The 56,233-nt window shown below is 69.1% G+C and carries 49 protein-coding genes; 30 read left to right on the plus strand and 19 right to left on the minus strand.

Features of this window, described 5'->3' with window-relative positions:
• The 7 genes from IV088_RS12200 to IV088_RS12230 all read left to right on the plus strand — a co-directional run.
• Positions 1 to 588, plus strand: a 588-nt coding sequence (locus IV088_RS12200; protein WP_291102209.1) for an ABC transporter ATP-binding protein, incomplete at its 5' end; no start/stop codon positions are given.
• Between the two features lie 426 nt (positions 589 to 1,014).
• Positions 1,015 to 2,229, plus strand: a complete 1,215-nt coding sequence (locus IV088_RS12205) for a nitrate/nitrite transporter (protein ID WP_291102211.1) — start codon at positions 1,015 to 1,017, stop codon at positions 2,227 to 2,229.
• A gap of 58 nt (positions 2,230 to 2,287) precedes the next feature.
• Positions 2,288 to 2,587 carry a hypothetical protein gene (locus IV088_RS12210; protein ID WP_291102213.1) on the plus strand — a complete coding sequence of 100 codons (300 nt, stop codon included), beginning with the start codon at positions 2,288 to 2,290 and terminating at the stop codon, positions 2,585 to 2,587.
• 109 nt (positions 2,588 to 2,696) lie between these two features.
• Complete coding sequence (locus tag IV088_RS12215; RefSeq protein WP_291102215.1) at positions 2,697 to 3,392, plus strand: substrate-binding domain-containing protein; 696 nt, start codon at positions 2,697 to 2,699, stop codon at positions 3,390 to 3,392.
• A 39-nt stretch (positions 3,393 to 3,431) separates the two neighbouring features.
• Positions 3,432 to 4,550 (plus strand): HPP family protein, encoded by a 1,119-nt coding sequence (locus IV088_RS12220; protein ID WP_367171584.1) that lies wholly within the window; start codon positions 3,432 to 3,434, stop codon positions 4,548 to 4,550.
• Between the two features lie 85 nt (positions 4,551 to 4,635).
• On the plus strand, positions 4,636 to 5,898 hold the full coding sequence (serA, locus tag IV088_RS12225; RefSeq protein ID WP_291102217.1) for a phosphoglycerate dehydrogenase: 1,263 nt from the start codon (positions 4,636 to 4,638) through the stop codon (positions 5,896 to 5,898).
• A gap of 134 nt (positions 5,899 to 6,032) precedes the next feature.
• A complete protein-coding gene (locus IV088_RS12230; protein WP_291102219.1) occupies positions 6,033 to 6,308 on the plus strand; it encodes a hypothetical protein in 276 nt (91 codons plus the stop codon).
• Between the two features lie 86 nt (positions 6,309 to 6,394).
• Here IV088_RS12230 and IV088_RS12235 read toward each other — a convergent pair whose 3' ends face one another.
• The 4 genes from IV088_RS12235 to IV088_RS12250 form a co-directional block, all read right to left on the minus strand.
• Positions 6,395 to 7,438: a cytochrome D1 domain-containing protein gene (locus IV088_RS12235; protein WP_291102221.1), complete on the minus strand. Its 1,044-nt coding sequence runs from the start codon at positions 7,436 to 7,438 to the stop codon at positions 6,395 to 6,397.
• A 50-nt stretch (positions 7,439 to 7,488) separates the two neighbouring features.
• Complete coding sequence (locus IV088_RS12240; RefSeq protein ID WP_291102223.1) at positions 7,489 to 7,965, minus strand: hypothetical protein; 477 nt, start codon at positions 7,963 to 7,965, stop codon at positions 7,489 to 7,491.
• A gap of 204 nt (positions 7,966 to 8,169) precedes the next feature.
• The gene (gene cueR, locus IV088_RS12245) at positions 8,170 to 8,712 is read right to left on the minus strand and encodes a Cu(I)-responsive transcriptional regulator (RefSeq protein WP_367171585.1); all 543 of its coding nucleotides are present in this window, start codon (positions 8,710 to 8,712) and stop codon (positions 8,170 to 8,172) included.
• Between the two features lie 99 nt (positions 8,713 to 8,811).
• On the minus strand, positions 8,812 to 9,003 hold the full coding sequence (locus tag IV088_RS12250) for a heavy-metal-associated domain-containing protein (RefSeq protein WP_291102225.1): 192 nt from the start codon (positions 9,001 to 9,003) through the stop codon (positions 8,812 to 8,814).
• Positions 9,004 to 9,140: 137 nt separating this feature from the next.
• Here IV088_RS12250 and IV088_RS12255 point away from each other — a divergent pair, with 137 nt between their 5' ends.
• Positions 9,141 to 11,360, plus strand: a complete 2,220-nt coding sequence (locus IV088_RS12255; RefSeq protein WP_291102227.1) for a cation-translocating P-type ATPase — start codon at positions 9,141 to 9,143, stop codon at positions 11,358 to 11,360.
• A 176-nt stretch (positions 11,361 to 11,536) separates the two neighbouring features.
• Positions 11,537 to 12,832, plus strand: coding sequence for an NAD(P)/FAD-dependent oxidoreductase (locus tag IV088_RS12260; RefSeq protein ID WP_291102229.1), 1,296 nt, complete (start codon positions 11,537 to 11,539; stop codon positions 12,830 to 12,832).
• 39 nt (positions 12,833 to 12,871) lie between these two features.
• Here the strand turns inward: IV088_RS12260 and IV088_RS12265 are convergent, their stop codons facing one another.
• On the minus strand, positions 12,872 to 14,092 hold the full coding sequence (locus tag IV088_RS12265; protein WP_291102231.1) for a cation:proton antiporter: 1,221 nt from the start codon (positions 14,090 to 14,092) through the stop codon (positions 12,872 to 12,874).
• A gap of 206 nt (positions 14,093 to 14,298) precedes the next feature.
• On the opposite strand from IV088_RS12265, the gene IV088_RS12270 reads away from it, so the two are divergent.
• Positions 14,299 to 15,951 (plus strand): hypothetical protein, encoded by a 1,653-nt coding sequence (locus tag IV088_RS12270; protein WP_291102233.1) that lies wholly within the window; start codon positions 14,299 to 14,301, stop codon positions 15,949 to 15,951.
• A 20-nt stretch (positions 15,952 to 15,971) separates the two neighbouring features.
• Here IV088_RS12270 and IV088_RS12275 read toward each other — a convergent pair whose 3' ends face one another.
• Both IV088_RS12275 and IV088_RS12280 read right to left on the minus strand, forming a co-directional pair.
• The gene (locus IV088_RS12275) at positions 15,972 to 16,220 is read right to left on the minus strand and encodes a hypothetical protein (protein ID WP_291102235.1); all 249 of its coding nucleotides are present in this window, start codon (positions 16,218 to 16,220) and stop codon (positions 15,972 to 15,974) included.
• Positions 16,221 to 16,241: 21 nt separating this feature from the next.
• The gene (locus IV088_RS12280) at positions 16,242 to 17,186 is read right to left on the minus strand and encodes a LysR family transcriptional regulator (protein ID WP_291102237.1); all 945 of its coding nucleotides are present in this window, start codon (positions 17,184 to 17,186) and stop codon (positions 16,242 to 16,244) included.
• 124 nt (positions 17,187 to 17,310) lie between these two features.
• Between IV088_RS12280 and IV088_RS12285 the strand changes: the two genes are divergently transcribed.
• Positions 17,311 to 18,771 carry an MFS transporter gene (locus tag IV088_RS12285; protein WP_291102239.1) on the plus strand — a complete coding sequence of 487 codons (1,461 nt, stop codon included), beginning with the start codon at positions 17,311 to 17,313 and terminating at the stop codon, positions 18,769 to 18,771.
• Between the two features lie 16 nt (positions 18,772 to 18,787).
• On the opposite strand, the gene IV088_RS12290 is transcribed toward IV088_RS12285, so the two are convergent.
• From IV088_RS12290 to IV088_RS12310, 5 genes are all read right to left on the minus strand, one after another.
• Positions 18,788 to 19,366 (minus strand): GNAT family N-acetyltransferase, encoded by a 579-nt coding sequence (locus IV088_RS12290; RefSeq protein ID WP_291102241.1) that lies wholly within the window; start codon positions 19,364 to 19,366, stop codon positions 18,788 to 18,790.
• Positions 19,356 to 19,787: a GNAT family N-acetyltransferase gene (locus tag IV088_RS12295; RefSeq protein ID WP_291102300.1), complete on the minus strand. Its 432-nt coding sequence runs from the start codon at positions 19,785 to 19,787 to the stop codon at positions 19,356 to 19,358. Before IV088_RS12295 ends, IV088_RS12290 begins: the two co-directional genes overlap by 11 nt.
• A 122-nt stretch (positions 19,788 to 19,909) precedes the next feature.
• Positions 19,910 to 20,848: a 3-hydroxyacyl-CoA dehydrogenase NAD-binding domain-containing protein gene (locus IV088_RS12300; protein ID WP_291102243.1), complete on the minus strand. Its 939-nt coding sequence runs from the start codon at positions 20,846 to 20,848 to the stop codon at positions 19,910 to 19,912.
• A 23-nt stretch (positions 20,849 to 20,871) separates the two neighbouring features.
• Positions 20,872 to 22,623 (minus strand): bifunctional protein-serine/threonine kinase/phosphatase, encoded by a 1,752-nt coding sequence (locus IV088_RS12305; protein WP_291102245.1) that lies wholly within the window; start codon positions 22,621 to 22,623, stop codon positions 20,872 to 20,874.
• 183 nt (positions 22,624 to 22,806) lie between these two features.
• Positions 22,807 to 24,099 (minus strand): type IV pili methyl-accepting chemotaxis transducer N-terminal domain-containing protein, encoded by a 1,293-nt coding sequence (locus IV088_RS12310; RefSeq protein ID WP_291102247.1) that lies wholly within the window; start codon positions 24,097 to 24,099, stop codon positions 22,807 to 22,809.
• 347 nt (positions 24,100 to 24,446) lie between these two features.
• On the opposite strand from IV088_RS12310, the gene nirB reads away from it, so the two are divergent.
• Genes nirB through cobA form a run of 6 tightly spaced genes read left to right on the plus strand, consistent with a single transcriptional unit; the run spans position 24,447 to position 32,738 of the window.
• Positions 24,447 to 26,909 carry a nitrite reductase large subunit NirB gene (gene nirB, locus IV088_RS12315; RefSeq protein WP_291102249.1) on the plus strand — a complete coding sequence of 821 codons (2,463 nt, stop codon included), beginning with the start codon at positions 24,447 to 24,449 and terminating at the stop codon, positions 26,907 to 26,909.
• An 11-nt stretch (positions 26,910 to 26,920) separates the two neighbouring features.
• A complete protein-coding gene (locus tag IV088_RS12320; RefSeq protein WP_291102251.1) occupies positions 26,921 to 27,703 on the plus strand; it encodes a type IV pili methyl-accepting chemotaxis transducer N-terminal domain-containing protein in 783 nt (260 codons plus the stop codon).
• A gap of 10 nt (positions 27,704 to 27,713) precedes the next feature.
• Positions 27,714 to 28,097, plus strand: a complete 384-nt coding sequence (nirD, locus tag IV088_RS12325) for a nitrite reductase small subunit NirD (RefSeq protein ID WP_291102253.1) — start codon at positions 27,714 to 27,716, stop codon at positions 28,095 to 28,097.
• A gap of 8 nt (positions 28,098 to 28,105) precedes the next feature.
• Entirely contained in the window at positions 28,106 to 30,895 is a 2,790-nt protein-coding gene (locus IV088_RS12330) for a nitrate reductase (RefSeq protein WP_291102255.1), read from the plus strand.
• Positions 30,896 to 30,948: 53 nt separating this feature from the next.
• Positions 30,949 to 31,896 (plus strand): DNA-binding protein YbiB, encoded by a 948-nt coding sequence (gene ybiB / locus IV088_RS12335; RefSeq protein ID WP_291102256.1) that lies wholly within the window; start codon positions 30,949 to 30,951, stop codon positions 31,894 to 31,896.
• Entirely contained in the window at positions 31,893 to 32,738 is an 846-nt protein-coding gene (cobA, locus tag IV088_RS12340; RefSeq protein WP_291102257.1) for a uroporphyrinogen-III C-methyltransferase, read from the plus strand. Before ybiB ends, cobA begins: the two co-directional genes overlap by 4 nt.
• A gap of 20 nt (positions 32,739 to 32,758) precedes the next feature.
• Here cobA and IV088_RS12345 read toward each other — a convergent pair whose 3' ends face one another.
• On the minus strand, positions 32,759 to 33,475 hold the full coding sequence (locus tag IV088_RS12345) for a helix-turn-helix domain-containing protein (protein ID WP_291102259.1): 717 nt from the start codon (positions 33,473 to 33,475) through the stop codon (positions 32,759 to 32,761).
• A gap of 122 nt (positions 33,476 to 33,597) precedes the next feature.
• Here IV088_RS12345 and IV088_RS12350 point away from each other — a divergent pair, with 122 nt between their 5' ends.
• From IV088_RS12350 to rpsU, 4 genes are all read left to right on the plus strand, one after another.
• The gene (locus IV088_RS12350; protein ID WP_291102261.1) at positions 33,598 to 34,584 is read left to right on the plus strand and encodes a carbon-nitrogen hydrolase family protein; all 987 of its coding nucleotides are present in this window, start codon (positions 33,598 to 33,600) and stop codon (positions 34,582 to 34,584) included.
• 17 nt (positions 34,585 to 34,601) lie between these two features.
• A complete protein-coding gene (locus IV088_RS12355) occupies positions 34,602 to 36,023 on the plus strand; it encodes an FAD-binding oxidoreductase (RefSeq protein ID WP_291102264.1) in 1,422 nt (473 codons plus the stop codon).
• A 66-nt stretch (positions 36,024 to 36,089) separates the two neighbouring features.
• Positions 36,090 to 37,292: an NAD(P)/FAD-dependent oxidoreductase gene (locus IV088_RS12360; protein WP_291102266.1), complete on the plus strand. Its 1,203-nt coding sequence runs from the start codon at positions 36,090 to 36,092 to the stop codon at positions 37,290 to 37,292.
• 259 nt (positions 37,293 to 37,551) lie between these two features.
• Positions 37,552 to 37,764 (plus strand): 30S ribosomal protein S21, encoded by a 213-nt coding sequence (gene rpsU, locus IV088_RS12365; protein ID WP_077330502.1) that lies wholly within the window; start codon positions 37,552 to 37,554, stop codon positions 37,762 to 37,764.
• 48 nt (positions 37,765 to 37,812) lie between these two features.
• On the opposite strand, the gene IV088_RS12370 is transcribed toward rpsU, so the two are convergent.
• Complete coding sequence (locus IV088_RS12370) at positions 37,813 to 38,742, minus strand: LysR family transcriptional regulator (protein WP_291102269.1); 930 nt, start codon at positions 38,740 to 38,742, stop codon at positions 37,813 to 37,815.
• 69 nt (positions 38,743 to 38,811) lie between these two features.
• Between IV088_RS12370 and lysA the strand changes: the two genes are divergently transcribed.
• The 3 genes from lysA (at position 38,812) to IV088_RS12385 (ending at position 41,867) form a co-directional block, all read left to right on the plus strand.
• Positions 38,812 to 40,050 (plus strand): diaminopimelate decarboxylase, encoded by a 1,239-nt coding sequence (lysA, locus tag IV088_RS12375; RefSeq protein WP_291102271.1) that lies wholly within the window; start codon positions 38,812 to 38,814, stop codon positions 40,048 to 40,050.
• A 37-nt stretch (positions 40,051 to 40,087) separates the two neighbouring features.
• Positions 40,088 to 40,534: a GatB/YqeY domain-containing protein gene (locus IV088_RS12380; protein ID WP_291102273.1), complete on the plus strand. Its 447-nt coding sequence runs from the start codon at positions 40,088 to 40,090 to the stop codon at positions 40,532 to 40,534.
• Between the two features lie 130 nt (positions 40,535 to 40,664).
• Positions 40,665 to 41,867: an ABC transporter substrate-binding protein gene (locus IV088_RS12385; protein WP_291102276.1), complete on the plus strand. Its 1,203-nt coding sequence runs from the start codon at positions 40,665 to 40,667 to the stop codon at positions 41,865 to 41,867.
• A 224-nt stretch (positions 41,868 to 42,091) separates the two neighbouring features.
• On the opposite strand, the gene IV088_RS12390 is transcribed toward IV088_RS12385, so the two are convergent.
• Positions 42,092 to 42,979 carry a DMT family transporter gene (locus tag IV088_RS12390; RefSeq protein ID WP_291102278.1) on the minus strand — a complete coding sequence of 296 codons (888 nt, stop codon included), beginning with the start codon at positions 42,977 to 42,979 and terminating at the stop codon, positions 42,092 to 42,094.
• Positions 42,980 to 43,173: 194 nt separating this feature from the next.
• Entirely contained in the window at positions 43,174 to 44,601 is a 1,428-nt protein-coding gene (pmbA, locus tag IV088_RS12395; protein ID WP_291102280.1) for a metalloprotease PmbA, read from the minus strand.
• 173 nt (positions 44,602 to 44,774) lie between these two features.
• Here pmbA and yjgA point away from each other — a divergent pair, with 173 nt between their 5' ends.
• The 4 genes from yjgA (at position 44,775) to IV088_RS12415 (ending at position 48,475) form a co-directional block, all read left to right on the plus strand.
• Positions 44,775 to 45,434 (plus strand): ribosome biogenesis factor YjgA, encoded by a 660-nt coding sequence (yjgA, locus tag IV088_RS12400; protein ID WP_291102282.1) that lies wholly within the window; start codon positions 44,775 to 44,777, stop codon positions 45,432 to 45,434.
• 3 nt (positions 45,435 to 45,437) lie between these two features.
• The gene (gene mog / locus IV088_RS12405; RefSeq protein ID WP_291102284.1) at positions 45,438 to 46,022 is read left to right on the plus strand and encodes a molybdopterin adenylyltransferase; all 585 of its coding nucleotides are present in this window, start codon (positions 45,438 to 45,440) and stop codon (positions 46,020 to 46,022) included.
• Positions 46,023 to 46,130: 108 nt separating this feature from the next.
• Positions 46,131 to 46,607 carry a peptidylprolyl isomerase gene (locus IV088_RS12410; protein ID WP_291102285.1) on the plus strand — a complete coding sequence of 159 codons (477 nt, stop codon included), beginning with the start codon at positions 46,131 to 46,133 and terminating at the stop codon, positions 46,605 to 46,607.
• Between the two features lie 26 nt (positions 46,608 to 46,633).
• On the plus strand, positions 46,634 to 48,475 hold the full coding sequence (locus tag IV088_RS12415) for a chorismate-binding protein (RefSeq protein ID WP_291102287.1): 1,842 nt from the start codon (positions 46,634 to 46,636) through the stop codon (positions 48,473 to 48,475).
• Here IV088_RS12415 and cysE read toward each other — a convergent pair.
• Both cysE and IV088_RS12425 read right to left on the minus strand, forming a co-directional pair.
• On the minus strand, positions 48,457 to 49,227 hold the full coding sequence (gene cysE, locus IV088_RS12420; protein WP_291102289.1) for a serine O-acetyltransferase: 771 nt from the start codon (positions 49,225 to 49,227) through the stop codon (positions 48,457 to 48,459). The genes IV088_RS12415 and cysE overlap by 19 nt on opposite strands.
• A 31-nt stretch (positions 49,228 to 49,258) precedes the next feature.
• Positions 49,259 to 50,011, minus strand: a complete 753-nt coding sequence (locus tag IV088_RS12425) for an RNA methyltransferase (protein WP_291102291.1) — start codon at positions 50,009 to 50,011, stop codon at positions 49,259 to 49,261.
• Between the two features lie 241 nt (positions 50,012 to 50,252).
• Here IV088_RS12425 and IV088_RS12430 point away from each other — a divergent pair, with 241 nt between their 5' ends.
• Positions 50,253 to 51,179, plus strand: coding sequence for an inositol monophosphatase family protein (locus IV088_RS12430; RefSeq protein WP_291102294.1), 927 nt, complete (start codon positions 50,253 to 50,255; stop codon positions 51,177 to 51,179).
• 121 nt (positions 51,180 to 51,300) lie between these two features.
• Here IV088_RS12430 and IV088_RS12435 read toward each other — a convergent pair whose 3' ends face one another.
• Positions 51,301 to 54,564, minus strand: coding sequence for a PAS domain-containing protein (locus IV088_RS12435; protein ID WP_291102296.1), 3,264 nt, complete (start codon positions 54,562 to 54,564; stop codon positions 51,301 to 51,303).
• Positions 54,565 to 54,719: 155 nt separating this feature from the next.
• Here IV088_RS12435 and mutS point away from each other — a divergent pair.
• Positions 54,720 to 56,233 (plus strand): DNA mismatch repair protein MutS (mutS, locus tag IV088_RS12440; protein WP_291102302.1); only part of this gene is annotated, 1,514 nt, incomplete at its 3' end.

A 56,233-nucleotide genomic window follows, 5' to 3' on the forward strand; every position in this document is an offset into this window, starting at 1 on the left:
GAGATCGCCGGCCCCGGCCCCGAGCGCGCGGTGGTGTTCCAGAACCACTCGCTGCTGCCCTGGCTCACGTGTTTTGAGAACGTCTACCTCGCGGTGGAGCGCGTCTTCGCCGCCACCGAAAGCAAGGCCCAGCTCAAGAAACGCACCGAAGACGCGCTGGCCCTGGTGGGCCTGACGCCCGCCGCGCAGAAGCGCCCCGGCGAGATCTCGGGTGGCATGAAGCAGCGCGTGGGCATCGCCCGGGCGCTGTCGATGGAGCCCAAGGTGCTGCTCATGGACGAACCCTTCGGCGCACTCGACGCCCTCACCCGCGCCAAGCTGCAGGACGAGTTGCTCGACATCGTGGCCCGCACGCACAGCACGGTGGTGATGGTCACGCACGATGTGGACGAGGCCGTGCTGCTGTCCGACAAGATCGTGATGATGACCAACGGCCCGGCCGCCACCATCGGCGAGGTGCTGCACGTGGACCTGCCACGCCCGCGCCACCGCGTGGCCCTGGCCGACGACCCGCAGTACCAGCACCACCGCAAGGCCGTGATCGACTTCCTCTACACGCGCCAGGCGCACGTGGAGAAGGCGGCTTAGCGCCTACCAGGCGACGCACTGTGCGCGTCACCCCCTCGATGCGAGTGGCCCGGCGGAGCCGGTTCCGCCGCATCCCGGCCGGAGGCATTTCGCCCGGCGCGGTTGAGCGACGGATCGGAAGGTGGCTTATTGCCAACCCAAAAAGGGGCATGCCGCAGGGCATGCCCCTTTTCTTTGCGCCGACGGTGCCGGACGACCCAAGCATGGTGCACAGCGAGGCTTGATCCTCCGCAAACCGCCCCCGGGATCGGGCATGGAATTTGCTCAATACCCACAGAGGCTAACGAAGGCCTCTTGTGCTGCATCCTGTCGCCGTTTCCGGCCGACCGGTGCGCCCCTTGCGCATCCCTCTGGCCCGTCGCGGCCCCGGGGCGCCGCTGCGAGGGCCCCACTTCCCACCCCACCTCTCTCACAAAGGTCCACGCCATGGCGGGCTTCCGTACGTTCCTGAAAAGCGGGCACACACCGACGCTCTTTGCAGCGTTTTTCTACCTCACGTTCTCGTTCGTGATCTGGGTCATGAACGGCGCCATGGCGCCCTTCATCAGCGAGGAGTTCAACCTCACGGCCGCACAGAAGGGCCTGCTGCTGTCGATACCCATCGTGGCCGGCGCCGTCATGCGGTTCCCGCTCGGCCTGCTCGCGCAGTACGTGGGCCGCAAGACCGCCACGCTGGTCGAGCTGGCGCTGATCACCGTCACGATGTCGTACGGCTACTTCTTCGTGCAGACCTACGACGACATGCTCAAGATGGCGCTGCTGCTGGGCGTGGCCGGTGCCAGCTTCGGCGTGGCCATGTCGCTGGGCTCGGGCTGGTACCCGCCGAAATACAAGGGCCTGGCCATGGGCCTGGTGGGCGCGGGCAACGCCGGCACCGCCGTCGCTGCGCTGCTGGCCCCGCCGCTGGCGCAGGCCTACGGCTGGCAGACGGTGTACGGCTTCGCCGCCCTCGCCTCCATCGTGCCCATGCTGGTGGTGGCCTTCATGGCCAAGGAGCCGCCGGACCGCGACCAACACGCCAGCATGCGCGAACACCTGGCCTGCCTGCTCGAAAAAGACGGCTGGGTGTTCAGCCTGATCTACGTCGTCACCTTCGGCGGCTTCATCGGCATCACCACCTTTTTGCCCACCTATTACTACGACCAATTCGGCGTGAGCAAGGTGCAGGCCGGTCAGCTCACCATGCTGGCCGCGCTGATGGGCGCCGTGGTGCGCGTCTTCGGCGGCTGGATTTCCGACCACTGGGGTGGCGTCAACACGCTGACCGTGGTGCTGGTCGTCGTGTCGGTCGCGCTGGTGGGCGTGGGCCTGTCGTCGCACTCCATCGTGCTGACCACGCTGCTGCTGATCGTCTGCTTCGCCGCGCTGGGCGCGGGCAACGGCGCGCTGTTCCAGCTGGTGCCGCTGCGCTGGCCCATGTCCACCGCCGTGGCCGGCTCGATGATCGGCGAGATCGGTGCACTCGGCGGCGGCCTGGTGCCGGCCATGATGGGCCAGTCCAAACAGCACACCGACAGCTTCCTCTCCGGCTTCGTGATCATGGCGATCTTCTCGGTGCTGATGCTGGGCGTGATGCGAACGATGCAAGTGCGCTGGACGCGCACGTGGGCAGAGAAAGGCGGGCGCGCGCGCACCGCCTGATCACCGACGCACCTGGCCGCCCCCTTTTTCAGCGCCCTCCGAGCCACCGGGCGTTCACATGAATCCAGCCACGCTGCAGCTGATCGCCAGGTTCCGCAAACTCGCCGGGCGGCAAGGCAAGCCCTTCGACGTGATGCGGTTCGTGGCCGACGCGGCCTACGCCCGCGGGTGCCTGGCCCTCGCGCTGGACACCGACGACGAAGAGCTGCTGCTCGCGGGCCTGCAGCTGCAGGAGTCCATGGGCCTGAACGCGCCCGCCGCCGCGCCACCACCGGCGGCCTCGGCCAGCCCTCCCCCCAACGGCAAGGCCGAGCCACCGGCCTCCCAGCGCAACCACTACATCGGCCGGCTGCGCTGAACCGCGTCCGTCGCCGGGCGGCGCGGCGGGGCTTGCGGTTAAATTGCACGGGTTCGCGTCGCAGCGCTGCGGCGCACCTTCCAACCCCCTGCACACCCGGAGCGCCCGCATGGCTTCCCCCATCCGCATCATTTCTTCCATGGCCACCAAACAGGTGCTGGCCGACCTGATCGCCCTCTACCAGCAGGCCCACCCGGGCACGGTCATCGAGCTCGAATCGGTGGGCGGTGTGGACGCCGCCAAACGGGTGCAGGCCGGCGAGGCCTTCGACGTCGTGGCGCTCGCGTCCAACGCGGTGGCCCAGCTCAGCACCGACGGCAAGGTGGTGGCCGGCAGCACCGTGGACGTGGTGCGCTCCGGCGTGGCGCTGGCCGTGCGCCGGGGCGCGCCGCACCCCGACATCGGCAGTGAAGCCGCCGTGAAACAGGCCGTGCTCGCCGCGCGCACCCTGGGCTACTCCACCGGCCCGAGCGGCGTGCAACTCGCCAAGCTCTTCGAGCGCTGGGGCATCGCCGATCAGATCCAGGGCCGCATCGTCACCGCGCCGCCCGGCGTGCCTGTGGGCTCGCTGGTGGCCCGGGGCGAGGTCGAGCTGGGCTTCCAGCAGCTGAGCGAGCTCATGAACCTCGACGGCATCGACGTGCTCGGTCCGCTGCCCGCCGAAATCCAGATCATCACCACCTTCTCGGCCGGCCTGGCCACGGCCTCCACGCAGCCCGACGCGGTGCGCGCGCTGCTGGCGTTCCTCGTGTCGCCCGCCACCGCACCCACGAAACAACGCAACGGCATGGAGGCGGCGGGCTGAGTCGCGCGCCGGTGCAAAGCGGTCGCTGAAAGCCCGCCCGTGAATCCGCTGCTGAACTGGCTGCGTTCGTTCTACCCGGCCCCGCTGACCATCGGTCGCGGCGAGCTCTGGCTGAGCAGCGTGGGCGTGGGCCTCGGGCTGCTGTGCACCGACTGGCTCAGCCGCCACGCGCTGGGGACGTCCAGCGTCTGGTTCATCGCGCCCATGGGCGCCTCGGCGGTGTTGCTGTTCGCGGTGCCGGCGAGCCCGCTGGCGCAGCCCTGGTCCATCATCGGCGGCAACGTGCTCTCGGCGCTGATCGGCGTGGCCTGCCACCAGTGGCTGGGCGCCACCGGCCTGGCCGCAGCGGTGGCGGGCGCGGCCGCCGTGGCGACCATGTTCGCGCTGCGCTGCCTGCACCCGCCCGGCGGCGCGGTGGCGCTCACCGCCGTGCTGGGTGGCCCGGCGATCCACCAGCTGGGCTTCGGTTTTGCGCTCTGGCCGGTGGCCGCCGATTCGGCGGTCATGCTGGCGCTGGCCCTGCTGTTCAACAACGCCATGGGCCGCAGCTACCCGCACCACGGCGTGGCCCGGCGCCAGCCTCACGGCACCAGCGACCCGCTGCCCACCCAGCGCGCGGGCTTCCACAAGGAGGACCTGGACGCCGCGCTGGCCTCGTTTGGCGAGCTGCTCGACATCGACCGCCACGACCTCGAAGAAATCATGACGCGCGCGCAGCTGCACGCGCAGCGCCGCCACTGGAACGGCGTGCGCTGCCAGGACATCATGTCGCGCGACGTGGTGAGCGTGGGCCCCAGTGATTCGGTGGACGACGCCTGGGCGCGCCTGGCGCACCACAAGATCAAGGCGCTGCCCGTGGTGGACGCCGAGCAGCAGCTGGTGGGCATCGTGTCGCTGCACGACTTCTTCATCGGCCAGAGCGCGCCGGCGCCCAGCCGGGTGCCGCGCATGAACACCGCGCGCCGGGTCGAGGACATCATGACGCGCAGGGTGCGCACCGCCCGCCCCGAACAGGCCATCGCCGACCTGGTGCGGGGCTTCTCCGACGGGGGCCTGCATCACATGCCCGTGCTCGACGCGCAGGACCGGCTGGTGGGCATGGTCACGCAGTCGGACCTGGTGGCCGCCCTGTTCATGACCCCCGCCGGCCCCGCCTGACACCCGCGGCGAAGCCCCCGTGCGGGGCGGGGGCGAAGGCCTCCCGCATGGCCACGGCCGGCATATCCGACTATATTTGTCAACTATGAACGCCAGCACCCCCCTCCCCACCCCGCCCGGTCCCAAGACCTCGATCGACAAACACAAGATCCGCTTCCTGCTGCTGGAAGGGATTCACCCCTCGGCCATCGAGGTGCTGCGCGCGGCGGGCTACAGCCAGATCGAAAGCCTGCCCGGCGCCCTGCCCGACGACCAACTGCTGGCCAAGATCGCCGACGCGCATTTCGTCGGCATCCGCTCGCGCACCCAGCTCACCGCCGAGGTGCTGAGCCACGCCCAGCGCCTCGCCGCCGTGGGCTGCTTCTGCATCGGCACCAACCAGGTGGACCTGGCCGCGGCGCGCGAGCGCGGCATCGCGGTGTTCAACGCGCCCTTCTCCAACACACGATCGGTGGCCGAGCTGGTGCTGGCCGAGGCCATCCTGCTCATGCGCGGCATCCCCGAGAAGAACGCCGTGGCGCACCGCGGCGGCTGGCTGAAATCGGCCAGCAACTCGTTCGAGATCCGCGGCAAGACACTCGGCATCGTGGGCTATGGCGCCATCGGCACGCAGCTCTCGGTGCTGGCCGAAGCGCTGGGCATGAAGGTGGTGTTTTTCGACACCGCCACCAAGCTGCCGCTGGGCAACGCGCGGCCGCTCACCAGCCTGGACGAGCTGATGGCCACCGCCGACGTGGTGAGCCTGCACGTGCCCGAAACACCGGCCACACAGTGGATGATCGGCTCGGCCCAGATCGCGCGCATGAAGCCCAGCGCCGTGCTGATCAACGCCTCGCGCGGCACCGTGGTGGACGTGGGCGCGCTGGCCAGCGCGCTGAAAAACCAGGCCCTGCTCGGTGCCGCCATCGACGTCTTCCCCGAAGAGCCGCACAGCAACAAGGACACGTTCGAGTCGCCCCTGCGCGGCCTGGACAACGTGATCCTCACGCCGCACATCGGCGGCTCCACGCTGGAGGCGCAGGAAAACATCGGCATCGAGGTGGCGGAAAAACTCGTCAAGTACAGCGACAACGGCACCTCCACCTCGGCCGTCAACTTCCCCGAGGTGGCCCTGCCCGCGCACCCCGGCAAACACCGCCTGCTGCACGTGCACCGCAACGTGCCCGGCGTGCTCTCCGGCATCAACCGCGTCTTCTCCGACCACGGCATCAACATCTCGGCGCAGTACCTGCAGACGCGCGAAGACGTGGGTTATGTGGTGATGGACATCGACGCCGCGCACTCCGAGCGGGCGCTGGCCGAGCTGGCGGGCGTGCCGGGCACGCTGCGCAGCCGGGTGCTGTTCTGAGGGCCGACGCCGCACCCGCCCGCCAACAACAGAAGCCCCCCGGGCGCCAGCGCACAGACCCGGTTGTCCAACGCCCCGCGCCGGCCCACAATGACCCAGGCGCGGCCTTGCGCGCCCCACCGCAGGAGCCCCTCATGTCCGAGTTATTGCAGCCCACACCGGTCGACAGCCCCGCCCTCACCAACGCCGAACTGGTGCAGTTGCGCGTGCGCGTGATCGCGCTGGAAAACATGGTCATCGCCCTGCTGGCCAACGCGCCGCCCGAGCAGCAGGCGCTGGTGCGCGAGATGGCCAGCTACATCTCCCCCCGGCCGGGCTACACCGCCCACACGGTCACCATCCATGCGGCGGACCAGATGCGCAGCCTGGTGGACCGCGCCGACCGCTTCCAGCCCGCGCAGGCGAGCTGACCGCGCTGGTGGCTGACGCCGCCCTGCCACCGCCAGGAACGGCGGACAAGGCGGTGCGGGTGCGTTGGTGTGACCGGGCTTGACCCTCAGGGGGTCACGCTGATGCCATTGGGCCCTGCGCCCACCGCGACGGTGGCCACGGACTTGCGGGTCTGGACATCGATGACCGACACCGAATTGGCGTAGAGGTTGGTCACGTAGGCGTGACGACCATCGGTCCCCACCACCACGCCATGGGCCCCGCGGCCCACGCGGATCGGCTGCGTGCTGAAGGTGGAGAGGTCGATCACGCTCACCGTGTCGCCGGGGGCCTTGCGGCTGCCCTGGTTGGCCACCAGGAGGAAGCGGTTGTCGGGCGTGGCGTGCAGCTGGATCGGCACATCGCCGACCCGAACGGTGCGGATCACCCGGCGGCTGGCCGGGTCGATGACCGCCACGCTGCCCTCTTGCGACAGCGACACGAAGGCCAGCCGGCCATCGGGCGTGAAGCCCACCTGGGCGGGGCCTTTGCCCACCGGGATCCGGCCGGTTTCCTGGCGGCTGTCCGTGTCGATGACCGACACGGTGCCGCCCTTCAGGTTCGCCACATAGGCCTGTTTGCCGTCCGGGCTGAGCCGGACGCCGTGCGGGTACTCGCCGGTGGGCACCGTGGCGACGACCTGGCGCGAGGCGGTGTCCACCACGCTGAGGGTGTTGTCGCCGCCGTTGGTGACGTAGGCCCAGCGGCTGTCGGCAGACAGCACCACATGGGCCGGGTGCTTGCCCACCACCACCTGGGCCACGACCTCGTCGGTGCGGGTGTCGATCGCCCAGACTTCGCCCGCGTAGGACATGGCGCCATGGTCGGCGGTCGACATGCCCGCATGGGCCTGGCTCGCCGCCGCCGGGGGCTTGCCATTGTTGGTGACCCACGCCAGCCGTCCATCGGGTGACACCTGGACGTTGTGCGCCCCTGCCCCGACCGCGATGTGGCGGGTGAGCTTGAAGGTGGTCCCGTCGATCACACTCACGGTGCCGGCGTCCTCGTTGGCCACATAGACCTTGCGGTCGGCGGCGGAGGCCGACACGCCGCTCACGGCGAGGCACGCCAGCAGCACGGCCCGCTTCCAGCGGAATGGTGGGCGCTTCACGGTCATCTCCAGTGGGATCTCAAGGGGTGCAGGCCGGGGGGCGAACCCGTTCATTGGCCGGCGGGTGGCGTGGCGGCACCCGGCATGCGCTGCAACATCATGTCCATCATGGTCTGCATCATCTCCATGCGGCGCTCCATCATCTGGTGGTGCCTGGCCATGTCCATGGGCGCGGGCTTCGGGCCCGACGCGTCCGGTTTGCCTCCCATGCCTCCCATGCCCCCCATGCCCCCCATTCCACCCATGCCTTTCATGGTCGACATGCCTTCGTGCATGGCTTTCATGTGCTCGTCCATCAGGGCCTGCCGCTCGGCGGGTGTGCGGGCGCCCATCATCTTGTGGTGCATGGCCTTCATCCGTTCGTGCGCGGCCGCGGGGGCGTCGGCCGTCGGCGCAGCGGCCTGGTGCGCGGCGTGGGGGTCGGCCTTCGCCGTCGACATGGCGCCTGCGCCCGGCGCGGACGGGTTCGCGCAGGCCGTCAGGAGCGCAGCGCCCGAGAGGGCGAGCAAGGTGGTGAGGGTGGTCATGGCGTGGTCCTTGAAAAGAGGTTTTCGGGCAGATCGTCGGCACGGCGGCAGGGAACGGGGCGCATGGCCAGCATAGGCCTGTGCGTTCTGGCGGGGCTTGACGCAGGTCATGCCCGTGGTTCCTGGCGACGGCCGCGCCACCAGGAAAGTAGGCCCAGCCGCCAGCGGGGTCTGTCTGCTGCCGAACGAACGGGCCTGTCGCGCTCAGTGCGCGCCATGGTGGGCCTGAACGCTGCGCATCCAGGCCATGAGATCGATGTGGCTGGCGCTGCCCTGGCCCGGCACGTCGGCCGGGCCGCGGGGCTTCGTGATCTGTGGCTTGTGTCGCGGCTGGTGCTGGGCCGGGCTGCCCCGGGAGAGCGTGTCCAGGATGGCGCAGTGGGGCTGGTCGTTGCCGTGGCAGGCCGCCACCAGCTCGGAAAGCCCGTCCATCATCTGTTCGATTTCGCGGCGCTTGTCTTCCAGGTCGGCCAAGTGGCGCTGGGCCACGGCCTTCACCTCGCGGCTGCTGCGCCGTGAATCGCTCCACAGGCCGATGAGTTCGGCGACCTGCGCCACCGAAAAGCCCAGCCGGCGCGACTGCCGGACGAACCGCAGCACCGAGACCTCGCGCTCGCCGTAGAGGCGGTAGCCCGCTTCGCTGCGCTCGGCCGCGGGCAACAGGCCGATCTGTTCGTAGTGCCGGATCATCTTGGCCGACACGCCGGCGGCACTGGCCGCTTCGCCGATGTTCATGAGGGTGTTCATGGGGTGCTCCGTGTTCTGGGTGACTGCATGGGTCGAAGGATGGACCTTGCCACCATGGGAAGGTCAAGACCCTCCCACGGTGGGTGTTTCCGTGGCCGTTCAGTTCGGTGGGTAGCCGGCGTCTGCGAGGGCTTCGCGCAAGGTTTCGCGGTCTTCGCTGCTGTTCACGCTGACCAGCCGCCGTGGCAGATCGAGCTGGATCTCGCAGGTGGGATCGACCAGCTTGAGGGTCACATTGACCTTGGAGGCGCAATGGCCGCAGGTCATGTCGGGGAGGTGGAATTTGTGCATGAATGACTCCAGAGAGGGTTGAGGGAAACCGCACTCTGGCCATTGCCACGGTGGCAAGGTCAAGCCGCATCGGTGATTGCGCTTGACACCGTGTCAAGGCCAACCATCCGCTCCACCCTCAATCACAGGAGCATCCCATGAGCACAGCGACAGCATCACTCATCGAACACCAGTTCCCCATCGAAGGCATGACCTGCGCCTCGTGCGTCGGCCGCGTGGAGAAAGCCTTGAAGTCCGTGGCCGGCGTGCAGGCCGTCAGCGTCAACCTGGCCACCGAACGCGCCACGGTGAACGCTGTCTCTTCCACCCTCGCCGCCAGCCTGGTCGCTGCGGTGCAGAAGGCTGGCTACAGCGTCGGCACAGCGTCGACCGAGGACGGCAGTGCCGTGCCGGCCAGAAGCAAGGGCGAGCCCTGGTGGCCCGTGGCACTCGCCGCCGCGTTGTCACTGCCCCTGGTGCTGCCCATGCTGGCCATGGTCTTTGGCATCGAATGGTCGATCAACGGCTGGCTGCAGCTCGCGCTCGCCACCCCGGTGCAGTTCTGGCTGGGCGCGCGCTTCTACCGCGCGGGCTGGAAGGCGGTGCGCGCCGGCGCCGGCAACATGGACCTGCTGGTGGCCCTGGGCACCAGCGCGGGCTACGGCCTGAGCGTGTACCTGCTGTTCAAACACGCGGAACATGGCACGCCGCACCTGTACTTCGAGGCCTCGGCGGTGATCGTCACGCTGGTGCTGCTGGGCAAATGGCTGGAGTCGCGCGCCAAGCGCCAGACCACCGCCGCCATCGCGGCGCTCAACGCCCTCAAGCCCGAGGTGGCACGGGTGCGCACGCCCTCCGGCGACGTGGACGTGCCAATGGCGCGCGTGAAGGTCGGTGACACGGTGGTGATCCGTCCGGGTGAACGCATCCCGGTGGACGGTGTCATCACCACCGGCTCCAGCCAGGTGGACGAATCGCTGATCACGGGCGAGAGCCTGCCGGTGGCCAAACACGCGGGCGACAAGGTCACCGGCGGTGCCGTCAACGCCGAGGGCCTGCTGCTGGTGGCGACCACCGCCGTGGGCGCCGAGTCCACGCTCTCGCGCATCGTGCGCATGGTTGAGTCGGCCCAGGCCAAGAAGGCGCCGATCCAGCGCATCGTGGACCGCGTGAGCGCCGTCTTCGTGCCGGTGGTGCTGCTGATCGCCGCGCTCACCCTGCTGGGCTGGGGCCTGACCACCGGCAACTGGGAGCAGGCCATCCTCAACGCGGTGGCGGTGCTCGTGATCGCCTGCCCGTGTGCCCTGGGTCTGGCCACGCCCACGGCCATCATGGCCGGCACCGGTGTGGCCGCGCGCCAGGGCATCCTGATCAAGGACGCCGAAGCGCTGGAGGTGGCGCACCGCATCGACACCGTCGCGTTCGACAAGACGGGCACCCTCACCGAGGGCAAGCCCACGCTGGTGACCGCCCTTGCTGCACCGGGCCGTGAAGACACGCTGCTCTCGTGGAGTGCCGCCATCCAGGCGGGCAGTGAGCATCCGCTGGCCCGTGCCGTGATGAACGCCGCCGAACAGGCTGGCCTGACCCTGCTCTCCGCCGCCAAGGTGAGCGCCGTGCCCGGACGCGGCATGTCGGCCGAAGTGCAGGCCCGTGCCTTGCGGCTGGGCAGCCCTCGCTACATGCAGGAACTCGGCGTGGACACATCGGCCCTGGCCGAGCCAGCGCGCAAGCTCCAGGACGACGGGCGCACGGTGTCGTGGCTCGCCGATGTGACGGACTCCCCCGCGCTGGTCGGCATGCTGGCCTTCGGCGACGAGCCCAAGGCCAGCGCCGCCACCGCCCTGAAAAGCCTGCAGGCCCTGGGCATCCGCACGGTCCTGGTCACCGGCGACAACCTGGGCAGCGCCCTGGCGGTGGGCACGGCGCTGGGCATCGACCACATCGAGGCCGAGGTGCTGCCCGCGGACAAGGCGTCCATCGTGAACCACCTGAAGGAAGGCGGCCGCTCGGTCGCCATGGTGGGCGACGGCATCAACGACGCGCCGGCCCTGGCCTCGGCCGACGTGGGCATCGCCATGTCCACCGGCACCGACGTGGCCATGCACGCCGCCGGCATCACGCTCATGCGGGGCGACCCCGCGCTGGTGGCCGACGCGATCGACATCTCGCGCCGCACCTACCGCAAGATCCGCCAGAACCTGTTCTGGGCCTTTGCCTACAACGTGATCGGCATCCCGCTGGCGGCGGCCGGCCTGCTCAACCCGGTGGTCGCCGGCGCGGCCATGGCGCTGAGCAGCGTGAGCGTGGTGAGCAATGCCTTGCTGCTGCGCGGCTGGCGGCGGGCCGGCGGCACGACCTCCAGCGCCACTGTCTGAAGGCTCCGGCCCTCCGTCGCCCCAGGGCGACGGCGCCAGGCGCAGGGATTGCGAACGGGGCCGAGCAAGGCCCGATGCCAGCGGGCAGCACCCCCAAAAGACCGCGCAGGGGCGATGATGTCGAACCCGGTGCCATCGCCCCCCGGTGCACCGACCGCCTGACGCAGGAGGCCCCCATGGACAGCACCCGCAACCGATTCGACGTGGCCATCGTGGGCGGCGGCCTGGCCGGCGTCGTGGCCCTGGCCTGTGCCCGCAAGGCCGGGCTCGCGGCCGTCGTGCTGGAGCGGCAGGGCCGGGTCGGCGGGCTGTGGCGCGACCTCCCGGCGTGGCAGGACATCCAGATCAGCGCCGCCGACTGGACGCTCGGCGATCTGCCGCTGCAGGGTGTCACGCAGCCGCACATCCTGGCCAACATCGAAGCCTGGGTTCAGCGCTTCGGCCTGGCCGACGGGATCCGGCTGAACACGCCCGTGCACCGGGCCCGCGAAGACGGTGCGGGCTGGACGCTGACGACGCCGACGGGTGAGGTGCACGCGCGCCACCTCGTGGCGGCCACGGGGGCGCACAACACGCCGGTCATCCCCGCGTGTTCGCGCACCGCCAGCACGGTGAGCGAGTTCCATTCCAGCGCCTTGCGCGACCCGGGCCTGCTCACCGGTCGCGACGTGCTGGTGGTGGGCGGCGGCGCCTCGGCTTTTGATCTGCTGGACCTGTGTTTCCAGCACGGCGCCCGCCGGGTGGTCTGGGCCTACCGCGGCACGCGGTGGTTCGTGCCCACGTTCAAGCCCAAGCACATCGCCGGCAGCGTGCGCGGGTTTGCGAGGTTGCAGGCCAGCGGCATGGGGCACGAGCAGCAGAGCGCCACCATCGGCGCCGACATGCGGGCGCGCTACGAGAAATTCGGCCTCACCGACATCCTGCCCACGCGCGACTTCGACGTGCGGCACGACCAGCTCATTCCCGGGCGCCCCGGCATGCTGGCGCACTACGCCGCCATCGAACGCCACCGCGCCAGCGTGGACGCCATCGCCGGCGGCACGGTGACGCTGTCGGACGGGCACCGTGTCGAGGCGGATGTGCTGCTGTGGGGCACCGGCTACCGCGTCGATCTGTCGTACTTCGACCCACCCGCCATTGCCTCGATCCGGACGCTGGAGGCCCTGACCGCCCGCTGCGGCTGCATCTTCCGCAGCCTGGACGCCACCAACCTGTATTTCCCCGGTGTGGGCCTGGACGGCATCGGCTCGGCGGCCTGGTCGTATTCGCTGCTGTGCCGTTCCATCATGTCGCACATCCGCGGCACCGCCCGGCTCGACAACGCGGCGGTGGGCCACAAGGTCAACCACTTCGACATCGTCCACCACCTGGCCCCGCGCGACCCGGGCAGCTACCCGCCCGACACCTGGCCAGCGCACTACCGCGACATCGCGCTGAACACCCCCGACGAACAACCCTACCCCCTGCCTTGAGACCGGGCCCTTCCGACGGGCCACACGGCCCGCACGACCTCACAGCTGGCCGGTGTCGCGGTAACGCTCCCGCATCTTCTGGTCCACGATGGCGTTGAACGAGAGGGGCGCCAGCAGCGTGGTCACCACGCCCATCAGCACCAGCACCGAGAACAGGCCCTGGCCGATGAAGCCGCGCTCCAGCGCGATGCTGGCCACCACCAGCTCCATCGCGCCCCGGCCGTTGAGGATGAAGCCCAGGCCCAGGGCCTCGCGGCTGGACATGCCGATGGCGCGCCCGCCCAGCCAGCCCGCCAGCACCTTCGACGCGATGGCGGCGAACAGCACCGCGACCACGAAGCCGACATCGGCCAAGGCCGAGATCTGGAACTCCAGCCCCAGGTAGGCAAAAAACACCGGCGCGAGGAACCCGCCCGTGATCGAGCTGAGCGTGCGGCGCAGGTCGTCATAACGCGCGGCCACGAACTGGCGCTTGTCCAGCAGCAGCGCCCCAAAAAACGCCCCGATGACGAAGTGGAAGCCCAGGCTCTCGCTGAGCGAACCGAAGGCCAGCACGAAGACGATCACGATGCCGAACACGGCCTCGGGCCCGAACATCGCGGCCAGCTTCTCCGGCCCGGCCGACACCTCGACCCCGCGCCGGTGCAGCAGGTTGAGCAGCGCATTGAGACCCAGCACCGCCAGCGCCAGCACCAGCAGCTTGAGCGTCACCACCCCTCCGGTGGCCAGGATCGCCGCCCAGCTGGTCTGCGCCGGCAGCGCGAGCAGCACGCCCAGGATGAACAGCGCCAGGATGTCGTTGATCACCGCCGTGGACACCGAATAACGCCCGATGGCCGTCTGCAGCAAGCCCATTTCGTCGAGCATCTTCACCGCCACGGGCATCGCCGTGATGGAAATGCACAGCCCCAGGAAGATCGTGCGCATCAGGTCCTGGTCGAAGGCCCAGGCCACGGCCGCACCCGCGCCAAAGGGCAGGAAGAAAGCGATCATGGCGACGACAAAACCACGGCCGCGCATGGCCGCCTGCACGTCCTTGAAGCTCATTTCCAGGCCCGCGTCGAGCACGACCAGAAAGATTGCCAGCGACGCAATGCCCGAGAGCGCCGGGTTTGGTGCGACCAAGCCCAACACCGCCGGCCCGAGCAGGATGCCAGCCACCATCTCGCCAACGATGGCCGGCTGGCCCCAGCGTGTGAACAGGTGCCCGAGCACCCTCGCCAGCACGATCAGCGTCAACAAGCTTGTGAGTATCTGCATCGGGGTCCCTGTGTGACGGTGGAGCGGCTGGGAAGCCAGCGACCTCTGCGGGTCCTTTTGCGCGCTTGCGGCAGTCTAAACGGCTGTCTCTGTGAAACGAGCGCAGGCACTCACGCAATGGCGGCTGAACTTCCTATCATTCGACGCACGGTGCCCGCGCTGCCAGCGCTTTGCACGCCACCGTGATCCAGACGAAAGGCCACCCCATGTCAGCCGATTCCCCTTCCGCCAGCGTGCGAGCGTTTCGCCAGGTCTTGTTGTGGCCTTTGCGCCTGATGCCGGTGCGGGGCTCCGAGGGCCGGCACGCCAAACCCTGGCAGTTGCTGGCGGACATGGGCGAGGCCTCTCCCTGGCGCGAGGTGGTGGATGAATTCACCGGTGACAGTGGTCGTTTTCACGAACGCCACTACAACGAGTTCGTGACCTTTCTGCCCTATGTGCAGCGGTTCCTGTACGGCGAAGGACGCGGCCAGGACGGTGGCAGCGCCACCAGCTCGCCGATGCGCGTGTTCCGGCGCAGCGACGTCAGCGCCGTGCGGGCGGTGCTGCGTCCCGGCGCGCCGCCGATCACGCTCGACATCGTGCATGTGGACCTCTACTTTTTCCTCGACCTGGATCTGGTGCTGCTCAACGTCGAGGTCAGCGCCCAAGACCTGACGCTGGCCCAGGCCCAGGAGCTGTTGTACCGCTTCGGCCGTGGCTATCCCGCCAGCTGGGACGCGAATGGCCATGCGCAGCACTGCCTGTACAGCGCCGAGTGGCTGGACGCCGCCGGGCAGGTGCTGGCCCAGTCCGACGCCAACCAGCGCGACCTGTTCATGGCCCATGTCAGCAGCCACCGCGCTCCACGCATCGCCGCCCACTGGGCCTGGCTGCTGGAGCCCCTGGTGAGCGACCATTCCGACCGAACCGGCGCGCTGCGCTACCGCCAGATCGAGTACTACCGCATGCCGCAACTGGCTTTTCTGGCGCTGGACAACCCGCGCGCGCTGAGCCGCAACGACGTCATCCGCCTCGGGCTGGTGACCGGGGCGGCCACCTCCAGCGACGACGCCAGCCTGCCCTATGCCGAAGAACACCTGGCCGACTTCGAAAAGCGCTTTTGCTACGACCGTTTCTGGAGCAACAGTGGCGCCGCGCCCAACACGCGCTACCTGTGCAGCGGCCATTCGCTGCTGGTGCTGGGCGACGTCAACAGCCCGTTTTACGTCTGTCGTGACCGGGGCGTGCTGGCGCAGTTCCGGCACCAGCATTTTTTGCTGTTCCTGATCGCGCATTTCCAGAAAGCGGCGCTGCTGATGTTCTCGGACCGGCTGGCCGAGGCCCTGAAAAACCTGGACATCGCCGACGCCGCCAGCGTGCGCCGCTTCAAGCGCACGATCCGCGACAGCTTTGCCGGCTTTCTGCGTTTCACGCACCGCTACTGGTTCCACGAGGTGTCCGAGCAGGCCCAGGTGCGCGCCCTGTTTCACATGTGCGCCAGCCACCTCGGGCTGGACCCGCTGTACACCGAGGTCAAGGAGCGCATTGGCGAAATGAACCAGTACCTGGACGCCGACAGCTTGCGGCGCCAGGCCAACACCGTCGTGCGGCTGACGGTCGTGACCATCTTTGGCCTGATCGGCACCGTGACCACGGGCTTCCTGGGCATGAACCTGCTGGCCGAAGCCGAAGCCCCGATGGACCGCAAGCTGCTGATTTTTGGCACCGTGTTTGTGCTGACCACCCTGCTGACCATTTACACCATGGTCAAGTCCAAGCGCCTGTCGGACTTTCTGGACGTGCTCTCAGACGAGCGCGCCAGCGCCTGGCAGAAGCTCAAGGCGCTGGGGCTGGTGTGGCGGCGCACGGGGGATTGAGGCGTGCGGACGGCAACCCCTCATTTCCCCGATTCCGCCTGCTCCATCTGTTTGGCCCGCTCGGCAGCCAGATCGTTGACATAACCCTCCACCTGCCGCTCCAACCCGGGCACATCCTGCGGCCTCACGGACATGGCGGGAACCACGGGAACAGCCCCATCCGACACGGCGGCCGGCTTCTCGACCAGGGCGGGTGAGCCGCCGCCGAGTTGACGGGCGACCAGGAGCCCCACGGCCAGGAGCGCCAACAACAACACCATCAGTTTCATGAGCACAGCTCTCCTTCACGGTCACAGGGAAGCAGAACCGGGCGCACCCTGGCCTGCCTGACTTCCATCGTCCTTCTCGCCACAGGTCTCCAGCACCACCCGGCGCAACCACATGTGCGCCGGGTCGGCCTGTTGCCGCGGGTGCCAGAACAGGGAAACGGAGAACGCCGGCACGGGGAACGGCAGCGCGAAGCTGTGCAGATCGCCACGCAGGTTTTGAGTGTGGCGCTCGGGCACGCAGGCGATCAGGTCGGTGCCGCGTGCGAGCGCCAAGGCCGCCACGAAGCCGCCGGTGATGGTCACCACCTGGCGCTGCCACCCGAGGGGGGCGAGCGCAGCGTCGACCGGGCCTCCAACCACCCCGCGCCGGGAGACGGCGATGTGGCGACCCTGGGCGAATTGTTCCGTCGTGATGGGCGCTTCGTGTTGCAGCGGATGCCCCTTGCGCACGACGCCGATCCACCGGTCGCGGAACAGCGCCTGCGCGCGGATTTCCGGCCCCATCGTGGCGCCCACCACCCCGGTTTCCAGATCGACCGCCCCGTCGCGCAGCGCCGTGCTGTCCTTGTCGGGTTTCTGGACGAAACACAGGCGCACGCTCGGCGCTTCGTCGGCCACCCGCCGGATCAGCGCCGCACCGAAATTCTCCACAAAGCCTTCACTGCTGCGCAGCGTGAAGGTCCGGGCGAGCTCGCTCAGCTTGAGCGCGTTCAGGGGGCGCATGACCGCCTCGATCTCCTGCACCAAGGGGCCGATGCGCTCGCGCAGTTCCAGCGCGCGCGGCGTGGGCACCAGGCCGCGCCCGGCCCGGACCAGCAGCGGGTCGCCCGTGGTTTCGCGCAGGCGGGCCAAGGCACGGCTCATCGCCGAGGGGCTCAGCTTCAGCCGCTGGGCGGCTCGGGCGACGTTCTGCTCCGTCAGCAGCACGTCCAGGGTCAACAGCAGGTTGAAGTCGAGCGGGGTCATGCCGGAAACATAGCACGCAGGCCCCACACATGGCGTTGGGCGCACTGATTGATTGCGGGGCATGCGCCTTCCGCCAGCACGACCCGCTCCCTAGCATCGGGCTGTCCCTTTTCCGGAGCCCGACATGTCAATTCCCACCCCCGTTGAAACGGCCCCCGCCACAGCGGCCACACCGTCTGCACCCGTCCTGAAAAGCGTGCTGTTCAGCCTGTCCTTGTCGATGCTGCTGTCGTCGCTGGGCACGAGCATCGCCAACGTCGCCCTGCCCACCCTGACGCAGGCGTTTTCCGCATCGTTCCAGGCGGTGCAGTGGGTGGTGCTGGCCTACCTGCTGACGATCACCGTGGCCATCGTGGCGGTGGGGCGCCTGGGTGACCTGGTGGGCCGGCGCCGGCTCATGCTGTGGGGCCTGGGGATGTTCACCCTGGCGTCGCTCGCGGGCGGCGCGTCCACGGCCCTGTGGCAGCTGATCGCCGCCCGGGTGGTTCAGGGCCTGGGTGCCGCCACCATGATGGCGCTGACCACGGCCCTGGTCAGCGAGCGGGTCCCCAGGCACCAGGCGGGCAGCGCCATGGGGCTGCTGGGCACCGTGTCGGCGGTGGGCACCGCGCTGGGCCCGACCCTGGGCGGCCTGTTGATCGGCGTCTGCGGCTGGAACGCGGTGTTCTGGATCAACGTGCCGCTCGGCCTGTGGGCGCTGGCGATGGCCCACCGCCACCTGCCGCCCGATCCGGCGCCCACCGCCGCGAAGCCGGTGCGCTTCGACCCCGTCGGCACGGTGCTGCTGGCGCTCAGCCTCGCGGCCTACTCGCTGGCCATGACGCTCGGGCGCGGTGCGTTCGGCCCCGCCAACGCGGTCCTGTTGCTGCTGGCCCTGCTCGGTCTGGGGGCCTTTGTCTTCGCCGAGACCAAGGTGGCAGCGCCCCTGGTGCGGCTGGCGACGTTTCGCCACCCGATGATGGCCACGGGCTTTGCCGCGAGCGCGCTGGTCACCACCGTGGTGATGGCCACCCTGGTGGTGGGGCCGTTTTACCTGCTGGGGGCGCTCCAGCTGGACGCGACGCGCATGGGGCTGGTGATGTCGGTCGGCCCTGCCGTGGCCGCCGTGTTCGGCGCGCCGGCCGGCCGCCTGGTGGACCGGGTGGGCTCGCACCCGGTGGGCGTGGCTGGGCTGGTCACCATGTTCCTGGGCGCCGCCACACTGCCGATCGCGGCCACCACCTGGGGGGCAGCCGGCTACGCGGGTGCGCTCGGCCTCATCACCGCGGGCTACGCCAGCTTCCAGGCGGCGAACAACACGGCGGTGATGGCCAGTGCCACGGCGGACCAGCGGGGCGTGGTGTCGGGCCTGCTCAACCTGTCGCGCAACCTCGGGCTGATCACCGGGGCATCGGCCATGGGGGCGGTGTTCAGCTGGGGTGCGTCAACGTCCCTGGTGGCCACGGCGAGCCCGGAGCAGCTGACGGGTGGCCTGCGCCTCACGTTTCTCGTGGCAGCGGTGTTGGTGGCCTTGGGCGGTGTGCTCACGTGGCTGGGCGCAGCCGCTGCGCGCGGGCTCCCACCGCAGGCGGAGGTCCGGGCTTGAACCGCAGCGTGGGCGGCTACGAGACCGTCTGTGGCGGTGCAGCCTGATCCCCGCTGCCTGCGCCGTCCATGCGGCAAACGTAACGCACCTCCTGGAGCTGTCGACCACCCAGCTCAAACGACTGGGGCGGCCGCGCGGCCGCCACAAAGCCGGCCGCTCGGTAGAAGCGGATGGCGCGTTCGTTCTGAGGAAACACCCACAGGCAACATGTGGTGAAACCGCGATCACGCATCAGCTCGCGGGCCCGAAGCCAGAGTTGCCGGCCGGCGCCCGTGGACCAGCACGCTGGCGCCACGTACAGCGCCCAAACCTCCCCCTCCGACGGGGGAGCACCTTCGCCCCGGCTGGCGCCGAACGACAGCCAACCCACCACGGCGCCGTGGTGTTTTGCCACGAGCAACGCCGGCTCCCCCGCAGCGATGCACTGGCGCCACATGGCTTCGCGCGCGTCGACAGACAGCGACGCCAGGTACTCGGCGGAAAGGACCGACGCGTACGCGGCGCGCCAGGCGTTGACGTGGATGTCCGCGACGGCGCGCGCGTCCGCCGATTGAGCGTGGTCGATGTGCATGGACAGCTGTCGCTCAGGTTTCATTGATATACCCCCGGGCTTGGGCCGCCGCCTGATCTTCAAAGATCGCCATGGCGGTGCTCATGCGCTTGAACCCCAGCTTTTTGTAGAACGGTTCTTTGCCGGGCACCGAATAAAGAATGATTTTTTTGTGGCCGCTGGACAGCGCCACCAGTTGGGCAACGATCTGCTGTCCAAGGCCCAGACCTTGATGGCTGGGAAGCAGCGCGACGTCGCAGATGTAGGAGCAATCAACCCCGTCAGCCAGCGCCCGCCCCACGCCCACCAGCTTCTTGCCCTCGTAGACGAAGCACTTGAACATGCTGTTGGTGAACGCGGTCTTCAACCCGGTCGGATTTTTGTTTCCGAGCGGCGCAGCGGCATACAGAGCGGAGAGTTCATCCCAGTCGAGACCGTCGATGGAATGGGACCAAATGAGCGACACGTTGAGCTCCTGTGACGTGGTGGATTCAAGGCTGACATGCAGCCTGCGGGGATCGTAGCCCAGGCCTTGCAGGACCATGAATCATGGGCTTGGCAGGAGCGCCCAAAACACCGCCACGAGTCTCATGGGCGCTGATCGCCCGCCGCCTCATCCGGCGCCACCCCCAACACCTCAAACGCCGCCCTCAGCCGCAGCTCGTACTTGCGCTTGAACTCGGCCACCTCGGCCGGCGTCCAGCGCTCGAAGCCGGCGCCCTGGTTCATGCCGGTGCGGCCTTGTTTCACGAGATCGGTCACGCAGGCGGGCGGTGTGCTGATGTTGGAGAGGCTGGGGTACACCGCCGCGCCAGACACCACGTGCGTGTCCCAGCCCGACATTTCTTTCTGCGCCATGGGGCCGATGGCGGCGTAGCGGAAACCGAAGCCGAAGCGCACCGCGTCGTCGATGGCCTGCGGGGTGACGATGCCCTGGTCCACCAGCGAGAGCGCTTCGCGCATGAGCGCGTGTTGCAGGCGGCTGATGAGCAGGCCGGGAATGTATTTTTTGATCAGCGTGGTCTTCTTGCCGGTGGCTTCGATCAGGCGGCACACGGCTTCGGCCAGCGGCAGGCGGGTGTGCGCGCCGAGCGCCACCTCGACCATGGGCACGATGTGCGCGGGCATGGAGTAGTGCACATTGAGCATGCGATCGGTGGTCTGCAGACCAGCGGCGATCTGATCGATGCCATAGCCCGAACTGTTGGTGCCGATGGGGATGTGCGCAGGCACGCGGTGGTCGAGCTCGGCGAACAGCGCCTGTTTGGCGGCGAGCTGTTCGGGGATGGTTTCGATGACGAGGGTGACGCCGTCCCATTGGTTCCATTCACTCACCGACGCGGCGGTGAGCTGGCCGGGCGCTTTGGCCGATGGCAGCGTGGCGGCGAGCGCGCGCATGGCGGGCAGGCGGGCCTCGACGGCGGGCAACTGGCGGCCGAGCACCACCACGTCGTGCCCCGCCGCGATGAAGATGGCGGCGATGCCGACGCCCATGTGGCCCGAGCCGATGACGACGATGTTTTCCATGGAGGTGCTCCGAACGAGGCGCGTTATTTGGGCAGAAACAGCAGCCAGTAGACCAGCAACAGGTTGAACAGCACGCTGAAGCCCAGCAGCAGCTTCCACAGCATCGTGGGGTCGCGGTGCAGCAGCGCCGAGGCGGGCGGCACGGTGAGCGGGCGCGAGGCACCGCGCTCCAGCGCGAGCAGGAACTCCTCGGCGGTTTCGAAGCGCTGGGCCTTGTCGCGCGCCACGGCCTTCTGCAGCACGTGGTCGAGCCAGATCGGCACCTCGGGGTTGTGGCGGCTGGGGGCGGTGGGGTCGCGGTAGTAGCGGCCGAGCTGGTAGGGCAGCACCTCGCCGTAGGGGAGCTTGCCGGTGAGCAGCTGGTAGAGCGTGACGCCGAGCGCGAAGAGGTCGCTCTGGGCGTCGGGCAGCTCGGGCTCGCCTTCGGTGGCGCCGCCGCTGGCCTTGCTGTGGTGGCCCCATTGCTCGGGGTTGACGAAGCTGGGCGTGCCGGCGTGCAGGCGGCGCATGCTGTGTGGTTCGCGCCCGCTCAGGGCCACGCCGAGGTCGAGCACGCGCAGCACGCCGTCGTCGCCCTGGTGCAGGTTGGCGGGCTTGATGTCGCGGTGGATCACGCCCTGGCGGTGCAGCAGGCCGAGCACGCGCAGGGTCTGCATGGCGGCGCTCACGGCCTGCACCGGCCCGAGCTTGTGCTGCTGATCGAGCAGCTGCTGCAGCGTTTCGCCGCTGTGCCAGTCGTACAGCACATAAAACGCGGTGCGCGGCTGGCGGTTGGGCAGGTGGTCGTGCACGGCGACCAGGTGGCCGGCCGCCCGCGACGACATCATGCGTTTGGCGAGCCAGGCCTCGTGCGCGAGCATGGCGCGTTCGTCCTGGTCGTGGGCGCGCGCGGGGTGCAGGGTCTTCAGGGCGTAGAGGACCTGGCTCCTGGGGTCGCGCACCTGGTAGAGCAGGTTGATGCCGTTGTCGGCCACGGTGGCGGTGACGGTGAGGCCGTCGATGCCCTCGCCCACCTTGAGCCGGGGCGGTATGGGCAGGCTCTGCGCGGCGCGGCTGGCGTCCTGCAGGTTGGGGTCGAGCAGGCCCTGCACGCGCACGACCATGGCGGTGACGTTGTCGTCGCTGCCGGCGGCCAGCGCCTCGGCCACCAGGCGCTCGGCGGCGGCCTGGGCATCGGCCTGGGCCGCGCACTCGGCGAGCTGGCGTTCGCGCAGCTTGCCGTGCACGCCGTCGGTGAGCATGACGAAGGTGTCACCCACCTGCAGGTCGCCCTGCAGGTAGTCCACCACGAGGTGGTCTTCCAGCCCCACGGCACGCAGCAGCTGGTGGTGCATGTCGGGGTGGTGGACGACGTGGTCGTGTGTGAGCAGCACCGTCTGGCCCTCGCGCAGCAGATAACAGCGCGAGTCGCCCACATGGGCCACGGTGTACGACTGGCCGCGCAGCACCAGCGCGGTGAGCGTGGTCAGGCCCATGGCGGGCTGGCGGCGGCGGTTGGTGCCGGCGAGCCAGGTGTTCTGCGCACCAATGATGCGATCGAGCGCGACCGTGGTGTCCCAGGTTTCGGGCGTGTCGTGGTAGCTGCGCACCAGACTGGTGACCGTTGTCTGCGCCGCCTCGCCGCCCATGCCGCCGGTGCTCACGCCGTCGGCGATGGCCACGATGGAGCCCATGTCCTCCTGCCCCTCTGGCGGCAGCATGGCGGCACAGAAGTCCTCGTTGGGTTCTTTGCGGCCGGTCTGGCAGACAAAGCCGATGTCAAGTTGAAAAGCCATGCACCAAGACTAGCAAGATAAGTGCCCAAACTTGGTGCGATCTTTTCATGCAGTCGGTGCGCGAGGCCCTGTGCGCGAAGCTGTGCCAACCCAGAGGCACCGCCGGGCCGGCTTTGCCGGACGGCTGGTGTCGCCCCCCAGTGGGGGTGACGCGCTGCAAGCGCGGCGCAGGGGGCGTCCTGTCTACCCCATCAGCATCTGCATGCTGCGTTCGTATTGGGCCGAGAGTTGCTCAAAGTCGTCCAGCAGGCTCTCGCTGGCCGTGGCCAGGCCTTCCAGGCGCAGCAGGCGGTCGCGCCCGGCGGGGCGGCGCACGTGGTCGGCACCGGCCACCACCTGCTGCCAGCCTTGCGCCGCGGACTCCAGCGTGCGGCGGATCTCGGGCGTGGAGAGCGGCAGGCCATTCAGGTAGGCCAGGCCCTGCTCGAAGGCCTGGCGTGCGGCTTCGCCATCGGCCTGGTGCTGCGCTTGTTCGGCCGTTTCCAGCACGCCGAGCAGCGCCGCCTTGGCGAAGCGCTGCGAGAGCATGCGCTGGCGCCCCGCCATGTTGAGCATGCGCAGCGGCGCCACGCTGCCCGCGCTCTCCAGGCTGGCGGTGAGGCGCTCGGCGTCCTGCAGCAGGCGCTCGGCCAGCGCGTTGATGGGGGCGAGCTGATCGGGCGCCGGCTCGGCCTTGAGCGCTTTCTTCAACGCCTTCCAGGTGCCCACCACCTGGGCCAGCAGGTCGCCGAAGGTGGGTGGCGAGAGGTTCTTGCCGAGCAGGGCGAGGTTGGCGTCGATGCGCCCGGCCGAGTCGGCCTGCAGCGCCAGGTGGTGCGCGGCCTGCACGCCGGCGAGTCGCAGCAGCCAGTGTTTGACGAGGCGCTGCGACAGCATGCGCAGCTGCCCGGCCCTGTTCACGCCCTCGGCGAAGTGGGCCGACTGGATGATGTGTTGCGCCACCTGGCCCAGGCGCTGGTTGCTGTGCATGGAGGCGGTGCGCAGGATCTCGAAGGCAGCGTCGTCCGACACCTGGCGCGCGCTCATGAGGATGCCCTTGGCGCGCTCCACGGCCTTGCGCTCTTCAAAGCGGGTGGACACGTCGCGCAGTTCTTCGAGCAGGGCCTGCTCGCGCTGGAAGCGGGCCTGGGCCAGCTGCATGAGCGGGCGCAGGCGCTGGGCGCCGTAGCCGTTGACCACCCAGGCGTGCACGCCCGAGGCCACCGCGCGCTCGATGTGGGCGGCGTCGCCGTCGGCGGTGAACACGAGCACCGGGCACGGCGCCACCGAAGCCAGGGCCTTGCAGGCCTCGAACCACGCCTCATCGGGCAGGGGCAGGTCGGCCACCACCATGTCTGGTGCATGGCGCACCACCTCCCGCACCAAATTGCTGCCGGCGCCCTGCACCGCCACCACCTCGGCGCCCACGGACGCGAGGTCGTTCACCAACGGGGTCGAGCCCTGGGGGCCCGCCAGAAAAACCAGCACAGATGTCATATGAATCAAGGACTTGAAGCAGCCATACCGGGTTCCATGCAAGGCCCGCGCCCGCTGCACACGGCACCCCGCGGTGCCGTCCCGGCCAGCGCCGGATCATATGGCACAGCTTTTGCATTGATCGTGGTGAGCGTGACGAAGCGCTCGACCCCGACCGCAGCGTCGTGGGCTCTGCATACAACGACGTGTGCAGCGTGATACCGGTCTTGCAACTTGGCAAGCCCGGCTTTGGCCAACGGCCATTGAGACCCTTTTTCCCCAGAACGTTCCTGGTGCCCCGGCGCCTGCGCGGAACCGCGCACGCCACAGGCACCCAACCCAAGTGATCTGCAACAGGAGTAGCCGCAATGAAGAAATCCAAATTGGTGATGGTGGGCAACGGCATGGCCGGTGTGCGCACGCTCGAAGAGCTGCTGAAGATCGCGCCCGAGTTCTACGACATCACCGTCTTCGGCGCGGAGCCACACCCCAACTACAACCGCATCCTGCTCTCGCCGGTGCTCGCGGGTGAGCAGACGCTGGACGAGATCGTGCTCAACGACTGGGCCTGGTACACCGAGAACGGCGTCACGCTGCACGCAGGCAAGACCGTGACCGAGGTGGACCGCATCAAGCGCATCGTGCGCGCCACGGATGCGGACGGCAGCGTGATCGAGGCACCGTACGACCGCCTCATCATGGCCACCGGCTCCAACCCCTTCATGCTGCCGCTGCCCGGCAAGGATCTGCAAGGCGTGCTGGCCTACCGCGACATCGCCGACACGCAGGCCATGATCGACGCAGCCACCAAATACAAACACGCGGTCGTCATCGGCGGCGGCCTGCTCGGCCTGGAAGCGGCCAACGGGCTGATGAAGCGCGGCATGACGGTGAGCGTGGTGCACGTGGCGCCCTGGCTCATGGAGCGCCAGCTCGACGACGTGGCGGGCAAGCTGCTGCAGCAGTCGCTGGAGACGCGCGGCATGAAATTCCTGATCGGCGCGCAGACGCAGGAGCTGGTGGGCAACGAAGAAGGCCGCGTGAAGGCGATCCGCTTCAAGGACGGCACCGAGCTGCCCGCCGACCTGGTGGTGATGGCCGTGGGCATCCGCCCCAACACCGCGCTGGCCGAGAGCATGCGCCTGCACGTGAACAAGGGCATCGTGGTCAGCGACACGCTGCAGACCGTGACCGACCCGCGCATCTACGCGGTGGGCGAATGCGCGGCGCACCGCGGCATCGCCTACGGCCTGGTGGCGCCGCTGTTCGAGCAGGGCAAGGTGCTGGCCACGCACCTGGCCGAGTTCGGCATCGGCCGCTACACCGGCTCGCTCACATCGACCAAGCTCAAGGTCACGGGCATCGACCTCTTCAGCGCCGGCAACTTCACCGGCGGTGACGACACCGAAGAGATCGTGATGAGCGACCCCTCGGGCGGCGTCTACAAGAAGCTGGTGATCCAGGGCGACAAGCTGATCGGCGCCTGCCTCTACGGCGACACGGTGGACGGCAGCTGGTACTTCAAGCTGCTGCGCGACGGCCGCAGCGTGGCCGACATCCGAGACAAGCTGATGTTTGGCGAGAGCAACATCGGCGACGTGGGTCACCAGGGCCAGAGCAAGGCCGCCGCCATGAAAGACAGCGACGAGGTCTGCGGCTGCAACGGCGTGACCAAGGGCACCATCTGCAAGGCGATCCGCGACAAGGGCCTGTTCACCCTGGACGAGGTCAAGAAACACACCAAGGCCAGCGCGTCCTGCGGCTCCTGCACCGGCCTGGTCGAGCAGATCCTGATGTTCACCGCCGGCGGCGACTACTCGGCCACGCCCAAGCTCAAGGCCATGTGCGGCTGCACCGACCACGGCCACGAGGCGGTGCGCGAAGCGATCCGCACCCCGCTGCCCGATGGCAGCAAACTGCTCACCACCAGCGCCGTGTTCACCCACCTGGGCTGGAAGACGCCCAACGGTTGCGCCAGCTGCCGCCCGGCCATCAACTACTACCTGATCAGCACCTGGCCCAAGGAGGCGAAGGACGATCCGCAGAGCCGCTACATCAACGAGCGCTCGCACGCCAACATCCAGAAAGACGGCACGTATTCGGTGATCCCGCGCATGTGGGGCGGCGAGACCACGGCCGACGAGCTGCGCCGCATCGCCGACGCGGTGGACAAGTACAACATCCCCACCGTCAAGGTCACGGGCGGACAGCGCATCGACCTGCTGGGCGTGAAGAAGGAAGACCTCGTCAACGTCTGGAAAGACATCGGCATGCCGTCGGGCCACGCGTACGCGAAAGCCCTGCGCACGGTGAAGACCTGCGTGGGCAGCGAGTGGTGCCGCATGGGCACGCAGGACAGCACCCAGATGGGCAAGGACCTGGAGAAAGCCATGTGGCGCATGTACGCGCCGCACAAGGTGAAGTTCGCCGTGTCGGGCTGCCCGCGCAACTGCGCCGAGGCCGGCATCAAGGACGTGGGCATCATCGGCGTGGACTCGGGCTGGGAGATGTACATCGCCGGCAACGGCGGCATCAAGACCGAGGTGGCGCACTTCTTCGTGAAGCTCAAGACCGCCGAAGAGGTGATGGAGTACACCGGCGCCTTCATGGAGCTGTACCGCACCGAGGGCTGGTACCTGGAGCGCACGGTGCACTACATCAACCGCGTGGGCCTGGACCATGTGAAAAAGCGCATCCTGGACGACGCCGCCGGCCGCAAGGCGCTGTGGGAACGCCTGCAGTTCGCGCTCGACGGCGAGCCCGATCCGTGGTTCGACTTCAAGGAAGCGGCCGTGGACACGCGCCAGTTCATCCCCCTCGTGCCCGCCTGAGGAGGGTCGCCATGCAACGCCGACATCTGATGATCCTGGCCGCTGCGGCCGCCACCACGGGCGTTCAAGCCCAGGTGGTGGACCTCAACGACGCCATCAACAAGGCCGGTCGCCAGCGCATGCTCTCGCAGCGCATGGGCAAGGCCTGGCTGGCGCTCGTGCACAAGACCGAAAGCGCCGCCGCACAGGTGGTGCTCGACAGGTCGATGGCCCTGTTCGACCGCCAGCTCGTCGAGCTCAAGGCCTACGCGCCCTCGAACGACATCCGCGACACCTACATCAAGCTCGAAGGCGCCTGGAGCGACTACAAGACCGCGCTCGTGGGTGCCGCGCCGGGCAAGCCGGGCGCGGCCGCCGTGCTGCAGGCCGATGCCCGCGTGCTGGCGCTGGCCCACCAGGGCACGGTGCAATACGAAGCCGCCTCGGGCCGCCCGGTGGGCAAGCTGGTCAACGTGGCGGGCCGCCAGCGCATGCTGTCGCAGCGCATGGCCAAGTTCTACTTCGCCGCCACGCTGCCGGTGGATGCCCAGACCGCCAGCGCCGAGATCGGCAAGGCCCGCACCGAGTTCCTGGGCGCCATGGAGCTGCTGCGCAAAGCCCCCGAGGCGACCGACCGCATCCGCACGGAACTGCAGCTGGCCGACGGCCAGTGGTTCTTCTTCGACCAGGCCCTGCAGCGCATGCAAAGCGCCGGCGCCGCCGCCAAGCCCTTGTCCGACGTGTTCGTGACGAGCGAAAACCTGTTGAGCGTGATGGACCGTGTGACCGGTCTGTACGCCGCCATCACCACCTGAGGACCCTGACATGAACCAATGGAAAGCCATCTGCCGCGTTGAAGACATCCCCGTGCTCGGCTCGCGCCGCGTGGCGCGCGACCAGGGCCTCGATGTCGCCGTGTTCCGCAACGACCAGGACGAGGTGTTTGCCCTGCTCGACCGCTGCCCGCACAAGGGCGGCCCGCTCTCGCAAGGCATCGTGTTCGGCACCAGCGTGGCCTGCCCGCTGCACAACTGGACCATCGGCCTGTGCACCGGCCAGGCCGCCGCACCCGACGAAGGCTGCACGCCGAAGTTCACCGTGAAGGTGGAAGACGGCCAGGTGTTCCTGGACGCGAACGAACTGGCCACGCAGGCCACCGACCTGACCCGCCCCATCGCCGGCCCCGCCCGACGCACCACCTGCGCCTGAGAACCACCATGGAACCCTCTGTCACCCGATCAACATGCCCCTACTGCGGGGTGGGCTGCGGCGTGCTCATCGAAACCGAGGGCCAGCAGATCACCGGCGTGCGCGGTGACCCGGACCACCCGGCCAACTTCGGCAAACTCTGCACCAAGGGCACGACGCTGCACCTCACGGCCACGCCCGAGCTGACGCGCCAGACCCGGCTGCTGCAGCCGCTGCAGCGCCTGACCCGCAAAGCCGCGCCCACGCCGCTGGGCTGGGACGCGGCGCTGGACCTGGCCACCGGCCGCTTCGCGAAAACCATCGCCACGCACGGCCCCGATGCCGTGGGCTTCTACATCAGCGGCCAGCTGCTGACCGAGGACTACTACGTCTTCAACAAGCTGGCCAAGGGCCTGATCGGCACCAACAACGTGGACACCAACTCGCGCCTGTGCATGAGCAGCGCGGTGGCGGGCTACAAGGCCACGCTGGGCGCCGACGCGCCGCCCGCCTGCTACGACGACGTGAACCACGCGCAGTGCCTGTTCATCGTCGGCAGCAATGCGGCCTATGCCCACCCGGTGCTGTTCCGCCGCATCGAGGAAGCGAAGAAAAAGAACCCCGGCATGAAGGTGATCGTGGCCGACCCGCGCCGCACCGACACCGCCGAACTGGCCGACCTGTTCCTGCCCATCCAGCCCGGCAGCGACGTGATGCTGTTCCACGGCCTGTTGCACATCATGCTGTGGGAAGGCTGGATCAACGCCGACTACATCGCCGAGCACACCACGGGCTTCGACGGGCTCAAGGCGCTGGTGCGCGAGTGCACACCCGAACAGGTGGCGCAGGTCTGCGGTGTGCCCAAGGAAGACCTGTTCACCGCCGCCCAGTGGTTCGCCACCTCACCCGCCACGCTCAGCCTGTACTGCCAGGGCCTGAACCAGAGCAGCAGCGGCACGGCGAAAAACGCGACCCTGATCAACCTGCACCTGGCCACCGGCCAGATCGGCAAACCCGGCGCCGGCCCCTTCAGCCTGACCGGCCAGCCCAACGCCATGGGCGGGCGCGAAGTGGGTGGCCTGGCCAACCTGCTCAGCGCCCACCGCGACCTGGCCAACCCGCAGCACCGCGCCGAAGTGGCCGCGCTCTGGGGCGTGCCCTCGGTGCCCGAGAAGCCGGGCAAGAGCGCGGTGGAGATGTTCCAGGCCGCGGCCGACGGCGAGATCAAGGCGCTGTGGATCGCCTGCACCAACCCGGCGCAGTCCATGCCCGACCAGGCCACCGTGCGCCGCGCGCTGGAGCGCGCCGAGTTCGTGGTGGTGCAGGAGGCCTACGCCACCGCCGCCACCTGCGACTGGGCCGACCTGCTGCTGCCCGCCACCACCTGGGGCGAGAAAGAAGGCACGGTCACCAACAGCGAACGCCGCATCAGCCGCGTGCGCGCCGCGATCCCCGCGCCCGGCGTGGCCCGGCACGACTGGCGGATCGTGGTGGATTTCGCGCAACGGCTCGAAGCCACGCTGCGGCCCGGCCAGCCCACGCTGTTCCCCTACCCCGACGCCGAGTCCATCTGGCTCGAACACCGCGAGTCCACCCGGGGCCGCGACCTCGACATCACCGGTCTGTCGTACGCCATGCTGGAGAGCGAAGGCCCGCAACAATGGCCGCTGCGCGAAGGCGACACGCAAGGCAAGACCCGCCTCTACGCCGACGGCGTGTTCCCCACCGCCGACGGCAAGGCCCGCTTCGCGGCCCTGCCCTTCCGCCCGCTGGCCGAGCCGCGCGAATCGCGGTTTCCGTTCTCGCTCACCACCGGCCGCCTGCGTGACCAGTGGCACGGCATGACTCGCACCGGCACGCTCGGTCGCCTGTTCGGCCACGTGGCCGAGCCCACGGTGCAGATGCACCCGCAGGACATGGAGCGCCGCGGCCTCACCGAGGGCGACCTGGTGCACGTGACCAGCAAGCGAGGCTCCATCGTGCTGCCGGTGCAGGCCAGCAAAGAGACCGGCCTGTCGCAGGCTTTCATCGCCATGCACTGGGGCGCGGAGTACCTGAGCGGGCGCAGCAGCATGGGCGAGCCGCTGGCGGGCGTGAACGCGCTCACCACCTCGGCCTACTGCCCCACCTCCAAACAGCCCGAGCTCAAGCACGCGGCGGTCAAGATCCTCAAGGCCGAGCTGCCCTGGAGCCTGCTGGCCGTGGCCTGGCTGCCGGCCGACCGCGCGCTCGCCGCGCAGGCCGAGCTGCGCGCGCTCATGCCCTCGTTCGAATTCGCGGCCTGCGTGCCGTTCGGTCGCGAGCGCACCGGCGTGCTGTTCCGCGCCGCCGCGCACGAGGCGCCCGACGTGGCCACGGTCGAACGCATCGAACGCCTGCTCGGCCTGGGCGGCACCGACGCACTGCGCTACGTGGACAAGCGCCTGGGCCAGCGCCGCACCGCGCGCCTGCTGCGCACGGAAGGCGCCACCCGGCTCGAAGGGTTTGTGCTCGCGGGCGACGTGCGCGCCGAGGCCTGGATCAAGCCGCTGCTGCAGGATGAGCTGCCCGCCGAGGCCTACGGCCGCCTGCTGCTGATGCCCGGCGCCAAGGCACCGGTGGCGGTCGTGGCCCGGGGCAAGCAGGTCTGCACCTGCTTCAACGTGAGCGCGGACGACATCGGCGCCCACCTCAAGACCAGCCGGGGCAGCGACGACCAGCGCCTGGCCGCGCTGCAGGGCAGCCTGAAGTGCGGCACCAACTGCGGCTCCTGCATCCCCGAGCTGCGGCGCCTGGTGCGCGCCCAGCCGGCCACCGGGCACGCGCTGCAGGTCGCCTGACGGGCCAACGGCATATCACCCGAAGTCATGTGCCTTGCTGGACAATCGCGCCCATGAGCATCAGTCACTACATCAAAGAGATCGGGCGCGGCAAAGACGGTGCCCGCTCCCTCCACCGCGCCCAAGCCACCGACCTGTTCGGCCAGGTGCTTGACGGCACCGTCACCGACCTGGAGATCGGCGGCTTCTGCCTGGCCATGCGCATCAAGGGCGAAACGCCCGAAGAGATGGCGGGCTTCCTCGACGCCGCGCACGCCCGCCTCCAGCGCGTGCCCCACAACGGCCTCACCACCGTGGTGCTGCCCAGCTACAACGGTGCGCGCAAGCTGCCGGTGCTCACCCCGCTGCTGGCCCTGCTGCTGGCGCGCGAGGGCGCGGCGGTGCTGGTGCACGGCACCGCCACCGAAGACAAACGCATCACCAGCGAAGCGGTGTTCGCCGCGCTGGGCCACCCCGCCGCCGCCGAGGCAGACACCCTGCAGGCCGGCGACTGCGCTTACCTGCCCACCGAGGTGCTGAGCCCCGGCCTGAAGCGCCTGCTCGACGTGCGCCGCGCCGTCGGCCTGCGCAACCCGGCGCACAGCCTGGTCAAGCTCATGAACCCCTGCGAGGGCCCGGCGCTGATCGTCGGCAGCTACACCCACCCCGAGTACGCGGTGTCGATGGCGCAGACCTTTGCCTTGGTCGGCGCGCACGCGCTGCTGCTGCGCGGCACCGAAGGCGAGCCCGTGGCCGACGCCCGCCGCACGCCGCAGATGGACGCCTTCCGCGACGGTGAGCGCCACCTGCTGCAGGCCGCGCAAGAGGGCTCGCTCGCGAGCCTGCCCGAACTGCCGCGCGAGGTCGACGCGGCCAGCACCGCCGCCTACATCCGCGACGTGCTCGACGGCCGCAAGCCCGTGCCCACGCCGATCGCGCTGCAGGTGGCACACATCCTGCAAGAGTTGCAGCGCCAGCCCCACACAGAGACAAACCGCCAACCAGCGGTCAGCCCACCATGAACGCACCCGCCACCGTCATCACCTCGCAGACCCAGTTCAACCCCGGCACCGTCACCCTCGTCGGCGCCGGCCCGGGCGACCCGGAACTGCTCACCCTCAAGGCCGCCCGCGCCATTGCCGCGGCCACCGTGCTGCTGGTGGACGACCTGGTGAGCGAGGCGGTGCTGGTGCATGCGCAGGCCAGCGCCCGCATCGTGAACGTGGGCAAACGCGGCGGCTGCAAGAGCACGCCGCAGGCCTTCATCGAAAAGCTCATGATCATGGCCGCGCGCGAAGGCGAGGTGGTGGTGCGCTTGAAGGGCGGCGACCCGTTCATCTTCGGCCGCGGTGGCGAAGAGGTGGAACACCTGCGGGCCGCCGGCATCGAGGTGCAGGTGCTCAACGGCATCACCGCCGGGCTGGCCGGCCTGACCTCGCTCGGCGCGCCGCTCACGCACCGCGACCACGCGCACGGCGTGGTGTTCATCACCGGCCACGCCAAACCCGGCATCACCCCCGAGTCGCGCGGCACCGACTGGCAAGCCCTGGCCGCCACCGCGCGCGACGCCAAACTGACGCTGGTGATCTACATGGGCGTGTCCAGCGCCACGCAGATCCAGGCCGACCTGCTGACGGGCCTGCCCGCCAGCACGCCGCTGGCCATCATCCAGCACGCCAGCCTGCCGCAGCAGCGCCATGCGGTCACCACGCTGGGCGACCTCACCACGACCCTGGCGCACGAAGGCCTGGGCAGCCCGTCGGTGATCGTGGTGGGTGACGTGGTGCGCGGCGTGGCCGCCATCGGCCAGACCGACTCCGAGGGCGGCGCCACGGACCTGCAGGTCGCGAACGTCCGTTTCTGACCCCACCTTGCCCGCCCCCGTCAGGCCGGCGGGCGGGTGTCGCTCACGACCACGGACAAGGGGCTGCGGCGCGTCTCGGCGAACACGCTGGCGCCCAGCCAGCGCCACAGGCTCTGCGCCTCGTGATGAGCCCCTTCCACGCGCAGGTCCCGGCTGCTCAGCACCTCTTGCGGTGAGCGGTCGCCGGTCCAGACCTCGGTCAGCGCCCGCACCGTCGAGTCCACGACCAGGGTGAGTTCGCGGCCGGGGTCGTCTCGGCACAGATCGGCCGCACCCTCTTCGACCACCAACCACCAGGTTTTTTCGCCCAACCGGGCGTCGCGGAACCGGAAGTGAACCACCACGGCATGGGCCGGGCATTCGTCCAGGCGCACGAAGCGCCGGATGTCCCACATCAGCAGCCCCGCGTCCAGCTCGTCTTCACGCAGGCGGCGGCCGATCCAGCGCGCGCCCCAGTGGCCCAGCGCCATGATGATGGGGCGCAGCTCTTCGCCCGCGTCGGTCAGGGCGTACTCCCAGACCTTGCCCACCGCGCTGCGCCGCACCACGCCGATCTCCTCCAGGTGCCGCAGGCGCTGCGCCAGCAGGCTGGTAGACATGCGCGGAACGCCGCGGTGCAGGTCGTTGAAGCGCCGGCTGCCGCACAGCAGCTCGCGCACCACCAGCGGTGTCCAGCGCTCACACAGCGCTTCGGCGCCCCGCGCCACGGTGCAGAACTGGCTGTAGCTGTCCGTCATCGGGAGACCCTCGGTTCCGGCTGCTGGTGGGCAAACGCTTCAGATTCTGGACTGGTCAAACCCGCCTGTCACGCGCAATCTTGGGGCCGTCTCCAGCCCGGAGCGCCCCCAAGGAAGCCGCCATGACCACCGTCGCCATCATCCAGCGCCCGCCCGTGTTGCTCGACCAGCGCGCCACCCTGGACCGAGCCGTCGCATCCGTCGGCGAAGCCGCCGCCGCGGGCGCCACACAGGTGGTGCTGCCGGAGTCGTTCATTCCCGGGTATCCCTCGTGGATCTGGCGGCTCGCCGCCGGCAAGGACGGTGCCCTGATCGGACAGTTGCACACCCTGCTGCTGGCCCACGCGGTGGACTTGGCCGCCGGCGACCTGCACCCGCTGTGTGAGGCGGCGCGCGAGCACGCCGTCACTGTCGTCTGCGGCCTCTGCGAGGTGGAGCGCGCCACCGGCGGCGGCACGCTCTACAACAGCGTGGTGGTGATCGGGCCCGATGGCCGGCTGCTCAACCGCCACCGCAAGCTCATGCCGACCAACCCGGAACGCATGGTGCACGGCGTCGGCGATGCCTCGGGCCTGCGCGCCGTGGACACGCCGGCCGGGCGCATCGGCACGCTCATCTGCTGGGAGAACTACATGCCGCTGGCGCGTTACGCGCTGTACGCCCAGGGCGTGCAGGTGCATGTGGCGCCCACCTACGACTGCGGCGACGGCTGGATCAGCACCCTGCGGCACATCGCCCTCGAAGGCCGGTGCTGGGTGCTCGGCAGCGGCGTCGCGCTGCGCGGCAGCGACATCCCCGACGATTTCCCCGGCCGGGCCCAGCTGTTCCCGGACCCGGACGAGTGGATCAACCCCGGCGACTCCGCCGTGGTGGACCCGCAGGGCCGGCTGGTCGCGGGGCCCATGCGGTGCGAGGCCGGCATTCTGTACGCCGAGATCGACACCGCGCGCGTGGCGCCAGCCCGCCGCGCCCTCGACGTCAGCGGGCACTACGCGCGCCCGGACATCTTCCAGCTGCGGGTGAACCGTGCACCCGCTGCGACGGTGCGCTTCACCGACGACGCAAGCGCCCGTGCCGAGGCGCAGGCGGTTCCTTCACCCACCCACTGACCTTCAGGAGACACACCATGAACATGCATCTGACCGACATGGACGGCGGCACGGTCGACATCCCGCCCGAAGCCTACCAGGCCTTCAAGACCGGCTTCAGGGGCGTGCTGCTGACGCCACAGGACGCCGCCTTCGACGAGACGCGCCAGCTCTGGAACGGCATGATCGACCGCCGGCCCGGGCTGATCGCGCGCTGCACTGGCACGGTCGATGTGGTGCAGGCGGTGCGTTTCGCGGCCCGGCACCGGCTGCTGCTGTCGGTGCGCTCGGGCGGCCACAACATCGCCGGCCTGGCCACCAACGAAGGCGGCCTGATGCTCGACATGTCGCTGCTGCGCGGGATCTGGGTGGACCCGGCGGGGCGCACGGCCTGCGCGCAGGCCGGCTGCACCCTGGCCGACCTGGACCGCGAGACACAGCTCCACGGCCTGGCGGCCGTGCTCGGTTTCGTGTCCACCACCGGCATCGCCGGGCTCACGCTGGGCGGGGGTTTTGGCTACCTCACCCGCCGCCACGGCTGGACCTGCGACACCCTGGTCTCGATGGAGGTGGTCATGGCCGACGGCCAGGTGGTGCGGGCGTCGGCCGACGAGCACGCCGAGCTGTTCTGGGCCCTGCGCGGCGGGGGCGGCAATTTTGGCGTCGTCACCGCTTTCGAGTACCGGCTGTTCCCGGTCGGCCCCGAGATCCTGGGCGGCGCCATCGCCTGGCACGGCACCGACGCGCGCCAGGTGCTGCAGGCCTACCGCGACGTCAGCGCCCGGGCACCACGGGAGCTGACCAGTGTGGCGGTGCTGCGCATCGCCCCGCCCGCGCCCTGGCTGCCGCCCGAGATCCACGGCCAGCCCATGGCCGCCATCTTTGTCTGCCACACCGGCGACGCGGCCGAGGCCGACGCCCTGCTCGCCCCGCTGCGCGAGGTGGCCCGGCCGGTGGCCGACACCGTGGTGCGCCGGCCCTATGTGCAGATGCAGAGCCTGCTCGACGCCACCCAGCCCAAGGGTCGGCGCTATTACTGGAAATCGCACTACCTCGCGGACATCGGGCCGTCCCTGATGGACCTGGCCGTGGAACACGCCGGGCGCATCGCCTCGCCGTTTTCGGCCCTGCTGATGTTCCAGATCCAGGGCGCGCTGGGCGAGCAGAGCGCCGGCCATTCGCCCGCCGGCAACCGCGATGCCGCCTACGTGCTCAACATCGCGGCGTCCTGGGAGAAGCCCGAGGAGGACGGCCTCCAGCTGCGCTGGGCGCGCGACTGTTTCGAGGCCACCCGGGCCTGCTCCACCGGCGGCGTCTACGTCAACTTCCTGACCGAGGAAGAAGGTGCCGAGCGCATCCAGGCCGCCTACGGCCGGACCAACCTCGACCGGCTGGCGGCGCTCAAGGCGCGGTACGACCCCGGCAACCTGTTCCGCAGCACCAAGGGCCTGACCGGTTGAGACGCACCGCGGCCTTGCGGCCATCGGGTGGTGAACGCCCGGCATGGCCCGCATACACTGCGGGCCATGCAACAGTTCGATGTGGTGGTGGTCGGCGCGGGAGCGGCCGGCCTTTTTTGTGCGGGTGTGGCGGGCCAGCGCGGTCTGAAGGTGCTGGTGCTCGACCACAGTGAGGCCGTGGCGGAAAAGATCCGCATCTCGGGCGGCGGCCGCGCCAACTTCACCAACCGCGACATCGACGTGCGCGCCCCGCACAAACACTTCCCGGGCGAGAACCCGAACTTCTGCCGCTCGGCGCTGTCGCGCTACACGCCGGCCGACTTCATCGCGTTGATGCAGAAACACGGCATCACCTTCCACGAGAAGCACAAGGGCCAGCTGTTCTGCGACCGCTCGGCCGAAGACCTGATCCAGATGCTGCTGGCCGAATGCGAGGCTGGCGGCGTGACGCGCTGGCAGCCCTGCGGCGTGAAGGCCCTGCGCGTGGCGGGCGACGGCACTTACCAGATCGACACCGACCGCGGCCCCGTGTCGAGCCGGGCGGTCGTGATCGCCACCGGCGGCCTGTCCATCCCCAAGATCGGTGCCACCGACTTCGGTTACCGGGTGGCGAAGCAGTTCGGCCTGCGCACCGTCGAACCGCGCCCCGGCCTGGTGCCGCTGACCTTTGACGGAGAAGCCTGGGCGCCCTACGCGCAGCTCGCCGGGCTGTCGCTGCCAGTACTGATCGAGACTGGAGACAAGAAGAACCGGATGAGCTTCGCCGAAGACCTGCTGTTCACCCACCGCGGCCTCTCCGGCCCGGCGGTGCTGCAGATCTCCAGCTACTGGCGCGAAGGCACGCCGATCCGCATCAACCTCGCGCCCGAGGTGGACCTGCCCGCGGCGCTGGCGCGTGCCAAGGCCACGTCGCGCAAGCTGATCGCCAACGAGCTGGCCACGCTGGTGCCGAGCCGGCTGGCCGACGCCTGGGTGGCACAGGACAAGGACTGGCAACGCCCCATCAGCGAGGCCTCGGACAAGGCCCTGGCCCGGCTGGCCGAACGCCTCTCACGCTGGGAACTCACGCCGACCGGCAGCGAAGGCTACAAAAAGGCCGAGGTCACGCTCGGGGGCGTGGACACGCGCGAGCTCTCATCCCAGACCATGGAGTCGAAACAGCCCGGGCTGTACTTCATCGGCGAGGTGGTGGACGTGACCGGCTGGCTCGGCGGCTACAACTTCCAGTGGGCCTGGGCCAGCGCCCACGCCTGTGCTGTGGGGCTCTGACCCCCACGCTCCGCCGCTGCGCGGGTCGCTGCCCCCCGAGGGGGCTGATTCGCCTTGGGGCGGCCCGGCGGCGAATCGTCTTTCCCCCGAAACCGGCCGTGAGCTGGCAAACCGGGCCGACAAGGCTATAATCCAAGGCTTTGCTGGCAAACCCCCGTCGGCCAATACTAGTTAACAGGCGGGGGAACTTTGCAGAAACGATGCCTGGGCCCGATCTCCCGTTCATCCTCTTTCTGTGCATTCTGGAATTTCTCCTTCAATGACGACCATCCGTGTAAAAGACAACGAGCCCTTTGACGTCGCTCTGCGTCGCTTCAAGCGCACCATCGAAAAACTCGGCCTGCTGACCGACCTGCGCGCCCGTGAGTTCTACGAAAAGCCCACCGCCGAGCGCAAGCGCAAGAAGGCCGCCGCCGTCAAGCGCAACTACAAGCGCATCCGCTCGATGCAGCTGCCCAAGAAGCTGTTCTGATTTCAGAGCCCTTCGAAAAACCCGCTCGGGACGCCGCAGCGGGTTTTTTTACGCCTGCTCGTGGGCCAGCCGCCGCTTCAGGTGCTCGGCCGCCTCGACCAGCGCCGCCTCGAAGTCTTCGCGCAGCGGGTGTACCGCCCGCCAGCTGGGCCGGATCAGCGCCACGTGGAACGGGATGCTGAACGAGAGCGGGCGCACCACCAGACCCTCTCCTTCCCCGCTACCGGCCAGCTCCAGCGCCGTCAGCGGGTTGACGATGCCGAGGCCCAGCCCCTGGCGCACCAACGCGCACACCGACACCGCGCTCGGTGTTTCCAGCCGCAGGCCGCGCTGCACGCCGGCCGAAGCGAACAGCGCGTCCACCTGCTGCCGGTAGGGGTCGGCCGGTGCGAAGCTGATGAACGATTGCCCGGCAAAGTCGGCGGGCGCCAGCCGGGCTTTCTGCACCAGCGGGTGGCCCGAGGGCAACACGCCCACCTCGTCCGCCACCAGCAGCGTCTGCAGGCCGCAGGCGGCCGGCGCCTCATGGCGTTCGCTCAGGCCCAGGTCAAAACGCTGCTCGGCCAGCGCCGCCTCCAGCTGGGGCGACTCGATCGGCGTCAGGCTCACGGCCGCCTCGGGCTGGCGCTGCACGAACCGTCGGACCGCGTCGGGCAGCAAGGCGTGCGACAGCGCCGGCAGACAAGCCAGCTGCAAGCGCCCCTGGGCATAGGCCTGCAGCGACACCGCCGTCGCCGCGATGCGCTCCAGCCCCACGTAAGACTGCTCGACCTCGTCCATCAGCGCCAGCGCCCGCACCGTGGGTTTCAGGCGCCCCTTGACCCGCTCGAACAGGGCAAAACCCAGCACCTGCTCCAGCCGCGCCAGCTCGCGGCTGACGGTGGGCTGCGAGGTGTGCAGCAGCTCGGCCGCGCGCGTGACATGGCCCGTGCCCATCACGGCGCGGAAAAAATCGATCTGGCGGTGGGTCAGTTTCATATCAATATTGAATGCTTATTGGATTATCTGGCATTGCTCAATATGACAAGAAACGGGATCATCGGCGCCATGAACCCTTTTGCCCCCGCCCTCCTCCAGTCCCTCGCCCGCCAGCACGGCACCCCGCTGTGGGTCTACGACGCGGCCACCATCCGCCAGCGCATCGCCGACCTGCGCGCCTTCGACACCATCCGCTTCGCCCAGAAGGCCAACTCCAACACCCACCTGCTGCGCCTGATGCGCGAGCAGAGCGTGGTGGTCGATGCCGTGTCGCGCGGCGAGATCGAGCGCGCGTTGGCCGCCGGCTACACCGCCGAGCTGGACGCGCAAGGCGCCTCCGGCATCGTCTTCACCGCCGACCTGTTTGACCACGCCACGCTGGCCACCGTGGTGCAGCACCGCGTGCCGGTGAACGCCGGCTCTATTGACATGCTGCACCAGCTGGGCGCCGCGTCGCCCGGCCACGCGGTCTGGCTGCGCATCAACCCCGGTTTCGGCCACGGTCACAGCAACAAGACCAACACCGGCGGCGAACACAGCAAACACGGCATCTGGCACACCGAGCTGCCCGCCGCGCTGGCCGCCGTGGCGCAGCACGGCCTGCGGCTCGTGGGCCTACACATGCACATTGGCTCGGGCGTGGACTACGGCCACCTGCAGCAGGTGTGCAGCGCCATGGTGGAGCTGGTCAAGGGCTGCGGCACGGACCTGCAGGCCATCTCGGCCGGCGGTGGCCTGTCCATCCCCTACCGCGAGGGCGAGGCGCCCATCGACACCGCGCACTACTTCAGCCTCTGGGACGCCGCGCGGCGTGAGATCGCCGCCCACCTCGGCCACGCCGTGCACCTGGAGATCGAACCCGGCCGCTACCTGGTGGCCGAAGCCGGGGTTCTGCTCACCGAGGTGCGCGCCACCAAGCCCATGGGCGGCAACCGCTTCACCCTGGTGGACGCCGGCTTCTCGGACCTGATGCGCCCGTCCATGTACGGCGCCTTTCACGGCATGGGCCTGATCCCGGCCGACGACTCGCCGCGCGCGACGGTCGAGACTGTGGTGGCCGGCCCGCTGTGCGAGTCGGGCGACGTGTTCACCCAGGCCGAAGGCGGCGTGGTGCTCACGCGCGAGCTGCCCGAAGCCCGGGTGGGCGACCTGCTGGTGCTGCACGACGCGGGCGCTTACGGCGCCTCCATGTCCAGCAACTACAACACGCGCCCGCTCGCGGCCGAGGTGCTGGTGGACGGCGAGGCCCACCGCGTGATCCGCCGCCGGCAGACGGTGGAGGAATTGCTCTCACTGGAAAGGGTTTGAGACAATCGCGGGTTCAGCGAACCACAGAAAGCACACCATGAGCCTCAAAGAACAGATCACCGAAGACATGAAAGCCGCCATGCGCGCCAAGGACAGCGAGCGCCTGGGCACCATCCGCCTGCTGACCGCGGCCATGAAGCAGAAGGAAGTGGACGAGCGCGTGGAGCTGGACGACACCATGGTGATCGCCATCGTGGACAAGCTGATCAAGCAGCGCAAGGACAGCATCGAAGCCTTCACCAAGGCCGACCGCATGGACCTGGCCGACAAGGAAAGCGCCGAGATGAAGGTGCTGCAGGCCTACCTGCCGGCGCGCCTGTCGGCCGAGGAAGTGGCCCTCGAAGTCCAGGCCATCGTCACCGAACTGGGCGCCAAGGGCCCGGGCGACATGGGCAAGGTCATGGGCGCGGTGAAAACCCGCCTGGCGGGCAAGGCCGACATGGGCCAGGTCTCGGCCGCCGTCAAGGCCGCGCTGGCCGGATAAGGCCGGGGCACCCCTCCGGCGGTCGCCACAGCCTGACGGATCACTGACCACCGGGGCATCTCTCAGGGAAAACCGCGACTTCGCCGGCGCCTGGCGCTTCCTACACTCGCGGCACTTTGAAAGGTGCCCCATGCAGCGACAGCGTCCCGGTTTCTCCCAAGCCATCGGCCTGCTGGCCGCCACCGTCGCCCTGTCGGCGGCGGCCCAGACCAACCCCACGGTCAAGATCGGCGTCATCGGGCCCTTCAGCGGCCCGTCGTCCGATTTCGGCAATCCCATGCTGCACGGCGTGCAGCTGGCGGTCGAAGAGATCAACGCCGTGGGCGGCTACCTGGGCCGCCCGCTGGAGCTGGTGATCCAGGACGATCAAGGCAACCCCGACGTCGGCCTCAAAGGCTCGCAGGCGCTGGCCGGCGGCGGCGTGGTGGCCACCATCGGGTTCTGCAACACCGGCGTGGCCGCCAAGTCGCTGGAGACGTACCAGGCGGCCCAGGTGCCGCTGATCGTCCCCTGCGCCACCGGCACACCGCTCACCGCCAAATTCCCCGCGCCCCAGAGCTACATCTTCCGCACCTCGGCGCGCGACTCGATCCAGGCCCCGTTCGTGGTGGACGACCTGGTCAAACGCGGCTGGACCAAGGTGGCCATCTTTGCCGACACCACGGGATACGGCGAGGCCGGGCTGAAGGACGTCGAGGCCGCGCTGGCGGCGAAGGACCTCAAGGCGGTGCACGTGGCGCGCTTTCCGCTCGGCGTGAAAGACCTGAAGGAGCCGTTGAAAGCGGCACAGGCCGCGGGCGCCAACGTGGTGTTCAGCTACACCGTCGGCCCGGAAAATGCGGCGATCGCCAACGGCCGGCGCGAGCTCAAGTGGGACGTGCCCCAGGTGGGCGCCTGGCCCCTCTCGTTTCCGTTTTTCATCGACGGCGCCAAGGCGGCCGGCGACGGTGCACTGATGGCGCAGACCTTCATCGCCGAACCCAGCAACGAGCGGCGCGCGGCCTTTCTCAGCGCGTACTCGCGCAAGTTCAAGCAGAAGATCGCTGTGCCAATGGCGGCCGCCCAGGCCTACGACAGCACCTACCTGCTGACCTACGCGCTGTTCGGCATCCGGGACGGCAAGTTCACCGGCCCGGCCGTCAAGGCGGCGCTGGAAAACATCCCGCGCGTGTACTACGGGGTGGTCGCGACCTACGACAAGCCCTTCAGCCTGGACGACAAGGACGCCGTCACGCCCAACATGCTGGTGATGGGCAAGGTGCGCGGCGGCTCGGTGACCTTCGCCTACCCGGAGGACGCGAAACGCAACCTGTTCGTGCAGCGGAAGAAATAGGCCCCCCCCACACTCCACCGCTGCGCGGGTCGTTGCCCCCCAAGGGGGCTGATCCACCTTGGGGCGGCCCGGCGGTGGATCGTTGGGCCCCCACACTCCGCCGCTGCGCGGGTCGTTGTCCTGGCGCAGGGAAGGGCCCCGGCAGCCGCCAGTGCCCGGGGGGGCTGATCCACCTTGGGCAGCCCGGCGGTGGATCGTTTTCCCCTCCGCTGCGCTGTGCTCACTCAACCCAGGATCAAGGCCGTGCCGACCACGGCCAGCCCGGCGCCCAGCCAGGCGCCCGTCGCCGGCCGGCGGCGGTACACCAGCCACAGCAAGGGCAGGATCAGCACCGGTGTGACCGAGGACATGACGGCCACCAGGCCGGCCTGGCCGTCGCGCAGCGCGATCAGGATCAGGGTCATGCCCAGCGCCATGGCCACGGCCGCACTCATGAAGATCAGGAAGGCGTCCTGCCGTCGCAAAGGCGCTTGCGCCCGCGCACCCGACCAACCCGACGCGAACAGCAGCGCGTGCGCCCCCAGGGCCAGGCTCATGCGCGTGGCAGATGCCGCCACCGGATCGACGCCGGTGCCCATGAGTGGCTTGATCATCAAGGTGCCCAGCGACTGGCACAGCGCCGAGAGCAGCCCCAGCCCCACGCCGATGGCCAGCGGCCCTCGCGTCTGCTCCCAGGCGTGGGTTTCATCGCCGCGCTTGCCCCAGGCCACGGCCACCATCACGCCCCCGACCAGCAGGCCGCTGCCCAGCAAGGCCCAGCCCCACACGGTCTCGCCCAGCCAGGCCCAGGCCAGCACACAGGAAAACAGCGCGTGGGTGGCGTACAGCACGCCCGAGCGCCGTGGCCCGAGCCGGTTCATGCAGGAGAACAGTGCTGTGTCACCGATGAAGATACCGACCACGCCCGAGAGTCCCAGCAGGCCCACGGCGGCCATGTCCAGGCTGCGCCAGCCGCCACTGGCCAGCGCGAAACTCCAAAGGATCAGCGAGGCAAACACCATGCGCCAGCGGCTGAACGCAAAGGCGCCCAGGCGCTGCGCCGGAGGTGCGGAAAACAGGCTGGCGATGGCCCAGCAGGCGGCGGCCAGCAGGGCGAGGGCTTCAGGACGCATGCGATTCAGCGCTGGGCCGCCCCAAGCTGAATCAGCCCCCGCGGGGGGCAACGACCCGCGCAGCGGCGGAGTGTGGGGGTATCGATCCGGCGCTGGGCCGCCCCAAGCTGAATCAGCCCCCGGGACCGGTGAGCGCCGGAACCCTTCCCTGCGCCGGGGCAACGACCCGCAGAGCGGAGTGTGGGGGTCATGCCTTAGCTGCCCGCCACCTTCATCTTGTTGATCAGGATCGAGCCCACGGTCTTGGCGCCGTAGTTGTAGGCGTCGGCGCCCACGGCCTCGATGCCCTGGAGCATGTCCTTGAGGTTGCCCGCGATGGTGATCTCGTGCACCGGGTAGGCGATCACGCCGTTTTCCACCCAGTAGCCCGAGGCGCCGCGCGAGTAGTCGCCGGTCACGTAGTTCACGCCCTGCCCCATCAGCTCGGTGACGAACAGGCCGCGACCGAGCTTCTGCAGCATGGCCTTGAGGTCGTCGCCCGGCTGGGTCAGGCGGCTGGTGAGCGTGAGGTTGTGCGAGCCACCGGCGTTGCCCGTGGTGCGCATGCCGAGCTTGCGCGCCGAGTAGGTGGAGAGAAAGTAGCCCAGCACCTTGCCCGCGCTGAGCACCTTGCGTTTGACGGTGCGCACGCCTTCGTCGTCAAACGGCGAGCTGCCCTTGCCGTTGATCACATGGGGGTCTTCGACGATGTCGAGGTGTTTCGCCATCACCCGCTTGCCCAGGCTGTTGTTCAGGAAGGTGGTCTTGCGGTACAGCGCACCGCCGCTCGTGGCCTGCACGTAGGCACCCAGCAGACCGGCGGCCAGCGGTGACTCGAACAGCACCGGGCATTCGGTGGTGGCGATCTTGCGGCCGTTCAGGCGCGCGAGCGTGCGCTCGGCGGCGTAGCGGCCCACCGCCTCGGGGCTGGCGAGGTCTTCGGGCGAGCGCATCGAGCTGTACCAGTGGTCGCGCTGCATGTTGGCACCCTTGCCGGCGATCGGCGCCACCGACAGGCTGTGGCGCGAGCTGGCGTAGCCGCCGCTGAAGATGCCGGGCTTGCCGCGCTCGCCGCCGCGCATGTGGGCGGTGAAAAAGTGCGACTGCTGGGCCGACACGCCGGCGCCTTCGCTGTTGCTGATCTTCTTGCTGGTGGCGAAGGCCGCGGCCTCGCAGGCCAGCGCGATGCGCAGCGCCTCTCCGGAGTCGATCGCCCAGGGGTGGAACAGGTCGAGGTCGGGGTAGCTGTCGGCGATGTCTTCGGGGTCGGGCAGACCGGCCACCGGATCTTCGGCGGTGAAGCGCGCGATGTCGTAGGCCGCCTGCACCGTCTGGCGCACGGCAGCGGGTGAAAAATCGGAGGTCGAGGCGTTGCCGCGCTTCTGCCCCAGGTACACCGTGACGCCGAGCGACTTGTCGCGGTTGCGCTCCACATTCTCCAGCTCACCCTTGCGCACCGACACGCTCAGGCCGGCGCCTTCGGACACCTCGGCCCCGGCGTCGGTGGCGCCCAGCTTTTTGGCATGGCCCAGCGCGAGGTCCACCAGCTCCTCGAACTGGCTGCGTGCGTACTGGAAACCGGCGAGCGGCTGGCTGGCGGTGGAGGAAGGGGCTTGGGACGGGGTGTTGGGGGCTTTTTTCATGTCGACGGCTATGATACTTGCCGGTCTCCTTTTTTGTTTTCTCACCCACGCCCCCTTCCCGCAACGCAATCGGCACGGTCGTTCAGGCCAGCGCAGAACCGGCTTTGCCGGGCTGCAGCTGGCGCCCCCGGAGGGGGTGACGCCGCAGGCGGCGCGGGGGTGTTCATATCCAGATGTCCCGCAAACCCACCAAAGGCTACTTCGTCCGTGGCCAGTTCGTTGCCGAGGGCAGCGAACTCGACCTGGAACTCAAGCGCGAGCTCAAGGGTTCGGTCGACATGAGCAAGACCGACCTGAAAAAAGAGAGCGACCGCCTCCAGTTGCTCGGCGAAAACCTGCTCACGCTCAACGCCGGCCTCATGACCCGCCTGATCGAGACGCAGGGCCTGTCCGAGAAGCTGATCGATGCCGTGGCCGATGCCAAGCGCATCACCAACTTCGAAGGCCGGCGCCGCCAGATGCAGTTCATCGGCAAGCTCATGCGCAAGCTCGATGACGGCGTGATCAGCGCCATCGAAGCCGCGCTCGAAGAACAACGCAAGCCATCGGCCCAGGCCACGCTGGCGCTGCACCAGGCCGAACAATGGCGCGACAAGCTGATCGCCGACGACGATGCCCTCACCCGCTGGCTCGAGCAGGACCCGGCGGCCGACGTGCAGCACCTGCGCGCCCTGATCCGCCAGGCGCGCAAGGACGCGCAGGCCGTGACCGAGCGCCCCGGCGAGGCCCTGCGCCACGGCAAGGCCTACCGCGACATTTTCCAGATCGTGCGCACCGCGCTCACGCCCAACGACGCATCGGCCAGCGACGCCGAAGAACCGCAAGGGGACTGAGCCGTGACCGAGAACCGCTCCCCCGCGCCGGTGCGCATCGGCATCGTCTCCATCAGCGACCGCGCCAGCAGCGGCGTGTATCAGGACAAGGGCCTGCCCGCGCTGCAGGACTGGCTCACGCGCGCGCTGAAAAACCCCATCACCTTCGAGCCGCGCCTCATCCCCGATGAACAGGCGCGCATCAGCGAGACCCTGATCGAGCTGGTGGACGCCGGCTGCGCGCTGGTGCTCACCACCGGCGGCACCGGCCCGGCCAAACGCGACGTGACGCCCGAGGCCACGCTGGCGGTGGCCCACAAGGAGATGCCCGGCTTTGGCGAACAGATGCGCCAGATCAGCTTGGCCTTCGTGCCCACGGCCATCCTCTCGCGCCAGGTGGCGGTGATCCGCGACCAGAGCCTGATCATCAACCTGCCGGGCCAGCCCAAGGCCATCGCCGAGACGCTGGAAGGCCTGAAAAACGCCGACGGCAGCCAGAAGGTCAACGGCATCTTCACGGCCGTGCCGTACTGCATCGACCTGATCGAAGGGCCTTACCTTGAAACCAACGATCAGGTCTGCAAGGCCTGGCGACCCCGGACGAAGTAACCCCCTGCGCCGCTTCGCGTCTTCCCCCGGTGGGGGACGCACCTGGTGGCCCGGCGAAGCCGGTTCCACGGGTGCCCACGAAGAAGGCATTTCACTCTGAGACCTCTCATGAAAATCACCAAAGACACCATCGTCACCATCACCTTCCGCGCCACCGATGCTCAGGGCAAGTTGCTGGAGGACGGCAAGGAGCCGCGCGCGTACCTGCATGGCGGCTACAACAACACGCTGCCGGGCATCGAAAAGGCCCTGGAAGGACAGGAGAAGGGCTTCGCCGCCACCCTGGCGCTGCCGCCCGAAGACGCCTTCGGCGTGCGCGACGAGAGCCTGGCCACCAGCATCCCCAAGAGCGAGTTCCCGCCCGGCGTGAAGGTCGGCGGACAGCTGCAGGGCGTGGACGACCAGGGTCGCCAGCAGGTGTTCACGGTCATGAAGATCAAGGGCGACACGGTGCTGCTGGACGGCAACCACCCGCTGGCGGGGCAGACGCTGCACTTCGCGGTCAAGGTGGTGGACGTGCAGGCGGCGTCGGCCGAAGAAGTGGCCCACGGCCACGCGCACGGTGCCCACGGGCACCACCACTGAACGTCGCCGGCACACTGCGCTCCCGCTTGCGCGCCTTCATCGATTTCCCTGACACCGCCCCACAGGCGGTGCCCGGTGGCCGGCTTCGCACCAGTTTCGGCGATCCCATCGAGGTGATCGAGGCCTGGACCATGGCCGAGGTGCTGCCAGCCCTTGAACGGGTTCAGGCCCGGGCGGGTGCCGGGCGCTGGTGCATCGGCGGCCTGTCCTACGAGGCCGCGCCGGCCTTCGACGCCTCGCTGCCCGCGCACGCGCCCGACCCCGATTGGCCCCTGGTGTGGTTCGGGGTGTACGGGGCCCCGCTGGCCGCCCCCATCCCCTTGTCGGACACGCCCGGCACGGCCCACTGGACCATGCACGAGCCCCGCGCCCACTACCTGGCGCAGGTGGAACACGCGCAGCAGGCCATGGCCGCTGGCGAGGCCTACCAGATCAACCTGACCACGGCGCTGACGGGCACGCTCACCGGCGAGCCATCGGCCTGGATGCGCGCGCTGCGTGAGCGGCAACCCGAGGGCTACCTGCTGTGGCTGGACGGCGGGCAGCGCCATGTGCTGAGCGCCTCGCCCGAGCTGTTCTTCGACTGGCAGCCCGATGCGCTGGGCGGTCGGCTGAGCTGTCGCCCGATGAAAGGCACCGCCGGCCGGGAGGCCGACCCGGCCCTGGACGCCGCCGCCCGCGAACGCCTGCTGGCCAGCCCCAAGGAGCGCGCCGAAAACGTCATGATCGTGGACCTGCTGCGCAACGACCTGAACCGCATCGCGCGGCCGGGCTCGGTGCGGGTGGACCGGCTGATGGAAACCGAAGCCTGGCCCTCGGTCTGGCAGATGACCTCCAGCCTTTCGGCCCAGGCCCACGCGGGCACCACGCTCGCCGACGTGTTCCGCGCCCTCTTCCCCTGCGGCAGCATCACCGGCGCCCCCAAGCGGCAGGCCATGCGCTGGATTGAGCGCCTGGAGTCGGGCGCCCGGGGCATCTATTGCGGCGCGCTGGGCGTGGTCCGCCCCGGCGGGCACGCCACCTTCAATGTGCCGATCCGCACCCTGACACTGCAGCGCACCGCCACCACCACCGATTGGCAGGCCCGGTACGGCGTGGGCAGCGGGCTGACCGTCTACGCCGATCCGTCGGCCGAATGGGACGAACTGATGACCAAGAGCCACCTCCTGCACCGGGTCAGCGAGCCCTTCAGCCTGCTGGAAACCCTGCGGCTGGAGGAAGGCACCTACTGGCTGCTGGAGCGCCATCTGCAACGGCTCCAGGACAGCGCCCGCCATTTTGGCAACCCCTGTGATCGCCCGGCGCTGCGCGAGCGCCTTGCACGGCTGGCGGAGGGCCATGGGCACGGCCTGTGGCGCGTGCGCCTGACCCTGGACGCCCGGGGCGGGATCGACGCGCAGGCCTTCCCCATGACCGGAACCGCCCAGCCGGTGCGCGTGGCGCTGGCGCCCGAGCCCCTGGCCACAGGCGGCGGGTTGCGGGAATTCATCCGGTACAAGACCACGCGGCGCGCGCACTACGAGGCGCTGGCCCCCACCGACCCTGGCGTCTTCGACCACCTGCTGCTCAACGAGCGGGGGGAGATCACCGAATTCACCCGAGGCAACGTGGCGGTGCGGCTGAATGGGGTCTGGCTCACCCCCGCGCTGTCCAGCGGGCTGCTGGCGGGCACCTACCGTGCCGAGTTGCTGGCCGAAGGCAGCCTCCAGGAGGCCGTGCTCACCCTCGGGGACCTGGCCCGATCAGACGGCCTGGCCTTCTACAACGGCCTGAGGGGATGGCTGTCCGCGGAGATGGTGGCGAACAGACAGGCGCCACCAGCCACCGCCGCGCCGCGGCCCGACCGCGGTCACTTGCCCACCAGCTGATTCAGTTTCTCCGCCTCAAAGCAGTCGCTGCGCGCCGCGTCCGACGGCACACAGTCGCCCTTCTGCTGTTTCGAGAGGGTTTCAATCGCCTGCCACAGCAGCGTGATCTGGTGATCCTGGCCCGCAGCGCTGTCGATCAGGCCACGCATGGCTTGCGACAGCGGGTCGTCTTCCTGCGTGATGCCGTAGGCCTGAAACTTCGGGTTCGCCTCGGTCACATCGGCGCTCTCGCCGGATTTGCTCGGGATGATGCGGGCCGGGATGCCCACCGCCGTGGCACCCGGGGGCACCGGCTTGATCACCACCGCGTTGCTGCCGATCTTGGCGCCGTCGCCCACCACGAAGCCCCCCAGCACCTTGGCGCCCGCGCTCACCACCACGTTCTTGCCGAGCGTGGGATGGCGCTTGGTGCCTTTGTAGAGGGAGGTGCCGCCCAGCGTGACGCCCTGGTAGATCGTGCAGCCGTCGCCGATCTCGGCCGTCTCACCCACCACCACGCCCATGGCGTGGTCGAAGAACACGCGATCCCCCACCTTGGCGCCGGGGTGGATCTCGATGCCGGTCAGCCAGCGCGCGACGTGCGAGATGAAACGCCCCGGCCACTTGAGACCGTTCGTCCAGCACCAGTGCGCCGGGCGGTGCAGCCAGACAGCGTGCAGGCCTGGGTAGCAGGTGATGACCTCCCAGGTGCTGCGGGCCGCGGGGTCGCGATCGAGGACGCACTGGATGTCGGAGCGGAGTCGGGCGAACATGGGGTCTTGTTTTTGGAATCGGGCGGCCAGTCTATCGCTTCGCTTGCGCAGCGGTTTGCAGCATGGCCTTGGCGACACCACGCAGGATGTGGATTTCTTCTTCGGTCGGTGCAGCGCGGTTGAAGAGCTGGTTCAGGCGCGGCATGAGCTTCTTGGGCGCCTCCGGGTCGAGAAAGTCCACCGCCACCAGCGCCTGCTCCAGGTGCTGCAGCATGCCGGCCAGGGCCTTGGCGTCGGCCAGCGGACGCTCGGGTGTGCTGGCGGTCTGCAAGGTGTAGCCACCCAGCGCCTGGCGCCAGTCGTAGGCGATCAACTGCACGGCGGCGGCCAGGTTGAGCGAACCGAACGACGGATCGGTGGGGATGGAGAGGCAGCTGTGGCAGCGGTACACGTCTTCGTTGCGCATGCCGAAGCGCTCGGAGCCGAACAGGAAAGCCACGCCGCCGGGGCGGGTGGGCACGGGCGTTTCGGGTGTGCCCAGCAGCGCAGCGAAGTGCTCGCGCGGCTGCCGCGTCGGCGGGCCGAAGTCGCGCGGCGTCATGGCCGTGGCGCACAGGTGGTCCATGCCGTCGAGGGCTTCGTCCAGCGTGTCCACGATGCGCGCCTTGTCCAGCACGTCGTTGGCGCCGCTGGCGCGCTGGATGGTTTCTTCGCGCCGCAGCACATTGGCCCAGCGCGGCGCCACCAGCACCAGGTCGTCAAAGCCCATCACCTTCATGGCGCGCGCGGTACCGCCCACGTTGCCGGCGTGGCTGGTCTGGATCAGGATGAATCGAGAACGCATATGAATCCCCCCGCGCCGCTTCGCGTCACCCCCAGGGGGCCCACACCAGCCGCCCGTCCTGAGCTCGTCGAAGGGCGGTTCTGCGGTGTGTGCTGGCAGTGCACGCTCGCCGGAAAGGGGTTTGGTGTGTTGAACCGGTAAAATCCTCGATTGTCGCCGCCCTGCATCGCCTGGGGCCCAGCCTCCCGCTCTTCCACTGTCACGCGAGCAGCCCCCGCTGCCGCGCAAAGGTTTACAACCCATGTCGTCCACACTCCACCCCATGCTCAACGTGGCCATCAAGGCCGCCCGTACCGCCGGTACCATCATCAACCGCGCCGCGCTGGACGTGGAGTCGGTCCGGGTCTCTGCCAAGCAGACCAACGATTTCGTGACCGAGGTGGATCACGCGGCCGAGGCCGCGATCATCGACACCCTGCTCACCGCCTACCCCGACCACGCCATCTGGGCCGAAGAGTCGGGCCGCCGCCCGGGCAAACACGGCGGCGCGGACCATGTCTGGATCATCGACCCGCTGGACGGCACCACCAACTTCATCCACGGCTTCCCGGTCTATTGCGTGAGCATCGCGCTCATGGTGGGCAACAAGCTGGAACAGGCCGTGGTGTACGACCCGAGCCGCAACGACCTCTTCTGCGCCACGCGTGGACGCGGCGCCTACATGAACGACCGCCGCGTCCGCGTGGCCAAACGCATCGCCATGCGCGACTGCCTGATCTCCACCGGCTTTCCGTTCCGTCCGGGCGACGCCTTCCAGACCTACATGCAGATGCTGGGCGACGTGATGCCCAAGTGCGCCGGCGTGCGCCGCCCAGGCTCGGCCGCGCTCGACCTGGCCTATGTGGCCGCGGGCTTCACCGACGGTTTCTTTGAAATGGGCCTGTCGCCCTGGGACGTGGCCGCGGGCGCGCTGCTGGTCACCGAGGCCGGTGGTCTGGTGGGCAATTTCACTGGTGAGGCCAATTTCCTGGAGCAGAAGGAATGCCTGGCCGCCAACCCCAAGATCTACGGCCAGCTGGTGGGCATCACCGGCAAGTACAGCAAGTTCGCCAGCGCCGGCGAAAAAGCGTCGCTGCGCCAATCCTCGGCGGCGGCCCAGCCCGACGCTGCCGGCGACGACAAGCCCGCCGACGACACGCCCCCCTCGGAGTCCACCGCGCCGTTCTGAGCCTTCCACCGAACGTGACCACCCAGGGCGCCGCCGGGCCGCCCTTCGACCAGCTCAGGACGGACGATCAGTGCCGACCCCCTCGATGGGGTCGCGCGAAGCGCGGCGGGGGCGCTTCACTTCACGCCAGGGGCAGCGTCCACCAGAAGGTGGCGCCCTGCCCTGGGATGGATTCGGCCCAGATGCGCCCGCCGTGGCGCTCCAGGGAGCGCGCCACGATCGCCAGACCCACGCCCGTGCCAACGGGCGCGTCCGCGCCCGTGTGCAGGCGCTGGAACAGGCCAAACAGCTTGTTGGCATGGGCCATGTTGAAGCCCATGCCGTTGTCACGCAGGTAAAACGCCGAGCGCCCGGCGTCGAAGCCCAGCTCCAGAAGGGGTTCGGCGCGGTGGCGGGAGTACTTGAGCGCGTTGTCCACCAGGTTGACCAGCACCTGCCGCAGCAGCGCCGCGTCCCCGAGCACCGCGGGCAGGGACAGCGCCTGGATCTGTGCGTGCGGAACGGCGGGGGCGAGGGCTTCCGTCACCGAACGCGCCAGGGCGTTCATGTCCACCGGCACCGCATCGATTTCCACCCGCACCACGCGCAGCAGCTCGAGCATGTCTGAAATCATCTGACCCATGTTGCGCGACGAGTGGGTGATGCGCTCGAACATCTGCCGGCCCTCGGGGCTCAGGCGATCACCGTCCATCTCGGCCACCAGCGCGGCAAAACCGTTCACCGACCGCAGCGGTGCCCGCAGATCGTGAGCGATCGAATACGAGATGGCTTCCATGTCCTTCATGGAACGCTCCAGCTCGTCGGTGCGTTCGGCGACGCGCCGCTCCAGACTGGCATTGAGGGCCCGCACCTGCTCCTGGGCGGCCACGCGTTCGTTGATGTCCAGATGGGTGCCCGACATGTACAGCACCTCGCCGCTGGCGCCGCGCCGGTGCACACGGCCGCGGTCGTTGATCCAGACCCAGTGGCCGTCTTTGTGGCGCATGCGGAGGTCGCACTCGTAGTACGGCTGTTCATCGCCCCAGTGCCGGTGCAGCACGCGCTCGGCCCGCTCCAGGTCCTGCGGGTGCACCAGTCGGCGCCAGGTGTCGAACGTGGTGGGCTGCAACTCGGCCACGGTGTAGCCCAGCATCTCGGCCCAGCGATCGTTGATCTCCATCGCCCCGGTCTCGACATTGGTCTCCCAGATGCCCGGGCGTGTCGCCTCCAGCACCCACTGCAGGCGCTGGCGTTCGTCGCGCAAGGCCTCTTCGGCCTGCACGTAGGAGGTGACGTCGGTGTAGGTGCGCACCATGCCACCACCGGGCAGGGCCCGCGAGCAGATTTCGAGCACCGCCCCCTGGCGCGTGCGACGCAGATAGGTCTCGGGCGGCATCAACCGCGGCTCCAGCCCCACGAAAGGGCGCAGGGCCCGGTCCAGCAACTGGAAGTCGCTGCCGAAATCGCCCCGCTCGGCCTGAAAGGCGGCCAGGTCGCTGATCCGCGGCTGGGAAGCCAGCAGGGCCTCGGGCAGGTCCAGCAGTTCCAGCATGCGGCGGTTGTAGAACCGCACCCGGCCATCGGCGTCCACCATGGTCAGCCCTTGGCTCATGCTGTCAAAGGTCACCTGCAGCGCCGCACTCTTTTCGGCCAGCAGGGCGCTGGTGGCCTGGAACTGCTCGCGCGCACGCTGGCGCTCGGCGTGACCGCGCCAGGCCAGCACCAGCTGCCGCACCGCGCCCAGCAGCGGCTGCAGGAACTCGACATCGGCCTCGCTGTAACCGCCCGGCTGGTTGGCCAGGCCGATCATGGCCACCAGCTGATCGCCCACCGCCAGCGGCACCCCCAGAAAAGCCGACATGCCGGGGTGTCCGGACGGGCGGCCACCCGCGCGCGGATCGCTGCGCGGGTCGTTGGAGATCACCGTCTCGCCGGTGAGCAACGCGTGACCGAACAGGGTCCGGGTGTTGCGAAACTCCAGACCGGTATCGACCTGCTCGTCGTGCATGCGGCGGGTGCGCTCGTCCCAGGCGATGTTGGTGATGGCATGCGTCTTCAGGTAGGGCTGCCCGTGTGCGTCGTAGAGCACCTCACCCACGAAACCGTATTCGCTGTGGGTCACCAGCAGCAGGGCCGCGAGCAGGGCTTCGAACGCCTGCCGCTTGTCGTCGGCCTCGATGAACGCCAGCTGCGCCTTCCGCACGGCGTCGAGCATGCGGTGCTGGCGCTCCAGCGCCTGCGCCGCGAGCCGCGACTCGGTCACATCGGTGGTGAACCCGTGCCAGAGCGTCGAGCCATCGGCGTCCCACTGTGGCAACGCCTCCACGCTGTACCACCTCAACCCCCGGCTCGGCAGGAGCACGCGGTACACGCCGCGCCAGAAGGTGCGCTCCCGGCCCGCCTGCTGCAGCGACATCACCAGGGCCTTTTTGTCCCCAGGGTGCACGCGCGCGAAAAACAGGTTGCCGTCGCGCTTCAGGTCCTGGGCATCCAGCTCCAGCATGTCGACCGCCGCCTGGCTCATGTACAGGAAGCTGCTGCTGCCATCGGGCCGCACCCGGGCCAGAAACAGCACACCGGGCACGCGGGCCGTGATGTTCTGGATGAATTCGAGCTGGCCCGCCAGGGCCTGACCGGCCTCCTTCTCGGCCGTGATGTCCTGCACCACGCCGAAATCGGTCTGCGGGTTGCCCGCCACGGCGGTCTGGCTGATGCGTGTGCGCATCCAGCGTTGCTCGCCGTTCGGACACTGCCAGCGGAACTCAACCACCCGCCCGTCCCGCGCCTCCCGGGCCGCGTGCCAGGCCGGCAGGTCGTCCGGATGGATGCCCCCGCGCCCTTCGCTGCGCTGGAGCGTGGGCCTCGATGCCACCCCGGCGATGTCGTACAGCCCCTGCGACCAGATCACCTCCTGGTCGTTCAGGGCGTTCGTCCAGTGCCCCGCCCGGGCCAGCTTTTCAACGGCGCCGTGCAATTCCACCTGTTGCTGCAGCTCCAGGTTGACCTGCTGCAAGGCCATTTCGGTTTCGTGTTCGCTTGTGATCTCGCTCAACACCACCAGCAACAGCGGCTCGGGCGCCACCTCCAGCAACGTGGACTGCAGCCGCACACGGTGCGGCCGGTCTGCGTCCAGGCACAGCATCTCGTGACCCGGCCCCAGGCGCAGCCCTGCCAGGTACCGCTGGCGGGCGTCCTCGCTCGGCCAATGCCCCAGCTCCACCGTGGTGCGGCCGATCACCTGCGCTCGCGTGAGACCCATCACGACCAGCCAGGCGTCGTTGACCGCGAGCATGCAGCCATCGCGTGCCCGGCTCAGGCTGGTCGGCAGGGGCGATGCGTTGAACATCAGCTCCCACGGCAAGCTGGCGCTGGATGGTGTCTCGGGATCGGTGTCGGCGGGAGCCATGCGCTGCAATACGGGCTGTGGTGGGGACGATCACACGATTGTGGGGCATCAAAGGGTGGGTCAAATCGGGAAAAACAGCCTGATAAAGTAGCCGGTTGTCTCTCTCACGCCCCCACGAGCCCGCCTTGAACGCCCCCCTGGACAAACACACCCCCATGATGCAGCAGTACCTGGCCATCAAGGCCGGGTATCCGCACACGCTGGTGTTCTACCGCATGGGCGATTTTTACGAGCTGTTTTTCGGCGATGCCGAAAAAGCCGCGCGCCTGCTCGACATCACGCTCACCCAGCGCGGCCAGTCGGCCGGCGAGCCGGTGGTGATGGCCGGCGTGCCGTTCCATTCCATCGACAACTATCTCGCGCGCCTCATCAAGCTCGGCGAATCGGCCGCCATCTGCGAGCAGGTGGGCGACGTGGCCACGGCCAAGGGGCCGGTGGAACGCAAAGTGGTGCGCGTGGTCACGCCCGGCACCCTGACCGACAGCGAGTTGCTGTCCGACAAGACCGAGGCCGTGCTGATGGCCGTGCACCCGGGTGCGCGCACCGGCCTCGGCCTGGCCTGGATGTCGGTCACGCAGGGCATCGTGTTCCTCGCGCAGTGCGCCAGCGACGAGCTGGCCGACTGGATCGCGCGCATCGCGCCGGGTGAACTGCTCTACAGCGCCGAGGTCACGCCCGCGTTCGAGAAGAACGTGCAGGCGCTCGCGGCCCAGCCGCTGGCCAGCGGTCAGCGCACCGTGGCGGTGTTGCGCCCGGCCTGGGCGTTCGACGGCGCGCTGGGCGAACGCAAGCTGCTCGAACAGCTCGGCGCCGCCAGCCTGGCCGCCTGGGACGCGCAGGGCCTGAGCGATGCGCACGCCGCCGCCGCCGCCCTGCTCGACTACGCCGAACACACCCAGGGCCGCGCGCTCAGCCACGTGAAGAGTCTGCGCGTGGCGCGCAGCGACGAGCTGATCGATTTGCCGATCACCACGCGCCGCAACCTCGAACTCACCCAGACCCTGCGCGGCGAAACCAGCCCCACGCTGTTTTCGCTGCTCGACGTCTGCCAGACCGGCATGGGCAGCCGGGCGCTGCGCAGTTGGCTGCTGGAACCGAAGCGCGAGCGCACGGAAGCGCGTGAACGCCTGACCGCCATCGCCCTGCTGCGCAACGGCCTCGCCAACAGCCTGCGCAACGCGCTCAAGGGCGCGAGCGACGTGGAGCGCATCACCGCGCGCACCGCGCTGCGCCAGGTGCGCCCGCGCGAACTCGTCGGCCTGGGCCAGACCCTGGGCCGCGCGCAGCAGCTCGCCCAGGCCCTGCACCTCGGCCTGCCTGCCGGTGGCCCGGCGCTGCTGCAGCAGATCGCGGCCGACCTCACACCGCCCGCCGGCTGCGCCGACCTGCTGCTCGCGGCGCTGCTGCCCGAACCGGCCGCGCTGGTGCGCGACGGTGGTGTCATCAACGATGGCTTCGATGCCGACCTCGACGAGCTGCGCGGCATCCAGACCAACTGCGACGGCTTCCTGATCGACCTCGAAACCCGCGAACGCGCGCGCACCGGCATCGCCAACCTGCGCGTGCAGTTCAACAAGGTGCACGGCTTCTACATCGAGGTCACGCAGGGCCAGGCGTCCAAGGTGCCCGACGACTACCGCCGCCGCCAGACGCTGAAGAACGCCGAGCG

Origin of the sequence: Hydrogenophaga sp. (assembly GCF_018780075.1) — a bacterium.
In the GTDB taxonomy this organism is placed as follows: Bacteria; Pseudomonadota; Gammaproteobacteria; order Burkholderiales; family Burkholderiaceae_C; genus Hydrogenophaga.

Coding starts and splice junctions, on each gene's coding strand:
- IV088_RS12345 (WP_291102259.1), bottom strand. CDS start 33,475: ATGACGGACAGCTACAGCCAGTTCTGCACCGTGGCGCGGGGCGCCGAA.
- IV088_RS12425 (WP_291102291.1), bottom strand. CDS start 50,011: ATGCGTTCTCGATTCATCCTGATCCAGACCAGCCACGCCGGCAACGTG.
- pmbA (WP_291102280.1), bottom strand. CDS start 44,601: ATGAAAAAAGCCCCCAACACCCCGTCCCAAGCCCCTTCCTCCACCGCC.
- IV088_RS12215 (WP_291102215.1), top strand. CDS start 2,697: ATGGCTTCCCCCATCCGCATCATTTCTTCCATGGCCACCAAACAGGTG.
- cobA (WP_291102257.1), top strand. CDS start 31,893: ATGAACGCACCCGCCACCGTCATCACCTCGCAGACCCAGTTCAACCCC.
- IV088_RS12355 (WP_291102264.1), top strand. CDS start 34,602: ATGAACATGCATCTGACCGACATGGACGGCGGCACGGTCGACATCCCG.
- IV088_RS12280 (WP_291102237.1), bottom strand. CDS start 17,186: ATGACCCCGCTCGACTTCAACCTGCTGTTGACCCTGGACGTGCTGCTG.
- IV088_RS12240 (WP_291102223.1), bottom strand. CDS start 7,965: ATGACCACCCTCACCACCTTGCTCGCCCTCTCGGGCGCTGCGCTCCTG.
- IV088_RS12360 (WP_291102266.1), top strand. CDS start 36,090: ATGCAACAGTTCGATGTGGTGGTGGTCGGCGCGGGAGCGGCCGGCCTT.
- serA (WP_291102217.1), top strand. CDS start 4,636: ATGAACGCCAGCACCCCCCTCCCCACCCCGCCCGGTCCCAAGACCTCG.
- IV088_RS12320 (WP_291102251.1), top strand. CDS start 26,921: ATGCAACGCCGACATCTGATGATCCTGGCCGCTGCGGCCGCCACCACG.
- IV088_RS12385 (WP_291102276.1), top strand. CDS start 40,665: ATGCAGCGACAGCGTCCCGGTTTCTCCCAAGCCATCGGCCTGCTGGCC.
- rpsU (WP_077330502.1), top strand. CDS start 37,552: ATGACGACCATCCGTGTAAAAGACAACGAGCCCTTTGACGTCGCTCTG.
- IV088_RS12310 (WP_291102247.1), bottom strand. CDS start 24,099: ATGACATCTGTGCTGGTTTTTCTGGCGGGCCCCCAGGGCTCGACCCCG.
- IV088_RS12265 (WP_291102231.1), bottom strand. CDS start 14,092: ATGCAGATACTCACAAGCTTGTTGACGCTGATCGTGCTGGCGAGGGTG.
- IV088_RS12390 (WP_291102278.1), bottom strand. CDS start 42,979: ATGCGTCCTGAAGCCCTCGCCCTGCTGGCCGCCGCCTGCTGGGCCATC.
- IV088_RS12410 (WP_291102285.1), top strand. CDS start 46,131: ATGAAAATCACCAAAGACACCATCGTCACCATCACCTTCCGCGCCACC.
- IV088_RS12230 (WP_291102219.1), top strand. CDS start 6,033: ATGTCCGAGTTATTGCAGCCCACACCGGTCGACAGCCCCGCCCTCACC.
- IV088_RS12260 (WP_291102229.1), top strand. CDS start 11,537: ATGGACAGCACCCGCAACCGATTCGACGTGGCCATCGTGGGCGGCGGC.
- IV088_RS12300 (WP_291102243.1), bottom strand. CDS start 20,848: ATGGAAAACATCGTCGTCATCGGCTCGGGCCACATGGGCGTCGGCATC.
- ybiB (WP_291102256.1), top strand. CDS start 30,949: ATGAGCATCAGTCACTACATCAAAGAGATCGGGCGCGGCAAAGACGGT.
- yjgA (WP_291102282.1), top strand. CDS start 44,775: ATGTCCCGCAAACCCACCAAAGGCTACTTCGTCCGTGGCCAGTTCGTT.
- IV088_RS12290 (WP_291102241.1), bottom strand. CDS start 19,366: ATGAAACCTGAGCGACAGCTGTCCATGCACATCGACCACGCTCAATCG.
- IV088_RS12435 (WP_291102296.1), bottom strand. CDS start 54,564: ATGGCTCCCGCCGACACCGATCCCGAGACACCATCCAGCGCCAGCTTG.
- lysA (WP_291102271.1), top strand. CDS start 38,812: ATGAACCCTTTTGCCCCCGCCCTCCTCCAGTCCCTCGCCCGCCAGCAC.
- IV088_RS12275 (WP_291102235.1), bottom strand. CDS start 16,220: ATGAAACTGATGGTGTTGTTGTTGGCGCTCCTGGCCGTGGGGCTCCTG.
- IV088_RS12380 (WP_291102273.1), top strand. CDS start 40,088: ATGAGCCTCAAAGAACAGATCACCGAAGACATGAAAGCCGCCATGCGC.
- cueR (WP_367171585.1), bottom strand. CDS start 8,712: ATGAACACCCTCATGAACATCGGCGAAGCGGCCAGTGCCGCCGGCGTG.
- IV088_RS12210 (WP_291102213.1), top strand. CDS start 2,288: ATGAATCCAGCCACGCTGCAGCTGATCGCCAGGTTCCGCAAACTCGCC.
- cysE (WP_291102289.1), bottom strand. CDS start 49,227: ATGTTCGCCCGACTCCGCTCCGACATCCAGTGCGTCCTCGATCGCGAC.
- IV088_RS12270 (WP_291102233.1), top strand. CDS start 14,299: ATGTCAGCCGATTCCCCTTCCGCCAGCGTGCGAGCGTTTCGCCAGGTC.
- IV088_RS12205 (WP_291102211.1), top strand. CDS start 1,015: ATGGCGGGCTTCCGTACGTTCCTGAAAAGCGGGCACACACCGACGCTC.
- nirB (WP_291102249.1), top strand. CDS start 24,447: ATGAAGAAATCCAAATTGGTGATGGTGGGCAACGGCATGGCCGGTGTG.
- IV088_RS12285 (WP_291102239.1), top strand. CDS start 17,311: ATGTCAATTCCCACCCCCGTTGAAACGGCCCCCGCCACAGCGGCCACA.
- nirD (WP_291102253.1), top strand. CDS start 27,714: ATGAACCAATGGAAAGCCATCTGCCGCGTTGAAGACATCCCCGTGCTC.
- IV088_RS12255 (WP_291102227.1), top strand. CDS start 9,141: ATGAGCACAGCGACAGCATCACTCATCGAACACCAGTTCCCCATCGAA.
- IV088_RS12250 (WP_291102225.1), bottom strand. CDS start 9,003: ATGCACAAATTCCACCTCCCCGACATGACCTGCGGCCATTGCGCCTCC.
- IV088_RS12370 (WP_291102269.1), bottom strand. CDS start 38,742: ATGAAACTGACCCACCGCCAGATCGATTTTTTCCGCGCCGTGATGGGC.
- IV088_RS12330 (WP_291102255.1), top strand. CDS start 28,106: ATGGAACCCTCTGTCACCCGATCAACATGCCCCTACTGCGGGGTGGGC.
- IV088_RS12305 (WP_291102245.1), bottom strand. CDS start 22,623: ATGGCTTTTCAACTTGACATCGGCTTTGTCTGCCAGACCGGCCGCAAA.
- IV088_RS12430 (WP_291102294.1), top strand. CDS start 50,253: ATGTCGTCCACACTCCACCCCATGCTCAACGTGGCCATCAAGGCCGCC.
- IV088_RS12350 (WP_291102261.1), top strand. CDS start 33,598: ATGACCACCGTCGCCATCATCCAGCGCCCGCCCGTGTTGCTCGACCAG.